Source organism: Pseudorhodobacter wandonensis (genome assembly GCF_001202035.1).
Taxonomy (GTDB): domain Bacteria; phylum Pseudomonadota; class Alphaproteobacteria; order Rhodobacterales; family Rhodobacteraceae; genus Pseudorhodobacter; species Pseudorhodobacter wandonensis.
Map to the genome: position 1 here is coordinate 1 of NZ_LGHT01000042.1, position 56,755 is coordinate 56,755.

Here is a 56,755-nt window from a genome sequence, read left to right on the forward strand (position 1 = left end):
GCGGGGCGCGGCGATACGCTGCGCATTTGCGCGACCACGACCCGCGTTGGAAAACCTCCCAAGGAGGAAGCCGCGGGGGTCTTGGTGCGATCTATGGGGAAAGTGCTGGGACGGTTGAGGCGACGGCTGTGTCAGGGGTGCGGCTGAAGGTGCGCGTAACGGCTGAGCCGGTCGCAGAAGCGGCCGAACATGCTGACACCGCTGTGCAGATTGTGGTGCTTTCCGTCGTTTTTCGCGCCGCGGAGCGATAAGCGCATACGGGCTGGGCCGGGTCTGCGGGCAGCAGCCAGTGGCGGTTCGAGACAAATGACAGGCGGTGCGTCATGCGGCCTGCTCCCTCGGAGGTGCGCGCGACATCGGCTTTTGCCCGCGACGGAAGATCTCGATGATGCGCATGGGTCCGCCGCAGCAGGGGCACGGTTCGCGCAGGGTGAGTGGTATGATCTCGGTGCTGCGTTCTGACGCGGCGGCCTTGTCCGGGCGCTGGACACATAGCAGGGCGCGGATCGTGGTGATGTTGGCCTTGCGGTCGCGCTGGCCAGTAATCCGTAGTGCCGGATGCGGTGGAACCCGTCGGGCAGAACATGGATCAGGAAGCGGCGAATGAACTCGGGCGTGGCCAGGCGCATGACCTTTTGGCGGTCGCCGGATTTGATGCGGTAGTCCTTCCAGCTGAAGGCGACAGTTTGGGCATCGGCGCTGACCAGGCGGGCGTTCGAGATTGCCACCCTGTGGGTGTATCGGCTCAGGTAAGCTAGCACGGCCTCGGGACCGCCGAAGGGTGGCTTGGCATAGACGACCCACTCGGATTTGCGGAATGGAGCGAGCCAGTCAGTGAAGGCATCAACCTGCGCCAACCGTTCGAGTTCGCCAAAGAAGACCAGTTTCCCGGTTCGGTGCAAATCCATCAGCCCTTCCAGAAACAGGCGCCGAAACAGCCGCGACAAAACTCGCACATGCAGGAAGAATCCCGGGCGGCAGGCGACCCACTTGGTGCCCTCAGGCGACAGGCCGCCGCCGGGGACGATCATGTGGATGTGCGGGTGGTGGGTGAGTGCCGAGCCCCAGGTGTGCAGCACGCTGGTCAAACCCACCCGCGCGCCCATGCGCTTGGGATCGGCCGAGATTGTCATCACCGTTTCGGCGGATGCCTTGAACAGCAGCCCATAGACCGCCTTCTTGTTCAGTAGGCGATCTGGGCGATCTCGGCCGGCATAGTGAAGACGACGTGGAAGTATTCCACGGGCAGCAGGTCCTCGGCGCGCGCCTCCATCCAGTCGCGCGCCGCGGGCCCCTGGCACTTGGGGCAGTGCCTGTTTTTACAGGAGTTATAGGCGATGTGATGGTGGCCGCACTTGGCACAGCCAGCCACATGCCCGCCGAGCGCCTCGGTTCGGCAGGCTTCAATCGCTGACATCACCTTCAACTGGGACAGGCTGACATGCCCCGCATTGGCCTGCCGCCACGCAGGACCAAGGGCTCGGAAGATGTCAGCGATCTCCAGTTTACGCCGGGGCATCCCGGCGTCTGGTCACTCCAGGCTTCGCTTCACCGTCTGATCCTGCAACTTGGCCAGCATCTCGTAGGGGCTGACGGTGTCGCGGATCGTCTTGGTGGCCACATGGGTGTATCGCGCGGTGGTCGTCAGCTTGGCGTGGCCGAGCAGCACTTGGATCACCCGCACGTCGGTGTTCGCCTCCAAAAGGTGGGTGGCAAAGCTGTGCCGCAAGGTGTGCAGGGTCGCGGGCCTCTTGACCCCGGCCATATGCTTGGCCGAGGTGAAGGCGCGGTTCAGCTGGCGCGGTGAGATCGGGTTGATCTTGGGCTTGCCCGGAAATAGCCAGCCTTCGGGACGTGCCTCGCGCCACCAGGCCCGCAACAATTCCAGTAATCCGGGCGATAGCATCACCTTGCGGTCCTTCTGACCCTTACCCAGTTCTACATGGATCAGCATCCGGTCGCTGTCGATGTCGCCGATCTTGAGGTTGCAGACCTCGGCGGCCCTCAGCCCGGCGCCATAGGAAATGCTGAGGGCGGCGCGATACTTGAGCCCAGGCCCGGGCGCTGCCATCAGGATGTCTGATACCTCTTCGACACTGAAGACCACGGGCAGTTTGCGCGGCTCCGTGCGGAATTGCATGTAGCGCTTCATCTCCTCCCGCCCGCAGGTCATACCGAAAAAGAAGCGCAGCGCCACGATGCGCGTGTTGAAGGTCGACGGGGTCACCCCGGTATCCGACATGTGGAGCTGATATGCGCGCAGGTCCTCTGGCGTCGCCGTGTCGGGTGATCGTCCGAGGAAAACGGCGAAATCCTTGATCGCACGGATGTGGGACTTCTGCGCCTTGTCCCCCATTCCACGGATGCGCATGTCTTCGATCATCCGCTGGCGCAGCGGGGTTACTTTCTCTTCTGTCATGGGAACCTCCTGTCTGATGATTGAGAAGACCCCAATCGTCAGGCAGGTCGGTCAAAACGCAAAATGCGCACCACTTTGGGGGCGTGTCACGCCATTAGCCAAATGCACCAATGCCGCGAAGCGGCTTCGTCCAAGGGCCGATCTCATCCAAAACTCAGGCGCACCACTATCCTGCAAGGAATTCAAAACGCCCCGAGCAGCAGAGCTGCTCGGGGCGTTCGGCTTATTTCTCATCTGTTCATGATGCCCAGCAGACAGCGCTGCGCCGCAACTTGATCCAACACACTGTCACGGCTGTTGAGGAAGTCCTGGAACAGGCTTCGCAACTCAATGAGCTTATTGCCGCGATCAGAATAGACCGGCGTTTCACGGGTTTCGCCGTGAGGGCCGAATTCGTCATACCCCGTTTCCTCGAAGCGGTCTTCGCTGCCGAGGCATTCGGCAGCAATACTGCGCTCCAGGATGTCCATGACGGAGTCGAAGCCGCCCTCGTCGGCCGCATCGAAGGGTTGGCGTTCTTTCAGGCGCCCGAGGCAGCGCGACACGAAAGCCACGTCTCTGGCATTGCCGCCGAGATGGAGCGACTTGGCCCGGTCGGCTACCTGACGGCCCAGAGCCACGGCCTGCGCAGCCAGATCATCCATGTCTTGTCTTTTGGAAAGTAAGTTCATAGTCGGGAATCCCCATAGTTGTTTGTCAATCGTTGGAGCGACCAGAATGGCAGCCCCTTCAAGACAGCCGGCCCTGACGGGGCCGACTTTGGTTGGGGAGATCACGCAACTTGCGAGATTATGTGCGATGTCTCGCAGCGAATGTCGCTGGTAGGATCATTTTCAGCGATCAGCTTCAGCAATGCGCCGAGCTTGTCCGAGAGCAGACAGCACTCAACGACAAACCCGGAAGCGGGGTTGATCTGGGCGAAAAGGCCGCTCTCGATCCGATCTGGATCACCAACATGCTCCAGGGTCAGCAACCGGTGGAAATCGACCAGCTGACTGCTTTGCGCCCGTGTCAGGCGCCGTGTGTGGCGCACGGCCTCACGCAGCAAAAATACGCGCGCACTGGCGGTCGGGCCGCCGAGCCTGTGGGCGGCCCTGGCCAACGCCGTCCCGTGATCGCGGAAAAATCCGCGCACATGCGCCAAGTTAGGGCAAGGCAGCTTGGTGAGTGTTTGGTAATAGGTCATGGGTTTCATCCCGGGGTTGCGCTGCACCAAAGCGGCAGCTTCAAGATGCCTGTCTCCTCCTTTCCCAAGGCAATCTGGCCAGACCCGTTGTAGCAGCAGCTGGGTCCGTTGGTCTGGCTCATATGAATGTGTGTTTGGGTTCCGCCGCACCGGAGTTTCCCGATCTGCGCGGCCTCACAAGAGGGCCCGCGCAAGATCTGGAAATCGGGTGAGGTGGGGCGTCGTCCTACGACCCACGCTCTTTGTCTTGTCCTCGTTTGGACGAACCTCAGTATTGCATCGCCTTGCGCCATGCATGTGCAAGCCGGGCGCTATCCGGACCCGCCCGATGTGGAGGGGGACGGCGTTCGAGTGTTTCGTAAAGCATGTCGAGCGCCATTCCGGAAAAGATCGCGAATGAAATCCGATGGTAATCCTCGACGGGTAGTATCGTGGCGCGACTGCTCGCTTTCATCAATCGAAACAGCCAACGCGCCTCGAACTCCGGCGCATCCGACACCAGCACGCGATCTCTCAGGTGCTCAAACAGATCATCCACGACGGCGAAGGCAACTGGTGCCTCTTGAAGATCCTCCAGCGCGATGCCGTGAACCGCGGCGCTCTGAGGCGCCCAGTCAGCAAGATCCCAGCCCGGTGCAGGCCGGATCAACGTGCTCCAGGTCTGTACTTCGCCGTTTTTCAACCATGACAGACCAACTTCGATTGGCCAGCTCTCTCGCGACAGGCTCGACGCTTCGAAGTCCAGGGTGGCGAACCTCTCCATGTCTGCATCTGGTTGCATTGCTGATCTTCCTCGAAAATGTGATGTGCCAGTGTCACGTTTGCACGTTACCCAGACGCTATCCGCATCTCACCGCAGATTCCGTATCTGAGCGCTCTCACAAAAGGAGCCGCACAAGAACCGGGCATCTTGTGAATTATGAGACATTGAATATGGCTGATTTAGATGCTGCGGCTTTGAGTGCCCGCAGCCACCGGCCCAATTTTTTACCGACTGGAAGCGATGGACACTGCGATATTTTCAACTGATCATGACCTCAGCGCCGCAGCCCGGGGTCATTCCGCAAATTTTGGCCGAAATATTTCATTCGGCCAAAATCGTTCTAATTCGGGATGTTAGCACCACGTGGCAAAACTGGCCCCGCTTCGTGGCAAACCAAAACAGCGGTTTTGGCATAACTACGCCCGTCCCGATACTTGCCACCCGCATCACAGTCATCCGCATTTTGAGAATCCGCATGATCCGCAGGTCATACAGCCTTCAAGCATGCGCATTTCAAAGCTACCACAAGATGAGCATGTCTTGCCCTTCTTTGGCGTCCCGATTGATACGATATCGGCTTTGGGGTCCGATTTCAGGCCCATGCCTTCGCCTTCGATAAACCCGATCGCTATCAGATGGCGTTCAATAACGCCGCCAATCGCGGCAAGAATGGATGGAATATATTTCCCTCCAACCCAAGCACCACCGCGCGGGTCAAATACGGCTTTCAACTCCTCGACCACAAAGCTGACATCACCACCGCGACGGAACACTGCCGAGATCATCCGCGTCAACGCGACTGTCCAGGCGAAATGCTCCATGTTTTTCGAATTGATGAACACTTCGAACGGGCGGCGGTTGTCGGAAATGATGATGTCATTGATCGTGATATAAAGCGCGTGCTCAGACCCCGGCCATTTTACCTTGTAGGTTGCGCCTTCCAGCGAAGACGGCCTGTCCAGCGGTTCGGTCAGATACACCACTTCGGCGCCTTCATCGACCTTGGTCGACGTCTCGGCGCTAGAGCTGACAGTCAGAACCGATCCGGTCACGTCATTGGGGCGGTAGGTCGTGCAGCCTTTACAGCCCTGATCCCAAGCGGCCATATAGACCTCTTTGAAATCCTCAAAGCTGATGTCTTCGGGGCAGTTGATGGTTTTGGAAATGCTGCTATCGATCCATTTTTGCGCGGCGGCCTGCATGCGCACATGGTCAAGCGGGGCCAAGGTTTGCGCGTTGACAAAATGGTCGGGCAGCGGCGCATCGCCGTGCAATTCGCGCCACATGCGCACGGCGTAATCAACGACTTCCTCTTCGGTGCGCGACCCATCTTTTTGCAGCACTTTTCGGGTATAGGCATAGGCAAATACCGGCTCGATCCCGCTGGACACATTGCCCGCATAAAGACTGATCGTGCCCGTTGGTGCAACTGAGGTCAGCAAAGCGTTGCGGATACCATGGGTGCGAATGGCCTCGCGTACGTCATCATCCATCGCCATCATGTTGCCCGAGGCAAGATATTTCTCGGCGTCAAACAGCGGGAAAGGCCCCTTTTCGCGGGCCAGATCAACACTGGCCAAATAGGCGGCGCGGGCGATTGCTTTCATCCATACTTCGGCCTGCTTGGCCGCCTGTTCGGACCCATAGCGCAAACCCAGCATCAGCAAAGCATCGGCCAGACCGGTAACGCCAAGGCCGATCCGGCGCTTGTTGCGGGCTTCTTCGGCCTGTTGCGGCAAGGGAAAGCGGCTGGCATCAACCACGTTGTCCATCATCCGCACAGCAGTTGCGACCAGTTTGTCCAAGGCATCCGGGTCAAGTTCGGCATCCGCCTCGAACGGTTTGGTCACCAGCCGTGCAAGGTTGACTGAGCCTAGCAAACACGCACCATAGGGCGGCAAGGGTTGCTCACCACAGGGGTTGGTGGCGGCAATGGTTTCGCAATAGTTCAGGTTGTTGGCGTTGTTGATCCGGTCAATGAAAATCACGCCGGGTTCCGCAAACTCAAAGGTGTTGCGCATGATTTTGTTCCACAAATCACGTGCTTGCACCGTGCGGAAGACCTTGCCGCCAAAGACCAGATCCCACGGCGCATCGGCTTTGACCGCATCCATGAACGGGTCAGAAATCAGCACTGAAAGGTTGAACATGCGCAAGCGCGCGGGGTCTTTTTTCGCCTCGATAAACGCCTCGACATCGGGGTGATCGCAGCGCATGGTTGCCATCATAGCACCGCGTCGGCTGCCCGCCGACATGATCGTGCGGCACATCGCATCCCACACATCCATAAACGACAGCGGCCCCGAGGCATCGGCAGCCACGCCCTTTACCTCGGCCCCGCGCGGACGAATTGTGCTAAAATCATAGCCAATTCCGCCACCTTGCTGCATCGTCAGCGCGGCCTCTTTCAGCATCTCGAAAATTCCGCCCATGTCATCAGGCACCGTGCCCATGACAAAGCAGTTGAACAGCGTGACCGAGCGGTCGGTACCCGCGCCCGCAATAATCCGGCCTGCGGGCAGGTATTTGAAGTCCTGCAAAGCATCGTAAAACGCTGGCTCCCACTGTGCCGGTTTGGCCTCGGTTGCCGCAAGTGCGCGGGCAATGCGACGCCAGGTGTCCTCAACCGAGCCATCAATCGGCGTGCCATCTTGGGTTTTCAGACGGTATTTCATATCCCAGATAGACTCGGCAATTGGGGCGGAAAATCGGGACATTGATCGGTCCTTTGGGTAGAATGGTGGATATATTGGGGGTGCTTTCGCGCGAGGCCACAAAATAGAGCAGGAATGAGCAGAGGTCAACGCAGGCTTGGCCTTGTCTGGGCCGCGCAACGGGTTAAATTTAGGGCAACCTAGGGGGAATCGTGAGCAACACCGTAAATCTATTGAAACTCTGCGTTGGTACCGAAACCGTCGAAGATCTGGCATCCTGGCAAATTTCGCGGCGCAACCACTGGCCAGACCAAAAGCCGCGCCACATTACCCGCATGTGGCCCAAGCGCGAGGCCGAACTGCTGAATGGCGGGTCGCTTTATTGGGTGGTCAAAGGCGTGATATTGGCACGTCAGCGGATCACGGCATTAGAGGAACAGCGCGGAGAAGACGGTATCTTGCGCTGCGCCCTCGTGCTTGACCCCGAAATTTTCCGTACAGAACCGGCCCCTCGCCGCGCCTTTCAGGGCTGGCGTTATCTGACTCCCGAGGACGCACCGCGCGACCTGCCCAAAACCCGCCACACCGAAGAAGCCCTGCCCCCCGAACTGGCCCGCGCCTTGGCCGATATTGGCCTTAGGTAGGCTACCGGCACAGACGCAGCGGGGCGCGCCCCGCTGCCCGGCCCAACCTTGAGGAAATGGGCCTGCCCATTGACGAATGGCGGGAGAGGCCCCTTACAGCTTGGCCTGCACCCCAAGTTTCTCCGACAACTCTTCTAAAACCGCTCTTGTCTGCGGGTCCCACTCGGCCGAGCGCGCCGCAAACAGCGTGGCTTGGCTTGCATGGATCAGCCCGTCCGACAGGATTTTTAGGTGGTTCGCCCGCAGCGTTTCCCCCGAGGATGTAATATCGGCAATCGCCTCGGCCGTCAGGTTTTTCACAGTGCCCTCGGTCGCACCCTGACTATCAACCAGCTGATAATCGGCGACATCTTGATCGGTCAAAAACTCTCGCACCAAGCGGTGATATTTCGTCGCAATCCGCAAACGGAACCCATGCGTTTTGCGAAAGGCAGCCGCCGCTGCATCCAGATCATCAACCGTGTCCACGTCGATCCATGCCACAGGCACCGCGATAATCAGATCGGCATGGCCAAAGCCAAGTTGCGCCACCTCGGCCACCTGCACCGACCAATCGGCCAGTTTGTCGCGCACAAGATCCGACCCTGTTACGCCCAAATGGATGCGCCCAGCGGCCAGCTCACGCGGAATTTCTCCGGCAGAAAGCAAAACAAGTTCAACGCCTTGTACACCCTCGACCGCACCCGCATATTCGCGGTCCGACCCAGAGCGCGCCATAGTGACGCCGCGTTCGCCAAACCAGTCAAAGGTCTTTTCCATTAACCGCCCTTTGGACGGCACCCCGATTTTCAGGCTCATTTCGCGCCCTCCCGCAGTTCGGCAACCATCGCCGGCCGGATTACGCCACCCACTGCGGGGATAGAGCGCCCCTGCCCCAGCACCGCCGTCAGCGCGTCATAGCGCCCGCCCGAGGCCACAGGTGGCACATCGCCAGCCCCATGAAAGCTGAACACAAAGCCGTCGTAATACTCCATCGAGGTCCGCCCGTGGCTCGCCTCAAACGCAAGGTTCGACGTGTCGATCCCATGGCTTTCCAGTGCCTCCAACCGCCGCGCAAAACGGTCAACCGCAGGCTCAATCGCGGGCAGCATCGCCGTGATGCCGCACAAATGGGCCAATGCCGCCTTGGCTGGTGCTTGCAGCGTCAACAAATCATAAAGCAGCGCCGCTTCGGGGGCCGCCAGCGCGGGTGTTTGTGCATCTTCGACCAAACTGGCTACACGGGCTGAAACCTCTGCAGCCGAGCGCATGCCAGTCATAGGGCCAGCCGCCGCGATCAGCGCATCAGGCGTATCGGCCCCCAGCCGCGCCAACAAATCGACACGCGCCTGCGGCACCGCAGCCCGTCCCGAAAACCGGTCCAGCAATTTGCGAAACCGTGCTGGCCGCCAGATATGGCGCAACAGCGCGGCCTTGCGCCGGTCAGAGGTCGAAAGCCCGTTCACGGCCGCCATCAGAATACCAATATCACCCGTTGCCGACCGCAGGCCCAACGGTGCCAATAACCCGTGAAACAACGCAAACAGCTCGGCATCGGCCGCCTCGGGGGCTGTCCGGTCAAACAGCTCAAACCCGACTTGCAAGTACTCGCTGGCGCGCGGGCCAAGGTGGTCTTGCTTGCGGTACACTTCGCCGATGTAGCAATAGCGTGCAGGCTCGGCCCCGCCATTCATATGCGCCTGCACAACCGGCACGGTAAAATCAGGCCGCAGCATCATTTCGCCGCGCAACGGGTCGCTGGTCACATAGGCCCGCCCGCGAATATCCTCGCCATACAGGTCCAGCAAGGTTTCGGCAGGTAGCAGCGTGTCGGCCTCAACCGCCTCGGCGCCCGCCGCCTTGAATGCCGCGAACAGCGTTTCCGCCTCGGCCCGAATTTTAGCGCGACAGGTCATTGTGCCAACATCTTTTTCACTTCAGCCACCAGATCGGCCAGCGGAATTTCAACCTGCGCGGGGCGGTCTTTCCATTCCTCTAGCGTGGCGTTTTCAGCGATTTTCGCGCCAAGGATCAGGTCTTTCAGCACCACGACCCCTTTGGCCGCCTCATCCCCGCCTTGGATCACCGCAATCGGGCTGCCGCGTTTATCGGCGTATTTCAACTGGTTGCCAAAGTTTTTGGGGTTGCCCAGATACATTTCCGCGCGAATACCCGCTTGGCGCAGCTGGCCGACCATGGCCATGTAATCGGCCATGCGGTCACGGTCCATCACGGTGACCACAACGGGGCCGAGCGCCTGTTCGCCCGCCCGCCCCTTGGCGCGCAACGCGGCCAGCAGACGGTCAACACCGATAGAAACACCCGTCGCCGGCACGGCCTGACCAGTAAACCGCTTGACCAAATCATCATAGCGCCCGCCGCCCGCAACCGAGCCAAACTGCCGCTTGCGACCCTTTTCATCAAGGATTTCAAAGGTCAGCTCGGCCTCATACACGGGGCCAGTATAGTAACCAAGGCCGCGCACGACCGAGGGGTCGATTAGAATCCGATCTGATTCATAGCCTTGTGCTTCTAGAAGCGTCGCAATTGTTTCCAGCTCGTCAACTCCTTCGCATCCGCTAACAGAAGCTGAAACAAGGTTCCTCAGAACATGCAAGGATGCTGCATTCCGGAGCGCATTTGTTGCTTTGGCATTTGGGTTTATCCCTTTGATAAAGCCCTCAGCGGCGTCATGAGTAATGCCGATCAAGCTCAGCAGGTCTGTATCCCTCGGATCGAGTTCTTTGATAAGCTTTCCCTCAAATGACCGTATTTTACGATCAATCTCTGACGATGCATCAACAAAGCCCATAACGACATCGACCTGCTGGTCACCAAGCCCCGCGCCTTTGGTGAAATCGCCTGACTCATCCTTTCGCCCTGCCCCCAGTAGCGCGCGCACGCCGTCCGCGCCCAAGCGATCCAGCTTATCAATCGCGCGCAGCACAATGCCGCGCTCGGCCTCTTTGTCGTCACCAGACAGGCCCGCAACCTCCAGCACGCCGTTCAGCACCTTGCGGTTGTTGACGCGGATGATGTAATCGCCGCGTTCAATTCCAACCACTTCCAAAGCATCGGACAGCATGGCGCATATTTCGGCATCTGCCGCGACCGATGGTGCGCCCACGGTATCGGCATCGCATTGGTAAAACTGACGGAAACGGCCCGGACCAGGCTTTTCATTGCGCCAGACGGGGCCATAAGCATAGCGACGATAGGGGGTCGGCAAGTCGTTGCGAAATTGCGCGGCAACACGGGCCAAGGGTGCTGTCAGGTCATAGCGCAGGGCCAGCCAGTCTTTATCCTCATCCTGCCAGCCGAACACGCCTTCATTCGGGCGGTCAACATCGGGCAGAAATTTGCCCAGCGCCTCGACCGTTTCAACGGCGCTGGTTTCCAACGGGTCAAACCCATAGCGTTCATACACATCAGAGATTTTCGCCAGCATATCGCGGCGCTCAATCACATCGGCCCCGAAATAATCACGAAAGCCTTTGGGCGTTTCGGCGCGCGGTTTGCGGGGTTGTTTTTCTTTGGCCATCGGGAAACCCTTTGCAGCTAATGCCCGCGCGGTGTAGCGGATGGTGCGGGGCGCGGCAAGCAAGGGATGACCATTATGACCGACAGAATGGATGCAATCGAAGAACGCGTGGCACATCTGACCCGCACCGTCGAGGATTTGTCGGATATTGTCGCCCGTCAGGCCGATGAAATCGACCGCCTGACCCGCCGCATGGCGATGATGGTCGACCGCATGGCCGCGCCCGATGAAGGTGGCGCCGTGTTCACCGATCAACGCCCGCCGCATTGGTAAAGCGCAGCGCGCAGTTTCCCCCTGTAATCGGATCGCGCAGGGACTTGCCTTTTGCTATACGGGGTGATCGCTTGGGGCAAAAGAGCTCAGGCATATGACCCCTATCCAAATCGGCAAGACCCGTATTGAACCACTCGCGCTTGCCGCGACCCTTATGCTTGGCTTGATTGGCGGGGTGGCAGGCAAGCTGCTTGGCCTGCCGTTGGGCTATTTGCTCGGATCTTTGCTGGCTGTGGCAAGTTGGGCCATCGCTGGTAAGCGCGTGTTGGGCCAAGCGATACACATGCCACAACCGCTTAGGATGTCCTTTATTCCAATCGTTGGTGTGGGAATCGGTGGGGCATTCACGCCGACTGTTTTCCACGATGCGGCGGGATGGTGGCCGAGCATCATGGCCTTGCTGATATTTGTACCACTAGCGCATTTTACGGGATACAGGATTTATCGCTCCGGGGGGCTGACGTCGGCGACCGCCTATTTTGGTGCGGTTCCAGGCGGATTGATTGAATCTGTGACAATGGGCGAAGAGGCAGGGGCCGATGTGGCACTTTTGGTGCTTATCCAGTTCTTGCGACTGATTTTGACGATTGTTTTTGTGCCTATCATGTTCTTGGTTTTGACGGGGCATAGTGTGGGATCTTCGGCGGGTGTTGTGATGACGGGGGCTGGCACCCCATTGGAACCATTGGATGTTTTGGCGTTGGTTACCGCAGGGCTTGGCGGGTATTTTGCGGGCAGTGCTTTGCGTTTTCCTGCGGCGATCATGACCGGGCCACTGGCGGCCTCGGCTATCGCGCATTTAACCGGCCTTACCGATGCTGTTCCCCCGACTTGGATGATATCGATGACACAGGTGGTCGTTGGAACCGGGCTTGGGGCGCGGTTTGCAGGTATGGCCTCGACCACGCTCCGCCGCGGGTTCGGTCTAGCGGTATTGTCGACTGCGGCCTCTTTGACGATTGCTTTTGGATTTGCCGAATTGCTGCATTGGGCAATGGAAATGCCGATTTCAGCAATATTTCTGGCCTTTGCCCCGGGTGGCATTACAGAAATGAGCCTGATCGCGCTTAGTCTGCATGTCAGCGTGGTGTTTGTGACCTTGCACCACGTTGTCCGTATTGTCGTTTCTATCAGTGTTGCGCGGTTTTTTTGGAGGCGCATTTCGACAGGCAGTACATGATGCAGCCGAAGGTTGGGGGCTGTCTGCCCCCAAATCACTTTGCGTTGCAAAGTGAACCCCCGAGGATATTTTCAGATAGATGATGGGGACAGGCTGTCGCTTTACATATCCTCGACCATCACGACACCGGTCATCGCCTTGAGCGCGCCTTTTACTTGCGGGGTGACGGGGTATTCGCGTGGCAGCTCTAGATCAATCTCTTGCCCTGTGGCATCATCCGGCACGCAAATTGTGACCGCGCCGCGATTGCGCCCCCCGTCTTTCAGCACGCGTTCCAAAAGCGCGGCGACTGACGCTGCAGCCTCGACCTTATCGATATGAATGCGCAAGGCATTGCCGCCCGCCTCGGCTGCGACCGAGTCAATGGGTTGAGCGGCGCGGGCCAGGAGTTTGAGTGTTTCACCTTCGAGCGTTGCCTCGACCGTGAGTACCACGTTCATACCCGGCTCCAACACATCGCGCGCGGCCTCAAGCGTATCCGAAAACACGGTAACTTCATAAAGACCTGTCGGATCAGACAGTTGCACGAAGGCAAAGCGATTGCCGCGGGCGGATTTGCGTTCTTGTTTCGAACTGACAGAGCCTGCGATTTTGGCCACCATTGCGCCGCCTTCAGCGCGTGCTGTGATCTCGGCCAGTGTTGCGACGCCTTTGCGTTTCAGCGGTGCCATGTAATCATCCAGCGGATGGCCCGAGAGGTAAAAGCCGATAGCCTTGTGTTCTTCGGTCAGGCGTTCCACCGGCAACCAGTCATCGCGCGAGCCGAGGCGCGGTTCGGGCACATCCTCACCCGCCTCGCCAAACAGACTGACCTGATTGGAGTTTTTCGCCTCATGAATCGCGGCGGAATAGGCGGCAAGGCCATCAAGCGCCTCAAACACGCGGGCACGGTTTTTGTCGAGCGTGTCAAACGCACCCGCGCGTGCAAGCATTTCCAGTGGGCGTTTGCCCACCCGTTTCAGATCAACCCGCCGGGCGAAATCGAACAAAGTTGTAAAGGGTTTTTCGCCCTGATCGGTTTGGCGGGCGGCAACGATCAGTTTCATCGCCTCAACGCCCACGTTTTTCAACGCGCCCAGCGCATAGACCAGCGCGCCATCGCGTACTGTAAACATCGCCAGCGACGCATTGACCGACGGCGCGATGGTTTTGATGCCCAGCTTGTCGACTTCGCGCTTATAGACCGCCAGCTTGTCGGTCAGGTGGATATCGCAGTTCATCACGCCGGCCATGAATTCAACAGGGTAATTCGCCTTGAGATAGCCGGTTTGATAGCTAACCACGGCATAGGCCGCCGCGTGGGATTTGTTGAACCCATAGTTGGCGAATTTTTCTAGCAGGTCGAAGACTTCACCAGCCTTTTTTGCATCTACGTTGTGGGTTTTCTTGGCGCCTTCGATGAATTTGGGGCGCTCTTTGGCCATTTCTTCGGCGATCTTTTTACCCATCGCACGGCGCAGCAAATCGGCGCCGCCAAGGCTGTAGCCCGCCATAACCTGCGCGATCTGCATAACCTGTTCTTGGTAAACGATAATCCCTTGGGTTTCGGCCAGCAGATGGTCAATCGTGGGGTGCACGGATTCAATCTCGCGCAGACCGTTTTTCACCTCGCAGTAGACCGGAATGTTTTCCATCGGGCCGGGGCGATACAGCGCCACCAGCGCCACGATATCTTCGATACAGGTGGGTTTCATGCGCCGCAGCGCATCCATCATGCCTGTACTTTCCACCTGAAACACCGCCACCGTCTTGGCCGCGGCGTAGAGTTGATAGGTTTTTTCGTCATCCAGCGGAATCAGCGAAATATCCAGATCTACCCCACGCAACCGCAGCAAGTTCAGCGCAGATTCGATCACGGTAAGGGTTTTCAGGCCCAAGAAGTCGAACTTAACCAACCCCGCCGCCTCGACCCATTTCATGTTGAACTGGGTCGCGGGCATGTCGGATTTCGGATCTTGGTACAAAGGCACCAATTCATCCAGCGGGCGGTCACCGATCACCACCCCTGCCGCGTGGGTAGAGGCGTTGCGCAACAGGCCTTCTACCTGCTGGCCGTAATCCAGCAAACGACCGACGACTTCCTCTTTCGCCGCCTCACGCAAGCGCGGCTCATCCGCCAGCGCCTTGGTGATCGACACTGGCTTCACCCCTTCAACAGGGATCATTTTCGACAGGCGGTCCACCTGCATGTATGACATCTGCAAAACGCGGCCCACATCGCGCACAGCTGCTTTGGACAGCAGCGCACCAAAGGTGATAATCTGCCCCACCTTATCACGGCCATACTTGCCTTGAACGTATTGAATAACCTCCTCACGCCGGTCCATGCAAAAATCGATATCAAAGTCAGGCATGGATACGCGTTCAGGGTTAAGAAAGCGTTCAAACAGCAAGGAATAGCGCAGCGGGTCCAGATCGGTGATCGTCAGCGCATAGGCCACCAACGACCCCGCCCCCGAACCCCGCCCCGGACCAACCGGAATGCCGTGATCTTTGGCCCATTTGATAAAGTCGGCAACGATCAGGAAATAACCGGGAAACTTCATCCCGATGATGATATCCAGCTCGAAATCCAGCCGTTTCTGATACTCTTCCACACTGACGGCATGCGGAATGATTGCCAGCCGCGCTTGCAGGCCTTCGTTGGCCTGACGGCGCAGCTCATTTACCTCATCATCGGCAAATTTCGGCAAGATCGGCGGGTGTTTGGCCACTTTGAACGCGCAACGACGCGCAATTTCAACGGTGTTTTCAATCGCCTCCGGCAAGTCGGCGAACAGGGTCACCATTTCGGCTTCGGTCTTGAAATAATGCTGCGGCGTCAGGCGGCGGCGCGGTTGGCTCTGGTCAACATAGGCCCCCTCGGCGATGCAGATCAGCGCGTCATGCGCCTCATACATCGACGCTTTGGGGAAATAGACGTCATTCGTGGCAACCAAAGGCAGGGCCATTTCATAGGCCAGCTCGACAAAGCCGCGCTCGGTGCAGCGTTCGGCCTCGGTCAACTGGCCTCCTGCGCCGGGGTGGCGTTGCAATTCCACATACAGCCGGTCCGAAAACGCACCTGCAAGCTGTTCCAGCAACGCCCGCGCTTTGGGCATTTGTGCGGTTTGCAAAAGCTTGCCCACGGGCCCTTCTGCTCCGCCAGTCAGGCAGATCAAACCCTCGGAATGCGCCTTCAGTTGCGCCACCGTCACCTGCGGCAGTTGCCCCGCATTGCCAACATAAAGGCAGGTGTTCAGCTTCATCAGGTTCATGTAGCCGGCCTGATTTTGCGCGAGCAATACAACCGGTGCGGGCAAGCGCGGCTTTTCGCCCGGCTGCGGCGGATCATAGGCCAGACTGACCTGGCATCCGACAATCGGTTGTACCCCTGCCCCGGCAGCCAGCGTCGAAAACTCCAACGCCGCGAACATGTTGTTGGTGTCCGTTACCGCAACGGCGGGGCTCTCTCGCTCAACGCAAAGTTTGATAAGCGATTTCAACGGTACCGCGCCTTCCAGCAAGGAATACTCGGTATGGGTGCGCAGGTGGATGAATCGGGGTGCTGACATAGCCAGACATTAACCCAAGGCCGCTCCAAAGGGAAAGGGCGCACCAACATCGTTGCGCCCAAATATCCCGCGCCAACGCCTGATTTTCAATCAAAGCCGAACAGTGCTGCAAACTTAGTTAGAAAAAATAGATTTGCTATTTTGCCGCACCCAAGCTTTGATAGGAGTTAAGACAAGGGCGCGTGGCCTGCTTTACGCCGCATCGGGCGGGCACGCAAAGGCCTTGGACGCAAAGACCGCGGCGGATTATTACATGACGGATATAGCGTTTCACCTGAACGGAACGCCGGTTTGCCTGACGGATGTGCCGCCAACGCAAACCCTGCTGGACTGGCTGCGCGAAGAACGCAGATTGACCGGCACAAAAGAGGGCTGCAACGAAGGCGATTGCGGTGCCTGCACTGTAATGGTCACCGATAGCGACGGGCCAAAGGCGATGAATGCCTGCATCCTGTTCATGCCGCAACTCATCGGCAAATCGGTACGCACTGTCGAAGGCCTTGTCGCCCCCGATGGCACTCCGCATCCGGTTCAAACGGCAATGGTCACACATCACGGCTCGCAATGCGGCTTCTGCACCCCCGGCTTTGTGGTTTCCATGGCCGCAGCACATACCAAGGGCCGCAAGGATCATGACACAGTGCTGGCAGGCAATCTTTGCCGCTGCACCGGCTACGTCCCGATCATCCGCGCAGCCAAAGCAGCTGAATCTGCTCCCGTGCCACTATGGCTGCAAAACGAATCCACACCCGCTTTCTTTTCGGCCCAAATATCCTCGGGGGGTGCGGGGGGCAGACAGCCCCCCGCCGCCAGCCACCCGACCACCGCTGATGATCTCGCGCAAGCCTACGTCGCCACACCCAATGCCACACTGATTGCCGGCGCTACTGACATCGGCCTTTGGGTCACCAAACAACTGCGCGATCTTGGCCCCGTGATCTTTTTGGGCGGCATCGAGGAGTTGAAAACCATTGAACCCAAGGGCGACAGCTTGCGCATCGGCGCTGGGGTGACAATCAACCACCTGATGCAGGCTGTGGCCCAAAGCCTTCCGTCCTTGGCCGAAATGCTGCGCCGCTATGCCAGCGACCAGATCCGCAACGCAGCCACCATCGGCGGCAATATCGCCAATGGCTCGCCTATTGGCGACGGGCCGCCTGCGCTGATCGCTTTGGGGGCCGTACTGCACCTTCGCCAAGGCGACACGCGCCGCGAGATGCCGCTGGAAAACTTCTTTCTTGATTACCGCAAACAAGACCGCCTTCCCGGCGAATTCGTCGAGGCGGTCCAGTTTTCCACAAAGGCCCCCAACCTGCGCTGTTACAAACTGTCCAAGCGCTTTGATCAAGATATCTCGGCCGTGTGCGGCTGCTTTAATGTGACCATCGAAAACGGCAAGGTTCGTGCGGCCCGCCTTGCCTTTGGCGGCATGGCAGGCATCCCGAAACGGGCAGCCAAGGCCGAGGCGGCGCTTGTTGGCCAGGCCTGGACCCTGGAAACGGTAACCGCTGCCCGCGATGCAATGCAGGCCGATTTCGCCCCGATGAGCGATATGCGCGCCTCGGCGCAGTATCGCAGCGCGGCGGCAGGAAATATGCTGCTGCGCTATTTCCATGATCTTGCCGGAACACCTGTAAACCTGCTGGAGGTGGAAGCATGAGCATCGGCAACGCCCTTCCACATGATGCGGCCCCTCTGCACGTCACTGGTGCCGCGCGCTATGTCGATGACATCCCGCTGCCGCAAGGCGCTCTGCATCTGGCCTTTGGTCTGTCAACGATCGCACATGGTGATATCACATCCCTAGACCTTTCCGCCGTCCGTGCGGCCAAAGGTGTAGTTGCGGTTTATGCAGCGTCTGATTTCGCCGAGATGCCCGATTGCTCGCCGTCAACGCATGATGAACCGCTTTTGGCCATGGGCCGCGTGCACTACATCGGCCAGCCAGTGTTTTTGGTGGTGGCGACCAGCCATCTTGCCGCCCGCAAAGCCGCGCGCCTGGCCAAAATCGACTACGCCCCTCTGCCGGCAGTTCTTACCGTTGATGACGCACTGGCTGCCAATTCGCGGTTTGAAAGCGGCCCTGTCATTTGGGCCAAAGGCGATGCCGCCACAGCCCTTGCCCGCGCCCTGCGCGTGGTTGAAGGCGAATTGGAGGTTGGCGGCCAAGAGCATTTTTATCTTGAGGGCCAAATTGCTGCCGCCATCCCGCAAGAGGGCGGGGATATGTTGATCCATTCCTCGACCCAGCATCCGACCGAAATCCAGCACAAGGTGGCCCATGCGCTGCATGTGCCGATGCATGCGGTACGGGTGGAAACGCGGCGCATGGGGGGCGGGTTTGGCGGTAAGGAAAGCCAAGGCAATGCGCTGGCGATTGCCTGTGCGATTGCCGCGCGCGACACGGGCCGCCCGTGCAAAATGCGCTATGACCGCGACGATGACATGATGATCACCGGCAAGCGCCATGATCTGCGCATCCGCTATCGCGCCGGGTTTGATGACACGGGGCGCGTAACGGCGGTTGCGTTTACCCATCTGTTCCGCTGCGGTTGGGCGCTTGACCTGTCGATCCCTGTGGCCGATCGCGCGATGTTGCATTCGGACAATTGCTATCACCTGACCGATGTGCGGATCGAAAGTCACCGTTTGCGCACCAATACCCAAAGTGCCACCGCCTTTCGCGGCTTTGGTGGCCCGCAAGGTATGGTGGGAATTGAACGGGTGATGGATCATATCGCCAGTGATCTGGGATTGGACCCGCTGGCAGTGCGCCGTGTGAATTTTTATGCCGGGATGGTGGCCAAGGCTGGGGGGGCGCTGCCCCCCCAGACCCCCCTGAGGTATTTGGACCAAGATGAAGGGGCACGGGCAGTTCAGACCACCCCCTATCATATGCCTGTTACGGATTTCATCGCGGATACGCTGGTTTCTGCTTTGGAAGAAAGTTCGGGCTATGCCGCGCGGCGGGCAGCCATTGCCAAGTGGAATGCGACCAGCCCAGTTTTGAAACGCGGGATCGCCTTAACACCGGTGAAGTTCGGGATATCTTTTACCCTTACACATTTGAATCAGGCTGGCGCTTTGGTGCATGTCTATCAGGATGGGTCTGTTCATCTGAACCATGGCGGCACGGAAATGGGGCAAGGCCTGTTCCAAAAGGTGGCCCAAGTCGCCGCCGCTGTGTTTGGTGTTGATATAGAGGCTGTCAAAATCACTGCGACCGATACTGCCAAAGTGCCGAATACCAGTGCGACCGCCGCGTCTTCGGGATCGGATTTGAACGGTATGGCGGCACAGGCAGCTTGTGTGACAATCCGCGACAGGATGGCCGCATTCTTGGCCGAGCGGCATCAGGCGCAAGCGCAGGATGTGCGGTTTGTTGCGGGGCGCGTAAACGTGGGCGACGCAGATTACAGCTTTGCCGAAGCGGCGGCGCTGGCCTATGCAGGGCGTATCTCACTGTCCTCGACCGGATTTTATGCCACGCCCAAGATTACCTGGGACCGCGCGGCGGGCAAGGGACGGCCGTTCTTGTACTTTGCCTATGGGGCCGCTGTGACCGAGGTGGTGATCGATACCCTGACCGGCGAAAACCGCATTCTGCGCGCAGATGTGTTGCATGACACAGGCGCAAGCCTGAACCCGGCCTTGGACATCGGGCAGATCGAAGGCGCCTATGTCCAAGGGGCTGGCTGGCTGACGATGGAGGAATTGGTTTGGGATGATAAGGGCGCGTTGCGAACCCATGCGCCCAGCACCTATAAAATTCCGGCCTGTTCCGACCGCCCGCCGGTTTTCAACGTTTCCCTGTGGGGCCATGACAACCCCGAGGCAACCGTAGGCAGGTCCAAGGCCGTGGGAGAGCCGCCTTTTATGTTGGGAATTTCAGCATTTATGGCCTTGTCGGATGCCGTCGCCGCCTGTGGTGATGGAACGCGATATGTGGCACTTGACGCGCCTGCGACGCCGGAACGCATTTTGGCCGCCGTACAAAGGCAGCGCGATGTTTGATCTGGCCGCAGTCAAGGCCGCGATCAAGGCACAAAGGCGCATAGCGCGGGTCGCCATCGCGGCGGTTGCAGGGTCTTCACCACGCGAAGTCGGGGCTGCCATGCTGGTTTGGCCGCAAGGGCAATCGGGCACAATTGGCGGTGGAGCGCTGGAATTTCAGGCGATGCAAACCGCGCGTGAAATGTTGGCAAACGGGCCGTCGCAACGGCTGACCCGAGAGGCCTTGGGGCCAAAGTTGGGCCAATGCTGCGGTGGCACTGTCACCCTGCTGACCGAAGTGTTCGATGCGGGCACCCTGCCCACGGCGGATGTGTTTGCGCGGTCCTTGGATGGCCGCCCGATGCCTTTGGCCGTGAAGCGGCTGCTGGCGCAGGCAAGGGGGCAAGGTAAGCGCCCTGCCCCAGCGCTCATTCAAGGATGGATGGTGGAACCGATTGCACACCCCACGCGGCAGGTTTGGGTTTGGGGGGCAGGGCATGTCGGGCGTGCGATAGTAGGCATGTTGGCCCCCCTGCCCGATTTTGCAATCGCTTGGGTTGATGTGGCTGCGGACCGATTTCCGCAGGACATCCCGGAAGGTGTGACAGCCTTGCCCACAGCAGCGCCCGAAGTTTTGATGCCCCACGCGCCCCTAGACGCCGAGCACCTGATCCTAACCTATTCGCACGCGCTTGACCTTGCACTATGCCATGCGGCATTGACCCGCGGCTTTTCCCGCTGCGGGCTTATCGGATCAAAAACCAAATGGGCGCGGTTTCGCAAACGTCTCGCAGCGCTTGGCCACGCGCCGAGCGAAATATCCCGCATCGACTGCCCGATTGGCGATACGGGTTTAGGAAAACACCCGCAAGCGATTGCCATCGGGGTCGCGTCACAGCTACTAAAACTAACAACAGGCGCGTCACGACAGGAGAAGGCGATATGACAAACGAGCTTTTGCGCATCAGCGGCGTGACCAAGGCCTATCCGGGGGTGATTGCCAATTCGGATGTGTCCTTTTCCATTGCCAAAGGCGAGATTCATGCGCTCTTGGGCGAAAACGGCGCAGGCAAATCGACGCTTGTCAAAATGATCTATGGGTTGGTGAAACCCGACAGCGGCACGTTGCATCTGCACGGCCAGCCTTATGCGCCCACCCGCCCCAGTGCCGCACGCAATGCAGGCGTGGCAATGGTGTTCCAGCATTTCAGCCTGTTTGAGGCACTGAATGTGGCCGAGAACGTAGCGCTTGGTATGGAAAATCCGCCGCCGATGCGCGCATTGGCGCAGAAAATCCGCGCGGTGTCTGAAGATTATGGCCTGCCGCTGGACCCTTCGCGCATGGTGGGTGATTTGTCGGCGGGTGAACGGCAACGTGTTGAGATTATCCGCTGTTTGCTGCAAGACCCCAAGCTGCTGATTATGGATGAACCGACCAGCGTTCTGACCCCGCAAGAGGTCGAGATTCTGTTCCAGACCCTGCGCCAGCTCTCGGCCGAGGGCACCGCGATTTTGTACATCAGCCATAAGCTGGAAGAAATTCGGGCGCTATGTGACGAGGCGACGATTTTGCGCCGGGGCAAAGTGGTTGGGACTTGTACCCCGCGCGATGTATCGGCGCGGGATATGGCGGAAATGATGGTCGGGGCAGTGCTAACGCCACCAGCGCGTGCCGCGCGCAAAGATTGGGGCGACCCACAAGCCGCATTGGAAGTGTCTGGCCTAAGCTTGGCATCGCCGATACCGTTCGGCACCTCTTTGAAAGATATCAGCTTTTCGGTGCAGCGCGGTGAAATTCTGGGCATTGCAGGCGTGGCAGGAAATGGGCAAGACGAATTGTTGCTGGCATTGTCAGGCGAGTTGCGATCCGCGCCAGACATGGTGAAATGTCACGGCAAACCGATTGGTGAAGCCCCACCGAATGCGCGCCGCGCGATGGGCTTTGTCGCCGCCCCCGAGGACAGGCTGGGCCATGCCGCAGCCCCGGATATGAGCCTTGTGGAAAACGCCTTGCTATCAGGGGCAGTGCGCAAAGATCTAACCCGCAACGGCTTTATCGACTGGGCAAAAACCAAGGTCTGGGCCGAGGAGGTGGTGGCGCAATATGACGTCCGCACCCCCGGCACCTGGGTCGCGGCGCGGGCACTTTCGGGGGGCAACTTGCAAAAATTCCTGATGGGACGAGAGTTGAGCCAAGCCCCGGAAGTGGTGATCATCAACCAGCCCACATGGGGCGTGGATGCAGCCGCCGCAGCCTTTATCCGGCAAGAAATATTAAACCGCGCACAAGATGGTGCTGCCGTAGTGGTGATTTCGCAAGATCTGGATGACTTGCTTGAGGTTTCGGACCGATTTGCCGCGCTGAACGAAGGGCGTCTGACGCCCACACGACCGACCGAAGGGCTGACGGTAGATGAAATTGGCCTGATGATGGGCGGCGCGCATGGCATGGAGGTAGCGCATCATGGGTAGCTTTTGCTTTCAAGAACAGGATTGCTGTGCGGGCGGATTAGGTATTTGGACCAAGATGAAATCAGGTGATTGTTTGGGGGCGGCATATGTTGGTACTTGAAAAGCGCCCGTCGCCATCGCGGTTCTGGCAATATGCAACGCCTGTTTTGGCTGTCGTCTTGACGATGCTCGCGGGGGGGCTGTTGTTTGCCGCGTTGGGGAAAGACCCCTTTGTCGCCATTAGAACAATTTTCTGGGACCCGCTGTTTGGCGAGTTTGCCTTTTACCTGCGTGGCCAGCTATTGGTCAAAGCCGGGCCGTTGATTTTGATCGCGGTCGGGTTGTCGCTGGGGTTTCGCGCAGGCATTTGGAATATTGGCGCCGAAGGCCAGTATATCATGGGCGCTATCTTTGGTGCGGGTGTAGGCCTAGCAGTATTTCCCACCGAAAGCCGCTGGATTTTTCCAGTGATGATTGTTGCGGGCGCTTTTGGCGGCTGGCTCTGGTCAATGATTCCCGCGATTTTGAAAACGCGGTTCAATACCAATGAAATTTTGGTGTCATTGATGCTGGTCTATGTGGCACAAACTATCTTGTCCAAAGCCGCCACAGGCTTTTTGCGCAATCCGCAGGGCATGGGCTTTCCCGGCAGTCGTAATTTTTCGACCTATCCGGCGGCGCGCAATGTCGAATTAATCGCTGGCTCGGGTATGCATTGGGGGGTGGTAGCAGCGTTTATCGCCGTGATCGCGGCCTATGTTTTGCTGCAACGACATATGCTTGGGTTTCAGATCAAGCTGGCAGGCCAAGCGCCACGGGCCGCGCGGTTTGCGGGTGTGCAGCCCACGCGTTTGGTGGTGATGTGCATGGGAATTTCCGGCGCGTTGGCGGGGCTGGCAGGGATTTTCGAGGTCTCGGGGCCTGCGGGGCAAATAAGTATTGATTTTGCATCCGGCTATGGCTTTACCGCAATCATCGTCGCGTTCTTGGGCCGGTTGAACCCTTTGGGCATTTTGCTGGCCGGGCTGGTCATGGCACTAACTTATGTAGGGGGCGAGATGGCCTCGACCAACCTCGGCCTGCCTTCGGCGGCTATTCAGGCGTTTCAGGGGATGCTCTTGTTTTTCCTGCTGGCAGTTGACCTGCTGTCAAATTACCGCATCCGGTTGATGACAGGGAGGGCCGCGTGATGGATCTTGGAGGTATCAACCCAGCGGTTCTGGTGGCGTCACTAATGGTCGCCTCTGTTCCGATCATGTTGGCAGCGATTGGTGAATTGGTTGTGGAAAAGGCCGGTGTTCTGAACCTTGGGGTTGAGGGCATGATGATTATGGGCGCAGTTTGCGGCTTTGCCACGGCGGTAGAAACCGGCAGCCCGTTTCTGGGATTCATTGGCGGGGCGCTGGGGGCAATGGCGCTAAGCTTTGTCTTTGCGGTTTTGACCCAGTTTTTGCAGGCCAATCAGGTGGCGACTGGCCTTGCGCTAACGCTGTTTGGGCTGGGATTATCCAGCCTTATGGGCCAAGGCTATGTTGGCATCAAACCGCCTCTTACCGACGTAGTGCCGTTTGGCCCCTTGGCCGACTTGCCAGTTGTAGGGCGGATTTTGTTTGACCATGACCCAATGGTTTACCTGTCGATTGCAGTCATCGCTGTAGTTTGGGCGGTGCTGAAATTCAGCCGTATGGGCCTGATCTTGCGCGCGGTGGGCGAAAACCATGATGCGGCCCATGCGCTGGGGTATAAGGTTACGCGCATACGCGTTCTGGCGATTATGTTTGGCGGCGCGATGGCGGGGCTTGGCGGCGCGTATCTGAGTCTGGTGCGCGTGCCGCAATGGACCGATGGAATCACCGCAGGCGCAGGCTGGATCGCGCTGGCGATTGTGGTTTTTGCCAGCTGGAAACCGTGGCGCGTGTTGATCGGGGCCTATCTTTTTGGCGGAATCTCGGTGTTACAGCTGAATCTTCAGGCAGCGGGCGCGCGTATTCCGGTCGAGTACTTGTCGATGTCGCCTTATCTGATAACCATCTTGGTGTTGGTCATCATGTCGTCGGGCAAAGGGCGGTCTGCAATGAACGCCCCCGCGGCCTTGGGCCAGAATTTTCACGCTTCCCGTTAAGGGGGGCCAAAACCTAACCGGGCCGCAGAACGGCCCATCCAACCGGGAGACGAATATGAACCGAAGAATTTTGATGGCATCGGCTGCAATGGCGCTTGGGCTTGCCTTTGGTGGCGGCGCGCAGGCGGCTGGCATGGATAAGGTAAAGGCGTGCTTTGTTTATGTGGGCCCCGTAGGTGACGGCGGCTGGACCTATCAGCACGACCAAGGCCGCCAGGCCCTTATCGCCGAGTTTGGCGATAAGGTTGACGCCAGCACGTTCCAAGAAAACGTGCCAGAGGGTGCCGATGCCGAGCGCGTGTTGACGCAGATGGCACTTGGTGGCTGCAATATCATTTTCACAACATCCTTTGGCTATATGGATGCAACAAACGCAGTTGCTGCCAAGTTCCCGAATGTAAAATTCGAACATGCAACCGGCTACCGCCGCGACAGCGAGAACGTATCAACCTATGGCGCGCGGTTCTATGAAGGCCGTGCCGTGATTGGCACGATCGCAGGCCGGATGACAAAGAGCAACAAGATCGGTTACATCGGATCTTTCCCGATTCCGGAAGTTATTCGTGGCATCAACTCGACCTATTTGCACGCCAAGAAAGTGAACCCTGACGTGACGATGTCGGTGGTCTGGGCCTATACATGGTTCGACCCGGCGAAAGAGGCGGATGCGGCCAAGGCGCTGATCGAACAAGGCGTGGATGTGATCGTGCAGCACACGGATTCGACCGCACCTTTGGCAGAAGCCGCAAAAACCGAAGGCGTGATCGGCTTTGGCCAAGCCTCGGATATGAAAGAGTATAAACCAAGCCCGCGGGTTTCGTCGATCATCGACAACTGGGCGCCATACTACGTCAAGCGCGTTGGCGCCCTGCTGGATGGCACCTATGCGCAAGTTGACAGCTGGGAAGGTATCGGGGCCGGCGAAGTGGAAATCGGCGAAATTACCGACGCTGTTCCGGCAGAGGTGAAAGCCGAGGCCGAAGCGCTGCGTGATGCGATCGGCGCGGGCACCTACCACCCGTTCACCGGCCCGATCAACAAGCAGGATGGCTCGGCTTGGCTGGCCGATGGCGTGACCGCGCCGGATGGCGATTTGCTGGGCATGGACTTTTATGTTGAGGGTATCACTGGCGATATCCCCAAGTAATCGTAAGCAAACCGGCATCGTTCTGGTTTGATAGCAAAGCTGGGGGGCTGTCTGCCCCCCAGACCCCCGAGGATATTTTTGCCGAAAAGAAAGCGGGGGAAGGCCAAGTTTGGTCCTGCCGGTTTCGAAGGTATAGAGGCTGGGTTGGACTAGGCCATGGACTACGACTTTATCATAATCGGTGGCGGGATTGCCGGAATTTCCTGCGCGGCAAGGCTGGCGAAAGCTGGCAAAGTTCTGCTGTTGGAAGCCGAGGATGCTTTGGCCTATCATGCCTCGGGCCGTTCAGCCGCGCTCTATGAGCCGCGCTATGGGCTAGCGCCTGTTGTCGCATTGTCGATGGCCTCGGCCGCGTATTTCCACTCGGTCCCTGATCTTTTATCCCCGCGCGGGATGATGATTGTTGCCAAAGCCGACGAAAAATCGGCGTTTGAGGCCGATGCCGCGAGTATGGAGCTTGTGCCGATGTCGGTTGAAGAGGCACGTCTGGTCGTTCCAATATTGAACCCCGAAACCGTTGCACATGTCGCGATGGCCGATCATGCATGGGATATTGATACCGATCTGTTGTTGCAAGGCTTTGCCCGACAGGCGCGCAGAGACCATGCCGAGATTGTGACAAAGGCCCCTGTCACGGCAATTGCCCGCGATGCGAGTGGTTGGCGCGTGACCACGCCACAGGGTGCGTTTTCGGCACGGATATTGATTAACGCATCCGGCGCTTGGGCGGATGAGATAGCCAAAATGGCAGGGGTCGCACCTTTGGGCATGACGCCATTGCGGCGCTCGATGGCCCGCATCCCCGCCCCCGGTGGCCATGACATCAGCCGCTGGCCCATGATCTTTGGCGGTGGCGAGACGTGGTATTGCAAACCTGATGCTGGTGCACTGATTGTTTCACCCGCAGAAGAGCACCTGACCACACCGCATGATGCCTTTGCTGATGACATGGTACTGGCCGAAGGGCTTGCCCGCTATGAGGAAATGGTCACTGAACCGGTTACCCGTATGTTGGCAAATTGGGCGGGCCTGCGCACCTTTGCGCCTGACCGCGTGCCGGTTATCGGTTTTGACTGCCATGTGCCTGACTTCTTTTGGCTGGCGGGCCAGGGGGGCTATGGTTTTCAATCCGCGCCCGCAGCATCGCAGCTTGCGGCCGATCTTTTGACGGGGCAGCCCAGCAGCATTGCAGCCGAGGTAGTTGCTGCGCTGTCGCCTGCCCGTTTTGGCTAATATACGAGAGATGAGCCTTTAACTCTGGTTCGTCCACTGCCTTGATGTGCATCAAGGCAAAGGGCCCCACGGTATGCGACTCAATCAGCGAACCGCGCTGACCTTGCTTGGCCTTTCAAGCAATGTCGTGTGCTTTAGGATGTAGGAGCGCAGATTGAACTGGAAAGACAAGAATGCCGCAATGCGCGACCAATTGCGCGTGATGAACCGCGCCATTCCCGATGTTGCCAAAGGCTTTGGTGCCTTGTCCAAGGCGGCCAAAGAGGCCAAGGTTCTGGACATCAAAACGCTTGAGTTTGTCGCCCTTGGGATTGCGATCGCAGATCGCTGCGAGGCTTGCATCGGGTTCCACGTTGAGGCACTGGCCAAAGCGGGCGGCACGCGAGAAGAGTTGGGCGATGTTCTGGGCATGGCGGTGCAAATGGGCGGCGGCCCGTCGCTCATGTATGCGGCAAAAGCGATGGCCGCTTGGGATGATCTTGCCACGGAAAGCTAAGCCGCGGCTGGTTTTCGCCAGATCAAAGCGGGCCTGAACTGAGTGGGTGACATTCGAGGAACCGGCTGGCACATTGGCAGAGGGTTCCTATATTCGGGGTGGGCAAAACACTGCGGTTATCAGTTAGCTTGATCGTGCTGGCCCTGTTTTTGACAGGCTGCAGCAGAGGGCAAGACAAGCAGCGTGAACGCGGTGCGGAAATGCCTGCGCCCGTGATGAGTGCGCCGAATTTTGGCGATGCTGACCCGCATGAATGGGACGGGCGCGGCCCGCGGAATTATCCGGTTCATGGGATCGATGCCTCGCGCTGGCAGGCCGAGATTGACTGGCAAACCGCGCGTGCGAATGGCGTCTCGTTTGCGTTTTTTAAGGCCACCGAGGGCGGGGATGTGGTTGATCCGGCATTCGCGGCGTATTGGAAATCGGCGGGCCAGGCTGGTGTGCCACGCGGGGCCTATCATTATTACTATTTCTGCCGCCCCGCGCTTGAGCAGGCCCGCTGGTTTATTCGAAACGTGCCGCGCAGTTCGGGTGCCCTGCCCCCGGTTCTGGATATGGAATGGAACGCCCATTCCCCGACCTGTACAAAAAGACCCGATGCAGGGCATGTGCGGGCCGAGGCCAGGATATTCCTAGATGCGCTGGAAAGGCATTACGGGCAGCGGCCGATTATCTATACCACGGTTGATTTTTTCGCTGACAATCAGATGGGCCGGATGGCCGGGTATGAGTTTTGGCTGAGGTCGGTGGCGGGGCATCCTTCGACGGTTTATCCGGGGCATGGCTGGGTTTTCTGGCAATATTCTGGCACGGGGCTGGTGCCGGGGATTTCCGGAAAAGTGGACGTGAATGCCTTTACGGGGTCGCGGGCAGAGTGGCAAAAATGGGTGGCACGGCGGGTGCATTAGGCTGCGTGACCGCGCGCGGACATGTTTATATCTTTTTGATATTGCTGTGAATTTGTGTTTCTGTTTACCTGAAATTAACCTTTGGGACGCAGGGGTGGCGGGGTAAAACCCCGCCCTACGGTTGCTGATGGCAAGCTGAGGCATCTGCGGGGTTGGATTAAAACTGAATGAGGTTCGGCTGGTCGAATTGCCAATGAACAAAGCGGCCTTTGGCCATCGGCTGACCGATGGTATCTTTGGATTGGTCACTAAATGAAACGACCGGTCGCGCAAAGGGCCTTGACGCAAAACGCGCCATTTATTACCGTCTGCTTATCAAAGATGATTTAGGTTATCTTGATCAAGCCAGAGGCTGATCAGACTTGAAGGTTCATCCATCAGGTTTTGGTGTCCGGTTTGCGGAACCACGAAAATCGGGTCTCGCGCGAGCAAAAGCTTCTTACCGGGGAGCGTCCTGCAGGACGCCGCGCATTCGCTTCTTATGAAGTTGAATGAAGGAGATGTTCCGTGGGAACACTTAGATCTATACGTATGAAGAAGATGCGCGCACAGCGAGGGCGCTGCTATTATTGCGATTTGCCGATGTGGGATGAAGCCGCCGCCAAAATTTCAAGTAAGCACAATAAGTTTCAAGCGAAATTGAAAGCCCTGCGCTGCACTGCTGAGCATCTTCACCCTCGTTCTGAAGGGGGAGGAAATACGGCAGGAAATATTGTTGCAGCCTGTTTCTATTGCAATACGCGCCGTCACAGGCGGAAATGTCCACTCTCGCCCGAAGCCCACAGGGAACATGTGCGTCAACGAATGGCGTCAGGTAGATGGCTGGCGGCGCAATTTGCAACATAGTCTGCATGAGCAGAATGCTGCCGTCGATCAGCTCGTCGAAACTTGCTGCGTGACACTCACGCCATAGGAAATTCGTCACTTTGAGTTCAAACCTACGTGCAACCACCCGCACACCCGAACAAAGCAAAAGGCCCCGTCACATACGTGCGGGGCCTTGGTTTTTGTGTGGTGGTTATCCGTTGATGCGGATGCGTTCGTTGCTTGGGTCGAAGGGGCTGTCTTCGACCACCACGGCATCCCATTCTTTTAGCAACATTTTCACCTTTAGTTTGGTGCCGACTGCGGCCAGTTCGGGGGTGACGTAGCCCATGCCGATTTGCTTGTTGAACGCGACCGACCAGCCGCCCGAGGTGAGGCGGCCTACTTTTTTGCCGTTCACAAAGATCGCCTCTTTGCCCCATGGGTCGGTGTCATCCGGCCCGTCGATCAGCACGGTGACACATTTGGCGCGGATACCGGTGTCGATCATGGCTTGCTTGCCCTGAAAATCTTTGGACAGGTCGATAAAGCGGTCCAGCCCTGCCTCCATCGGGGTCGCGTCGCGGCCCAGTTCGGTGCCGAAAGCGCGGTAGGATTTTTCCTGACGCAGCCAGTTTTGCGCGCGGGCGCCGACTAGTTTCATGCCGTGCTTTGCGCCGGCTTTCAGCAGCAAATCCCAAAGATAGCGGTTCATTTCAATCGGGTGGTGGAGTTCCCAGCCGAGCTCGCCCGTATAGGCCACGCGAATGGCATTAACGGGGCACATGCCCAGTTCCAGCTTGCGGGCGGTCAGCCATGGAAAGCGCTTGTTGGACAGCACGGTATCGGCGTCGGCATCCTTGACGATTTCGCGCAGGATTTTGCGGGCATTGGGGCCTGCAAGGGCAAAGACGCCCCATTGGGTCGTGACATCGTTGATTTCAACATGCGCGCCACCGGCGGCGATGAAATCCTCGGCCGATTTGCGCATATAATCGGCGTCATAGGCCGTCCATGCACCGGCCGAGACGAGGTAGTAGTCGTTTTCGCCGTTGCGCACGATGGTGTATTCGGTGCGCGTGGTGCCAGTGGGCGTCAGCGCATAGGTCAGGTTGATGCGGCCGATGCTGGGCAGTTTGTTGCAGGTGAACCAGTCGAGGAAGGCCGTGGCCCCTGCCCCGCGCACGGTGTGCTTGGTAAAGGCGGAGGCGTCGATAAGACCCGCGGTTTCGCGCAGGGCCTCGGCCTCGGCGCGGGCATATTGCCACCATTCACCACGGCGGAAGCTGCGGGAATTATGGTCAAAATCGGCAGCGGCGTTGAGCGGGCCGTAGTAGTTCGGGCGTTCCCAGCCGTTGACCTGGCCCATTTGCGCGCCCAACGCGATTTGCTTGTCATAGACCGGAGTGGTGCGCAGGGGGCGGCAGGCTTCGCGTTCCTCATCAGGGTGGTGGAGGATAAAGACGTGGTCGTAGCACTCTTCATTCTTGCGGGCGGCATATTCGGTGGTCATCCACGAGCCGTAGCGGCGCGGGTCAAGGCTGGCCATGTCGATTTCAGCCTCGCCCTGCGTCATCATCTGGGCAAGGTAATAGCCGGTGCCGCCAGCGGCGGTGATGCCAAAGCTGAAACCTTCGGCGATCCACATATTGCGCAGGCCGGGAACAGGGCCGACCAGCGGGTTGCCATCGGGGGTATAGCAGATCGGGCCGTTAAAATCGTCTTTCAAACCAACGGTTTCCGAGGATGGCAGGCGGTGCAGCATCGACATGTACTCGGCCTCAATCCGGTCCAGATCAAGCGGGAACAGATCGGCGCGGAAGCTGTCTGGCACGGCATATTCAAACCGCGCAGGCGCGCCTTTTTCATAGGGGCCGAGGATCCAGCCGCCGCGTTCTTCGCGCACATACCATTTGGCATCGGCATCGCGCAGAACAGGGTGCTCGGGGTTGTTTTTGCGGTATTCGACCAGCATCGGGTCGGGCTCGGTCACGATGAACTGGTGTTCAACCGGAATGGCGGGAATTTTGACGCCCAAAAGGCGCGCGGTGCGTTGGGCGTGGTTGCCTGTAGCGGTGACAACATGCTCGGCATGGATTTCAAAGGTTCCCTCCGAGGCCACAAGGTTGCCGCCCTTATCAACCATGCGGGTGCAAGACACGATCCATTCCGACCCTGTCCAGCGGTAGCCATCGACCTGAATTTTACGCTCAATCGTAGCACCGTGCTGGCGGGCGCCTTTGGCCATCGCTTGGGTAACATCGGCGGGGTTGATATAGCCGTCTTGCGGGTGGAACAGCGCGCCGACCAGATCATCGGTGCGCAGCAAGGGCCAGCGGTCTTTCATTTGCTGGGGCGTCATGAACTCGTGGTAAACATCTGCCGATTCCGCCACGGCGGAATAGAGCATGTATTCATCCATCCGCGCCTGCGTTTGGGCCATGCGCAGGTTGCCGACGACCGCGAAACCCGCGTTCAGACCGGTCTCGGCCTCAAGCGATTTATAGAAATCGACCGAGTATTTGTGGATATGCGTGGTGGCATAGCCCATATTGAACAGGGGCAAAAGGCCCGCTGCGTGCCAGGTAGAGCCCGAGGTCAGCTCATCACGTTCGACCAGCATCGTATCCCAGCCGGCCTTGGCCAGATGATAGGCGATACCGTTGCCCACGGCACCACCGCCGACGACCAAAGCTTTGACATGGGTTTTCATATGGCGACTCCCTAGCGCGATTTTGCCCATACATGCCCGATTGTGCGGCGCGCGGGCAATATGGCCCGACGTTTGACAGATAAAAACGACATTGGGCATGGGGGCATGGCGATTGTTTGGCTGCCGTTTACGCTTTGCCAACTGTTTCGCTGTAACGATGGGGTATGTTTGGGCGGATTTGCCAAAACGGGAAAGGGGATTTGGATGGAAATTGCTGCATGTCTGGCCCTTGTTGCCGGCATTACGATGCTGCTGTTTTTTGCCGAAAGAGGCTATCATCACCGGCAACGCGCGGGGCCTGCAACCGTGGCGTTTATCGCACCTTGGTCTTGGTTGGCGGGGTTTCGGCGCGTTCTAGGGTCGGGGTGACTTTGTTGACAGGATTTCAGGTATTTGGACCAAGATGAAATGGGAAGTCAGCGCGTTTTCAACGGCGATATGACGGTTGACAGGATGAAGGCAAGGGCTGCAACCGCGATGATCGAGGGGCCTGCCGGCGTATCAAATTGCAAGGAAAGTTGCAGACCTGCAAGGACGGATGCGCCCCCGATAAGCACCGCGAGAATGGCCATGGTTTCGGGGCTGCGCGACAGGCTTCGCGCGGTGGCAGCGGGAATGATCAGCATCGCCGAAATCAGCAAAGCGCCGACAATTTTAAGGGCGACCGCGACGACGATCGCAAGGGCGATGGTCAGCGCAAGCCGCTCTCGGTCGGGGTTGAGGCCCGAAGCATGGGCGAGGCTTTCGCTGAGGGTGGCAGTGAGGAGCGCCTGCCAGCGCCACAAAAGCAAAGCGAGTATGGCACCTGCCCCACCCCAAACGAAAGCAAGGTCTTGTTTTGACACGGCAAGAATGTCGCCAAACAGCAGCCCCGACATATCGGCCCGCACCCCCGGCACAAAGCTGATGGCGACAAGGCCAAAGGCGAGAGCGGAATGCGCAAGCACGCCCAAGGTGGTATCGACCGCCCATCCTTTGGCGGCCAGAGCGGACACGGTCAGTGCCATGGCAAGTGCAACCAGCATCGTGCCAAGCGCGATCGGTAGCGACAGCGCAAGCGCCAAAGCCACGCCCAATATGGCCGCATGGCTGGTCGCATCGCCAAAATACGCCATGCGCCGCCAGACAACAAAGGCGCCAAGTGGGCCGGTGGCAACGGCCAAACCTATGCCTGCGACGGCGGCGCGCAGCAAGAAATCGTCAAACATGGTCTTGGGCTTCTTTCGCGGTAGAATGGCTGTGGCTGTGGTTGCAATCAGGGCCGTGCTGATGCGGGGTGCCTTGGCCCGGGCCGTGATTATGGTCGTGGTCATGGCGGTAAAGGGCAAGTGCGCCTTGGGTGCCAAAACCGAACAGCGCGCGGTATTCAGGCGCGTCACGCACCACATCTGGCGCGCCTTGGCAGCAGACATGGCCGTTAAGACAGATCACGCGGTCAGACGCTGCCATCACCACATGCAGATCATGGCTGACCAGCAGCACGGCGGCACCGGTTTCACGGCGGACCTCTTCGATCAGCTGGTAAAAGGCGGCCTCGCCCGGTTGGTCAAGCCCTTGGGTCGGCTCATCCAGAATCAGGATTTCGGGTTGGTTCAGCAAAGCGCGGGCAAGCAGCACGCGTTGCAACTGGCCACCGGACAGATCGGCAAGTTGCCGGTTTTCGACACCCGCCACGCCGCAACGGGCCAGAACCCGAGTTGCCTGAGCGTCGGTGCAGCGTTGCGGCAGCGACAGAAACCGCCGCGCCGTCATCGGCATCGGGCGGTCGATATGCAGCCGTTGCGGGACATAACCGATGCGCAGGCCTGTTTTGCGCGTGACAGAGCCCGAAGCCAGAGCTTGAATGCCCAGAATACTGCGCAGCAGGGTGGATTTGCCCGAACCATTCGGCCCGACAATGGTGACGATTTCGCCCGGCAGAATGGTCATGGTAACGCCGGACAGTATGTCCGCCCCGCCCAACCGGACGGTCAGGTCTTTGGTTTCAATCAGATTCATGCGGCGGCCTTGCAGTTCGGGCAGAGGCCCAGCGCCTCAATATTTGTACGCTCGACGGTAAAGCCGACAGTCTGGGCAGCAGCCTCAAGCGCGGCGCGGACCGGTTGGGCAGGCGTTTCGGCAAGTGCGTTGCAGCCGCGGCAGATCAGGAACACCGGGGCGTGGTCGGTTTCAGGGTGCATACAGGCGGCAAAGGCGTTGAGGCGGCGAACCCTATGCGCAAGCCCTTGTTCTACAAGAAACTCCAAAGCGCGATAGGCAACGGGCGGCTGCTTGCCAAAGCCCGCTGCGGCAAGCCGTTCCAGCACGTCATAGGCCCCCAGCGCGCGGTGTTCTTGCAGCAGGATTTGCAGGGTTTGGCGGCGGACCGGCGTAAGGCGCAGTTTGCGCGTGGCCAAGATTTCCTCGGCGCGGGCAAGCCCTGTATCGGCGCAATGGCTGTGGTCATGCGTATCAAATGCGTTGGTATGCGGCGTCATTTCGGGCCTTGACATGTTATATCATAACGTATTTTAGGTTATAAGATAACATATGCTACCCAGACCGGTAGCGCAATACAGGAGTTTTCGGATGCGCGGTTTATATGTGGCGGCGGCGGCCTTGGTCTTTGGCCCGGCAGCATGGGCCGAGACCCCCAAGGTGGTGACGGATTTCGGGCCAGTACACTCTTTGGTCTCAATGGTGATGGGCGATTTGGGGACGCCTGAAATCTTGCTGCCAATGGGTGGGGATGCGCATGATTTTCAGCTGCGCCCAAGTCAGGCGCGGGATCTGGATTCGGCCGATCTGGTGATCTGGGTCGGGCCAGAAATGACGCCTTGGCTTGGGCGCGCCTTGGAAAGTCTGGGCAATGGGACCAGCTTGCCGCTGCTGGACGCATCGGAAACCCTGGCGCGGGGGTTTAGCGAAGATGCGGCAGAGCATGATCATGAAAGCCACGATCACGGCCATGAAGGCGTTGACCCACATGCGTGGTTAGAGCCGGAAAACGCGCGGATATGGTTGGGGTTGATTGCCGAAGCCTTGGCGCAGGCCGACCCGGCGCAGGCCGCTGTTTACCGCGCCAATGCCGATGCGGCGCAGGAGCAGGTGACAACGATAGAGGCCGACGTAGCCGCGGTTTTGGCGCCCATTCAGGACAAGCCTTTTGCCGCCGCGCATGATGCCTATGGCTATTTCGCCGCGCATTTCGGGCTGAACAATCTGGGCAGTTTGCGGATCGGGGATGCAGCACCTTCGGGGGCGCAGCACTTGGCCGAGTTACAGGCGATGCTGACAGACAAAGGGGCGACCTGCGTTTTCCCCGAGGTTAATCATCAGGATGACGGTGTGCGACAGATGGCCGAGGCAACGGGTGCAAAGCTGGGCGCAGCCTTGGACCCCGAAGGCAGCGCATTGACGCCCGGCCCTGCGCTCTATGGGGATTTGATGCGCGGGCTGGCCAAAGATTTGGCCGAATGTTTGGCAGATCAATAGGTTAGACGACGCGCAAAAACACCGGGCCAGCGCCGATATGGCCAATGATTGCCGCAGGTTCGCCTGCGGCAATCAGCGCATCAAGGGTGATTTGGGCCTGTGATTGCGGCACGGTGGCCAGCAGCCCGCCTGCAGTTTGCGGGTCGTATAGCAGAGCCGTACGCGGGGAATTCGGTGCCGTGATCCGGCCAAGGCACAGCGCACGGTTGGCAGGTGCGATGGTCGAAGCGATACCCATCGCCGCCAGATCCTCGGCCCCGTGCAGCAGGGGAACGGCATCAAGGTTCAGGGTGGCGCCCAGCCCTGCGCCTTCGAGCATTTCCAGCAGATGGCCTGCGAGGCCAAAGCCGGTGACATCGGTCATCGCCGTAGCATAGGGGGCCAAAATGGCCGAGGCGCGGCCCAAAGGATGCAACATCGACGCAAAACACGCCGCGACCACCTCGCCCAGCATCAGGTTTTCCACATGGGCCGCGGCCATTTCGGCGGCCAGAATGGTGCCGGTGCCAAGCGGTTTGGTCAGGATGATCGCATCACCTAGCCGCGCCCCCGATTTGGAAATAGGCTTTTGCGCTAGGCCGGTCAGGGAAAAGCCTATTGTCAGTTCGGCCCCGATAGAGCTGTGGCCGCCCAGAATATCGGCCCCTGCGGCGGTGAAAACCGAGGCGGCGGCGGCAAGGATTTCAGCCATGGTTTCGGCCTGTTGATTTGGACCCAAACGCGGCAAGGTGATTTGCGACAGCGCCGATTGCGGTTGCGCGCCCATCGCCCAGATATCGCCCAGCGCGTGAATCGCGGTGATCCGCGCCATCAAACCGGCATCATTGGTAAAGGAGCGCAGGTGGTCGGTGGTCAGCACCTGCACCCCCTGCCCCAGCGCCAGAACCCCCGCATCATCACCGGGCCCGTACAGCACATCGGCGCGGGCGGGTTTGGGCAAGGCCTGAAGCGCCGCTGTCAGGCTAGCGCCGCCCAGCTTGGCCCCGCAGCCGCCGCAGAGGGGTTTATCACCCAGCGCGTCGGCCAGCCCAAGGGCGGCACCGCGCGGCAGTTTGGGCGCGGGCATTGCGGGGTAATCGGCGAATTTCGCCATGAACTTACGGTCGATATGGTCTTTCCACTGCCACAGCCACGCCCCCTCAAGCCGCAGGCCCAGCTTATCGGCGACGGCGCGTTTGCGACCGGTCGAGATGAGCTTGAGGTAGTCGCGCTGCGGTGCGTAGGTGCGCATGGCCGCGCCTGAAAGTGCAGCACGCAGGTTGTGGTACAGAATCGGCGCCTGACGTACTGCGAAAACACCGGCTTTGGGGCGCGGGGCAAAGCCCATATGCGCGCAATCGCCCGCGGCAAAGACCCGTGGGTCGCTGCTTTGCAGGCTGGGGGAAATGGTGATGAACCCTTGGTGCAGGTTTAGCCCTGTGGTTTGCAGCCACGCCTGCGGCTGCGCGCCGGCGACCGACAGGGTGAAATTGGACGGCAGGGTTTGGCCGTTCGTCAGGGTGACGCTGTTGGCGGTGACGGCGGCGGGTTCCGAGTCTGTCAGCAGGGTCACGTTGTAATGGGCAAGCTGCGCCATCAGTGCCGCGCGGGCGCCCGTGCCGATATGCGGCAAAGCGAGGGATTCGCGTTCCAGCAAGGTGATATTGGGTTTGCGCCCGCTGGCCTGCAAGCGGTGGGCCGAGGCCATGGCAAGCTCGGCCCCGCCGACACCTGCGCCGATGATGACCAGATTGGGTGCTTGGGGCGCGGTTTTGACAAAAGCGTCCCATGCCTCGGCATAGCCGCCAAGCGGTTTGGCAGAGGTGGCGTGATCGTCAAATCCCGTCAGGTTTGGCAAGTTTGACGCGATGCCGATGTCGATCGAGGCTACATCATAGCGCAGGCGGCGGCCGTCTTGCAAAATGACCTGCTGGTTGTCGCGGTCAAGGCCGGTCGCGCGGCCAAGCACCACTTTGGCATCGGCAAAGCGGCCAAGGCGCACCAGGTCGATCATCATTTCAGCCCGCGTGTAATGGCCGGCGATATGGCCCGGAAGCATACCGGTATAGGGGGCGACCGGCCCCGGATTTATCACTGTGATGCGGGTGCCTGGCTGGGGGGCCATCCCCCATTTGCGCAGCACCAAAGCATGGGCATGACCGCCGCCGATCAGCACGAGGTCTTGGGTTTGGGGCCATTCGGGGCTGTGCATAGGGTCGGCTTTCTGGGTATTGGTTCTCGGATTGCGTTTGGCCAAACTAGCCGTGGTGGGTGGCAATGGCGATAGGGCAAGCGGCCACAGATGCGTGACTGTTGCGCGGCACAGGTGCGCGGGCTAGGCTGCGCCCGATATATCCTGTTGAAAGGCCCGTTATGACGCGCCCGTCTGCCCGGCTAGAGCTGAACCAAAAGCTATCGCTGAATGCCGCGTTGACCACCTCAATCCGGGTATTGCGGATGGATGCGTCAGGCCTGACGCGCTATCTGGAAGAGCAAGCAGCCGAGAACCCGCATCTGGCGCTGAGGCCTGCAAAGCTGGAGCCAGAGGTGTGGTTGCCGCGCTGGACCGCCGCATTTGCCGCGCAAGGCATGGGCCACGCCGGCAGCCCCGATATTGGCGCACTGCTGCAGGCGCCGGCAATCAGCCTGATCGCACATGTAAGCAACGAAATCGAACGGGTGGTGCAGCCGGCGGATTGGGGTCTGGCCACGGCGTTGATGCAGGCGCTGGAACCGACGGGTTGGCTTGGCCGCCCTTTGGCAGCGATTGCCGCCGAGGCCGGCGTGCCCGAGGCTGAGGCCGAGCGGGTATTGCTGTTACTGCAAGGCATTGAACCCACAGGTATTTTCGCACGATCCCTGGCCGAATGCCTGCAATTACAGGCAATTGAGGCCGGATGCCATGACAGCACTTTGGCCTGTATGCTAGAGCATCTGGATTTGCTGGCCGAAGGTGAAATTGCCCGTTTGGCCAAGATGTGCAGCGTGGATGAGGCTGCCATTATGACGCGCTTGCGGCTGATCCGCAGTTTTGACCCCAAACCCGGCACGCGCTTTGGCCAGGACGCGGCGCCTGTGCGCGAACCGGATTTGGCGGTATCGCGCGGGGTTGAGGGTTGGGTGGTGCGGCTGAACCGTTCATCCTTGCCGGATGTGCAGATTGTTCCGCCTGCGGGCGACGGGCATGATGCCGTGGCTTTGGCCCATGCGCGCGAGGTGCAGCGTATGGTGCACAGTCGCAACCAGACCTTGCTGCGCGTTGCCCAAGACATTTTGAAACGTCAGGAAAAGGTTTTGAGCCAAGGGCTTGAACAGTTGCAACCGATGTCGATGCAAGAGGTGGCGGCCAGTGTGGGCCTGAATATCAGCACTGTCAGCCGTGCGATTGCCGGCGTGTCGGTGGATGCCCCGCGCGGCACGATCTGGCTGCGCGCGCTGTTTACCGAGGCGGTAGGCGGCGCAGAAAGCGGTGTTGCAGCAGGTGCCTTGCGTGCCAAGCTGTTGCGACTGGTGCGCGAAGAAGACCGCGATCATCCGCTGGGCGATTTGGCCTTGGCCGAGGCACTGTCGATGGGCGGGGTGACTGTGGCGCGGCGCACGGTCGCCAAATACCGCAGTTTGCTGGATATTCCGCCCGCACATCGCCGCAAACGCAAGCTTGGCCTGCGCCAAAATTGACCAATCTGGCGTAAGCGGGCAAATTTGGTCGCGGAAAGACTGGGCAAGGCGCAAAAATCCGTCATAACTCGGCTGAACAGCCCGTAGGGGCGGCAATTGGAACAGATGCATGAGCCTTTTTCTGGGTGTGGATACGGGCGGAACCTATACGGATGCCGTGATTTTGGACAGCGAGACGGATCGCGTTTTGGGCAAGGCCAAGTCGCTGACCACGCGCCTCGATTTGGCGCTGGGTATTGGCCGCGCGGTTGATGCAGCCCTAGAGGCGGCGGGCGTGGCACCGCGTGACGTGGCGATGGTGTCGCTGTCAACCACGCTGGCGACCAATGCGTTGGTCGAGGGGCAAGGCGGGCGGGTGGCGCTGGTGTTCATCGGCTTTGACGATGACGATATGGAGCGCGGCGGGTTAAACGAGGCGCTTGGCGGCGACCCTGTGATCCGGCTGGCGGGCGGGCATGGCCATGCGGGGCAGGAAACGGCACCGCTGGACGAGGCCGGCCTGCGGGCTGCACTGGCGCAGCACAGCGTCATGGGCTTTGCCGTGGCCTCGCGTTTTGCCACCCGCAATCCGGCGCATGAACTGGCCGCGCGTGAGATTATCCGAGAAGTGACGGGGCGGCCTGTGACCTGTTCGCACGAGTTGTCGGCCAATCTGAACGGGCCGAAACGGGCGTTGACGGCAGTGCTGAATGCGCGGCTGATCGGGATGATTGACCGGTTGGTGACCGCCTGCGAGCGCCACAACACCAAGCGCGGCATTGACGCGCCTTTGATGGTTGTGCGCGGCGACGGGGCGCTGATTTCGGCGGCAATGGTGCGCGAGCGCCCGATTGAGACGATTTTGTCGGGCCCTGCCGCGTCAATTGTGGGCGCGCGGTGGCTGACCGGAGCCGATGATGCGCTGGTGTCAGATATTGGCGGCACAACGACCGATGTTGCCTTGTTAAAGGATGGATTGCCCGAAATCGACCCTTTGGGCGCGCGTGTTGGCGGCTATCGCACGATGGTTGAGGCAGTCGCGATGCGCACCACCGGCCTTGGCGGCGACAGTGAGGCGCATCTGATTACAGCCGGGCTTGAGGGCGGGTTTCGCCTTGGGCCGCGACGGTTGATCCCTGTATCCTTGCTGGCGGTTGAGCATGGCGACATGGTGCATGAGGCGCTGGACCGTGCGCTATCGGTCGATATGGTGGGCGAGCATGACGGGCGCTTTGTTATCCCGATGGGGTTTGAACCGGCCGGCCTGACACCACGCGAGGCAGGCTTGCTGGCGCGGATCACGCAGCCGATGCCACTGGCGCAGGCGCTGACCTCGCGGTTGGAAGTGGCCGCGATGGACCGTCTGGTGGCCCGCGGTTTGGTGATGCTGTCGGGGGTGACGCCTTCGGATGCCAGCCATGTTTTGGGCGGCTTGACCGATTGGGACGGATTGGCCGCCGAAAAGGCCATTCGCTTGATGGCGCGGCGCCGTGATGGGCGGGGGGACAGGGTGGCCGCAGGGGCGGCACCACTGGCCCAGGCAATCATCGACCAGTTGACCGAGCAAACCGCGACCTGCCTGCTTGAGGCGGCCTTTGGCGAGGACCCGGCCTTTGCGGCCCAAGATGGCGTGGCGCTGGCGGCCCACCCGTTGCTGCGGGCGGGGCTGAACCAGCATCGCGGCGTGGTTGAACTGTCGGCGCGGATTGGGGTGCCGGTGATCGGGCTTGGCGCCTCGGCCCCCTATTATTACGGCGCGGTGGGCACACGGCTGGGGGCGCAAATGATTTTGCCCGAACATGCCGGTGTGGCCAATGCGATCGGCGCGGTGGTGGGGCAAGTCAGCCAACGGGCGGTGGGCGTGGTATCTTCGGCGGGTGAAGGGCAGTTTACAGCGCATATGCCTTATGGCCCCGAGCGGTTTACCAGCAAAGAGACCGCAATCGCGGCGATGCATGGCGCGCTGCTGGCCGATGCCACAGCGCGGGCCCGGTTGGCAGGCGCGGATGAGTTGCTGATTACCAGCGCCCAAGACCTGCGCGAAGCCGAAGTAGAAGGCCAGCCGATGTTCATCGAAGCAACGCTGACGGTGACCGCTTCGGGGCGGCCACGGGTAGCGCATGCCGTGCCGGCCGAGGCGGTGGGTGAGATAGACGTGAGAGGCGTGGTTTACCGGTCTGTTTAAGGCGGCAGGATTAATCTGGTCGGGTTTGGCGGCGAATGCGACAAAAGCCGCCATTTCCCTCTTGACGTCAGGCGACGCCCCCCGTAATCAGCCGCAACAAGTGGCGAGGTAGCTCAGTTGGTCAGAGCACACGACTCATAATCGTGGGGTCGAGAGTTCAAGTCTCTCTCTCGCCACCACTTCCCCCCCGAAATAACGGTTCAGCCCCTGCTAGCGGGCCCGTTTTGCGGGGCGAGGTTGCGGGCCAGCGCAGTCAAACACAGAAAATTCCGTAGGCAGAAAAATCCGCCACGGCGCCAAGCAAATGGCAAAGCACTGCATTGCAAACCGTCGGGCAAAATCTTTGGAATATTCGCACTGAACCGGCTTCATCGTGATGTGCGAAACATCGGTCTGAAAATCGGGCTGCGAGAAAATGTGGCGAGCCGTGGAGGACTCGAACCCCCGACCTGCCCATTAGAAGTGGGCTGCTCTAATCCAGCTGAGCTAACGGCCCGTTGCTGCCACTTTTGTCTCTAACGCTTTGGAATGTCAACTTGGTAACGCCATGCAATGGCAAGCATTTGTTGGCAGGCTTATCAGCGGATTAGACGGATTGGCGCGTTTCGGGCGGCCAATTCCATGCGCCCCCCGCCCGATGCGGACTGTAGGTTAAGGTGCAAGAGGCTAAAAGTGCCGCGTCATGAAAATGCTGTTCGGGTCGGGTTTATAGCCGATGAACGGTTCGCATTCCTCAAAACCCGCCTTGGCATAAAGCGCGCGGGCGGCTTTGAACGTGGGCTGGATGCCAGTTTCAAGGCTGAGGCGCTGCAACCCTGCTGCCCGCGCCTCATCCAGCAGATGGGTTAGCATCTGTTTTGACAGGCCACGACCGCGAACCTCGGCCAGCACATGCATCGACTTGATTTCGGCATGGCCCGCCTCAATCAGTTTGAATGCGCCCATGCCGACAGGAACGCCGGTATCACGCATCACGAAAAACGAAACCTCGGGCACGGCCAGTTGCGCTGCATCCATCATATGGATGCTTTCAGGGGGCGTGTCGGCATGCATATCGGCGGTGTGACGCTCCATCAGCAAGCGCAAGTCTGCGCCCAATGGGCTTTCTTGGGCGATGGCGATTGAAGAATTGGTCAAACTAACCTCGGGAAAGTAAAAATACATTCTGTAACAGTCGGTTACAGCTGGGCCGTTGCCACCGACAGCACGAATAAGGGCAAGATGCCGCGAATGCGTGACGATTGCAACAGTGATGCACCGATGCCTTGGCCTATGGTGGCTAAACTATTCGGCCAACGCCTCGGCCACGGCCAGATCGGCCATTTGCAAAACGGCCTCACGCGAGGCCGCCACCGCGATGAACCGGCCGTTATGGCAGAACTTGGCGCCGACAACACCGCTGGCGGTTTCCAAGGCGGCATCGGTCAGGCCGGCCCATGCTGCGGGCAGATCGGCGCGGTTGTCGAATGTGTCATCGCCGACGCGGATGGTGGACAGCGTCCAATCATCACCGCGCGGGTGGACAGCAAAGAGCAGATGGTCGGCACCGGCCTTTTCAACGCCTGCGCGAAACGGCATGCCCATCGGCAAATCGAGCACACGGCCATCGCCGGCAGCGGTGATCGCGGCCATAACCATGGTTTCGGCGCGGAGTTTCGCAGCCTTGCGCCTGATCTGCGCCTCAACAAAGGCGCGGGCAACGGGCAAGGCGGCCATAAAGGCGCGGTCATCTGCGCCTTCGGCAGTGTCGTCAAACACGGTTTTCAGGCTTTCCAGCAGCGCGGGCAGCGTGAGGCCCGCAAACAGCGGCCCTGCCTCGGATGTGTTGACAGCGCCGTTATCGACAAGATCAACCGGCAGCACGAAACCGCGATCGAATGAGCCCCAGATCGCGTCGATATCGTGATCTGGCACATCCATTGCACGCAGGTAATCGCGGCCATATTGCGCCCAGACCAGCCCGAAAGAGCTGTAAGGATGGCCATCACTCCGCAGCGGGTTCGGGCGCTGGTGGTGGTCGAAAATCTGCGCTTCGGCGTTAAAATCACCGCCCACGTCATAGATGATGCGGTCGGCGGCAGGGGTGATCCATGCCTTGTCGCGGGTGCGGGTTAGCGCGGCATCGGGGAAAAGCCGTGTCAGGATGACCGAGGACAACAGCTCATCCGCGTGAAAGCCGCCGGAATGGGTAACGAGGTGGGTGATGGTCATCATAGGCTCCGGCAGGGCTGAATTAATTTGGGCAGCCGATGAGGCCGCCCCTTAGGTGGTTGTGAATGAAGATCGGGACCATGCCCAAATCAGGGGGCGCAGAAGGGCAAAGCCAGAATTGATCCGGCATCATCCGCGCTGCAGCGCAACCCGAATTTTCAGGCTTAGTGCGTCCAGACCCCGCGCCGGTTGGTGGCGAAGTTGTCGCCATAGCCGCCAGGGCGAATATTGGCTTTGCGGGTCTTGGCCTCGGATACCGCAAATTCAATGCCATGCGCATTTGCATAGGTTTCGGCCGCCTCACGGCTGTCAAACCGCAGCTTTACTTGCGAATTCATATCATCGCTTGACGTCCACCCCATCAACGGATCAACCGAACGGGCCGAGGCCGGCACGAATTCTAGCACCCAGGTTTTGGTCTTGGCAGTGCCGGATTGCATGGCGTTGCGGGCTGGCTGATAGATACGTGCGCGCATAGACTCTGGCTCCTTGGAATTTGCGTGCTGCCATATGGCGGAAAAACAGGGGGTGTTGCAAGCGCTTTGCCAGTTTTCAAAGGTGCTGCCGACCAATCGCTGGGAGTGTGGGTGGGGTGTGTGGTGCGATCGGTCGACAGACTTTGCTGCTTGCTATTGCAACTTGCACCAGGATTTTCCAAATTTCAATCAAAAGATGCAAAGTCGTTTCAAATATCCCTTAAAATTGAACTCTATTCTCTAACCCGATTGCAACCTTGATTAACAACTGCTGAATCCCCCCTTGAACAAGAACAAAAACAGACCATCCTTAGGGGACCCTAAGGAATCAGCATGCCGCACAATAATACCAACGCCCCTGCCCCCCGCCCCGAGGTTCTGACCCGCCCCAAACTGGAAGGCGGCAAGCGGTTTATACTGTCAACGCCGTTCCAACCGGCGGGCGATCAACCCAATGCGATCAAAGAGTTAGCAGGCGGCATTCTGGCGGGTGAGCATGACCAAGTGCTGCTGGGGGCGACGGGTACAGGCAAAACCTTCACCATGGCCAAGGTGATTGAGGAAACCCAGCGCCCTGCGATCATCCTTGCGCCAAACAAGACGCTTGCCGCGCAATTATACGGCGAATTCAAAGGCTTCTTTCCCGAAAACGCGGTGGAATATTTCGTTTCCTACTATGATTATTACCAGCCCGAGGCCTATGTCGCGCGGTCTGATACCTTTATCGAAAAGGAAAGCCAGATCAACGAACAGATCGACCGGATGCGCCACTCGGCCACGCGGGCGCTGCTGGAACGCGATGATGTGATTATCATTGCTTCGGTGTCATGCATTTACGGTATCGGCTCGGTTGAAACCTATTCGGCGATGACCCAAGATCTGATTACTGGCCAGAGTTATGATCAACGGCAGGTGATTGCCGAGTTGGTGGCGCAACAATACCGCCGCAACGACCAAGCGTTTCAGCGCGGGTGTTTCCGCGTGCGCGGCGATTCGCTTGAAATCTGGCCTGCCCACCTTGAAGACCGCGCCTGGCGGTTTTCGTTTTTCGGCGAGGAGCTTGAGGCGATTATCGAATTTGACCCGCTGACGGGTGCGAAAACCGATAGTTTTGACCAGATCAGGGTCTATGCCAACAGCCACTATGTAACGCCGCGCCCGACGATGAACCAAGCCATCATCGGCATCAAAAAAGAGCTGCGGATGCGGTTGGACCAGCTGACCGCCGAGGGCAAGCTGCTTGAGGCGCAGCGGTTGGAACAACGCTGCTCGTTTGACCTTGAGATGCTGGAGGCGACAGGCGTTTGCAACGGGGTAGAGAACTATTCGCGCTATCTGACTGGCCGCGCGCCGGGCGAGCCGCCACCGACGCTGTTTGAATTTATCCCCGACAATGCCATTGTTTTTGCGGATGAATCCCATGTTTCGGTGCCGCAAATCGGCGGCATGTACAAAGGCGACTATCGGCGCAAATTCACGCTGGCCGAGCATGGCTTTCGCTTGCCGTCCTGCATGGATAACCGGCCGCTAAAATTTGAGGAATGGGACGCGATGCGGCCGCAGAGCATCTTTGTGTCGGCCACACCATCGAAATGGGAGCTGGAGCAAGCCGGCGGTGTGTTCACCGAGCAGGTCATTCGCCCTACCGGGCTGATCGACCCCAAGGTCGAAATCCGGCCGGTTGAGGCGCAGGTGGATGACCTGCTGGACGAAATTCGCCGCGTGGCGCAGGCCGGTTTGCGGGTGCTGGTGACGGTGCTGACCAAGCGCATGGCCGAGGATCTGACCGAGTATTTCCACGAACAGGGCATCCGCATCCGCTATATGCACTCGGACATCGACACCATCGAACGCATTGAAATCTTGCGCGATTTGCGGTTGGGGGCGTTTGATGTGCTGGTTGGCATCAACCTGCTGCGCGAAGGATTGGATATTCCCGAATGCGGTCTTGTGGCGATTTTGGATGCTGACAAGGAAGGCTTTTTGCGGTCGGAAACCTCGCTGATCCAGACCATCGGGCGGGCGGCGCGAAATTCCGAAGGCCGCGTGATTATGTATGCCGACAAGATCACCGGCAGCATGGAACGCGCGATGGGCGAAACCGATCGCCGCCGCGCCAAGCAGGTGGCCTATAACGAGCTGCACGGAATCACGCCGACGACCGTGAAAAAGAACGTCGAAGATGTGCTGGCAGGGCTGTGGCAAGGCGATACCGATCAATCCCGGATCACTGCAAAAGTCGACAAACCGATGGTTGGCAGCAACCTTGCGGCGCATCTGGACGGGCTGCGGGTGCAAATGCGCAAAGCCGCCGAAAACCTGGAGTTTGAGGAAGCCGCCCGCCTGCGCGATGAGGTGAAACGGCTGGAGGCCGTAGAACTCGCCATCGCCGACGACCCGCTTGCGCGACAATCGGTGGTCGAAGAGGCTGTCGAGGACGCGCAAAAAATGGCTGGCCGCTCAACAGCCGGACGCGCGGGAATGCGTGGCGGCAAGTCGCGGCCGGGGCGCCGCTAGGCCCCCCGCTCCGCGCTCAGGCCCGCTTGATCAGACGGATCAAGAACAGCACAACCACCGCCCCAATCGTAGCATGGGCGATAGAGGCCAAAATGCCGTGACCAAGGCCAAGCTCTAGCCCAAGCATCGGGAACATCCAGCCGGCGACCAGCGCGCCAAGGATGCCGACAACAATATTGCCCAGCAGGCCAAGGCCATACCCTTTGACCAAAAGACCGGCCAACCAACCGGCAATGCCGCCAACGATCAGCAATACTATCAAACTATTCGCCGCCATTTCATCTCTCCAAAAGCATGGGTTTCAACGTCATAAATCAGGTCAGACCATTTTGACAGGCGAAAACCTGCTTGGGTGTAAGGGTTTAGAACGCTTCGACCACCTCATACATCACCGGCTCAAAGCGGCTGCACAGGCCGGAAATCACGCGGTTGCGCTCTCGCATTTCGGGTGTGCGCAGCATCGCCTGAAAATCCTCGCGCTTTTGCCACTTGGAATAATTGGCAATGCGGGTTTGCGCGTCATTCATGTGCAGACCCGCCCCCAAGAAACCCGGCTGGTGGCGGATAAACTCGGCATAGGCCGATTGCAACGCCTCCATCAGATCGGCGGCGGTCCCCGGCGTCATCTCGAACGTGGTGAGTACGGTTTGCCCTGTAAAGTCTTTGCTAATCTCTGGCATCGAACGGCCCTCCCTTTGCGCCTTCATGGTACAAACGCCACGGGACCGCGCAAGCGAATTATGGCCCTGCCTTGCCCAAGCCGCCACAATCCCTTGCTTTTTGACATAACTGCCCTTATGTAGTGAAAGCGACGTTATCTCTATCGACCACTGTCTACCGCCTTACGGCCACAGCAACTCGATTACTGGCTGACGTGCCGAGCCGCCGCATGGTGTGGGCGGAACTAAGACAGGAGATCTCACGATGGCCAAGGGCACCGTGAAATGGTTTAACGAAACAAAAGGCTTCGGCTTTATCGCGCCCGAAGGCAGCAGCAAAGACGTGTTCGTGCACATCACTGCACTGGAACGCGCTGGCCTGCGCACTTTGGCTGACGGCCAAGCAGTCACCTTCGACATCGAAGCTGGCCGTGACGGTCGCGAATCTGCGACAAACCTTGCGCTTGCATAAGCCAGCTGCCTGATTTGTCAGGTTCTTGAAATACAAAAGGGCGGGCCTGATGTGCCCGCCCTTTTTGCATTTTGGCTTGGTGGCGCTGCATCGCTCAGGCAACGTGGAACACCAAACGGCCGCGGGTTGCATGTTCGAACCCGACACGCAATGCCATCGCCGATAAAGGCGCACGAAGCACAATGGGCGCGTTGATGTCGGCCGGAAACTCTGGCGCGGGGCATGCGGTTGAAACGAGGATGACCGGCATTGAAACGCCGCCCATATGCATCAGCGAAACCAGTTTGTGCCCAGCCTCTAGCCCACCAAACGGGTCGCAATCGATGACAAACAAGCCAAAACCGGTGCGATCCGTGCTTAATGTTTCAAGGGCTGCAAAACCATCTGTTTCCATATCAATCACACCGCCGAGCGCTGTGATGGCCATAACAATCCGGTCATGGGCATCGGCCCCTTCGGCGGCCAAAAGCAATACACGTACGCCCCAGCCGATATGGCCCGAAACCTCTGTTTGGTGCTGGTATGAAAACTGCATGGCGATCCCCTGAGATGTGGCGCAAATTTGGACATGGTTTCGAACCCCGACAAACGTCAGGTTGACCCTTTCAGTGCTTTTGTCGGAGTGGCAGCCGGAGTGAATTTTCAGCTGCACGTCACACGGTCGGCCATTGTGCCGGTCTGATTCGAGTTTGCATGAAAAGCTTGTGCGAAAGGTTACGTGCCATCGGGAATGGCGATTGTTTGACGGCTATTTCCGGACAATTCTAGCGATCGCTGTCAGAACCTTGGCAGCGCAAAAGCGGCATTTACGGCGCAAGGCCTAAACGCGTTTTTCGGGCAGATCGGGAGGGGCGACATTGCCGAAAAGCTTTGCTTGCCCGCGCCCGGCATTTTTGGACGCATAGAGCGCCTCATCCGCATCGCTCAGCATCTTGTCGGCACTGGGCTGGGCGTAATCGGTTGAGATTGTAATGCCGATACTTGCCGAAATCCGGCAAACCTGCCCCTGAAAATCACTGGGCTCGGTCAGTTTTTCAACGACCCGCTTGGCGATATTAAACAGCTTGTCCGGATCTGTTAAATCTTTGAAAACGACGACGAATTCATCCCCGCCAACGCGCGCGACGGTGTCACCCGCCCGCGTTTGCGATAGCAACACTTTTGCAACCACCTGCAACACAAAGTCACCCGCCGCATGGCCCAAAGTATCATTTACGGCTTTGAAATAATCCAAGTCGATATGCATCAGGCCAAAGGGCACCTTGCGATCAATCATCATCGACATCGCAACATCCAACGCCCGGCGGTTGCGCAGGCCCGTCAGTGTGTCGGTCAAGGCTTGCTCTTCTGCGGCATCCCGCGCGCCTTGAAGCCGCAGGTTCATTTGCCGCAGCTCATCGGTTACGGCGGTTTTTGCCTCAACCAGATAGAGCAGTTCCATCGCAAGATCAGTGGCCGCAAAATCGGCATCCGTCAGATGATGGGTGGCCACAGCCTTGATGACATCGATTCCAAAAGACAGGTTGACCAGCACACCCTCATTCGCCGGAAGGCAGACCGCAATGCCCCGCAACCCTTGAACATCACCCACCTCTTTCGGGATGATCTGCAAACGCTCGCCATCATGCCGACGCATATCAGCCAAGGTCAGGACGCCCCCCGGACGACGCACTTCGAACAGATCAAAAAAACTGGCGCCTTCAAGCTGCACCGCGCCAAAAACCTTGCGCAAGGTACTGCCGGCCGATTCAATGACACCCCGGCCAGAAACCCAAAGATGCATAGGCATCACGCAGTTCAGCGCCTGCCTGTCTATCTGCATTGGACCTTTGGTCATCAATTATTCACCTTTTCAATCGGCCCGGGCCGCCAAATCAAAGCTGCGCCCCTGTGCATACGAAACTTCAAGCAGTTGAATAAGAACCATTTCGCCGTCGAGGCTGTAACCATCGTGGTCGAGAAGGGCCAAAGCCCCATAATCATCTGCCATCGCACGCAGCAGACCGACAATCACATGGCCCGCCCCTTCAAGCGGAAAGCGGCATTGTAGCATATAAATACTTGGGTTTATTTCATACAGATCCATCACCGGCAAATCAAGATCGGGCAAGGCCAACTTTCCGCGCCCCGGCGTATCCTCTAACGTATGCAGAAAATCTTTGAAGGTGACACCGCCAAAGCGCAGCAAGCGGCGCAAGGCATCCGAACTGTGGTTCGAAACCAGAAACGTTCCCAAATCTTCCAAAATGGTTTCCCGTGGGCGCATCAAAACACGCACGCTGGCCGCAAGCAGGCTTTCTGTCATGGCACGGTCATAGGTTTGCATGGCCTCAAACCCGTCAAGGCCGATGCCCGACTGGCGCGAAATTTGCGCCCATGCAGTTTCGCCATGCATATCCCGCACGTAACATTGGATTGCTCGGTTAATCAGACCATGCATTCTTTGGATTCCCTCATTCAGCGCCAAAGCTAAAGGAGAACCCTTAATTTTCAGCCCACGCCGATAGTGGCATTTATCTAAAAACGGCTGCAAATTGGCGGGCAGCAATCTGCTGCGTTTTGTGCAAGCTCTTGTTTTCACAACGCTTCACCTGCAGCGCCGTGAACCTATATTGCGGCTCGCGCTACGGGTTTTGCTTTTGCGTCAATTTTTCCTGATTTGGTCTGTTTTGCCCCAGGCCCGCATTTTCGCGCAGCAGATTCTGCATGGTTTCGTGTAAACTGTATAAATATCAGTGAATTAGCTTGGCGCGCGCCCCTCTTCCCTCGGATCAAATTCCCAGATATACCCTGCGCATGACGCAAAATCCGCCAAACCTTCGCCCTGATCTCGCCCCCAAAGTTCGGATTTCCGAACCCCGCCGTGATGGTCAGCCTATGATCGGTATGGTCAGCCTTGGCTGCCCCAAAGCGCTGGTTGACAGCGAGCGCATCCTGACGCGCCTGCGGGCCGAAGGCTATGCCATTTCACCCGACTATTCCGGCGCAGATGCGGTTATTGTGAACACCTGCGGGTTTCTTGACAGTGCCAAAGCCGAAAGCCTTGATGCGATTGGCGAGGCGCTAAAGGAAAACGGCAAGGTGATCGTGACCGGCTGTCTGGGCGCCGAGCCGGATTATATTCGCGAGCATCACCCCAAGATTTTGGCCGTCACCGGCCCGCATCAATACGAGCAGGTTTTGGACGCCGTGCATCTGGCCGTGCCGCCCTCGCCTGATCCGTTTATCGACCTTTTGCCAGCCAGTGGCGTGACCCTGACGCCGCGCCACTACAGCTATCTAAAGATTTCCGAGGGCTGCAATCACAAGTGCAAGTTCTGCATTATCCCCGATATGCGCGGACGCCTGCAATCACGCCCGGCCCATGCCGTGCTGCGCGAGGCGGAAAAGCTGGTGGATGCAGGTGTGCGCGAACTTTTGGTGATTTCGCAAGATACCAGCGCTTACGGCGTTGATATTAAACATGCAATCGACAAAAATCATCGCGCGCATATCACCGATCTGGCGCGTGATCTGGGCTCGCTTGGCGCTTGGGTGCGGCTGCATTACGTCTATCCCTACCCGCATGTGCGCGACCTGATTCCGCTGATGGCCGAGGGGCTGATTTTGCCCTATCTGGACATTCCGTTCCAGCACGCCCACCCCGATGTGCTGCGCCGCATGGCCCGCCCTGCCGCCGCCGCCAAAACGCTGGATGAAATTGCCGCGTGGCGTGCCACCTGCCCCGATATTACCCTGCGCAGCACCTTTATCGTCGGCTATCCCGGCGAGACCGAGGCCGAGTTCCAAACCCTGCTGGATTGGATGGATGAGGCGCAGCTGGACCGCGTGGGTTGCTTCCAATACGAAAACGTCGCGGGGGCGCGCAGCAACGCCCTGCCCGACCATGTGCCGGATGAGGTAAAGCAAGACCGCTGGGACCGTTTTATGGAAAAAGCGCAAGCAATTTCCGAGGCCAAGCTGGCGGCCAAAGTCGGCCAAACCATTCAGGTGATCGTGGACGAGGTTGATGCCGAAGGCGCCACCTGCCGCACCAAGGCCGACGCCCCCGAAATTGACGGCAACCTGTTTATCGACGAGGGTTTTGAAGGGCTTGCGCCGGGGGATATCGTCGCGGTGACGGTTGAAGAAGCGGGAGAGTATGATTTGTGGGGGCGGTTGGTTTGAGGGCGGATATGAGGTCAGATAAATGAAACTCACCCTTATCTACGAAGGCCCGCTCAAGGGAAACAGCGCAGGTACAGACGAAAAAGGCGCGATCAGGCATGCACTTTCCCCTCAGCTTTCCAACTTCTGGCAGGGCACGGAATTTCTGCGTGATTGGAAGAACCCAGAATACTGGCTGCCAACCGACTATGAAGGTCTCTCGCTTTCCCAAGCCCTAGCCAACGAGCATTTGAAGTATGGTGTGCGTTTTGTCCCGCTTGCCTTCAAAAAACTTAACCTGAAATGCAGGCTAAAGATTACGCTTCTCGCTGCCCAAAACCAGTTTACCCTCATGACATCCGGCGACCTAGACAATCGCGTTAAAACTCTTGTCGATGGGCTGCATATCCCTGCAAGCGAACAGGAGATGAGCGATTTTCTAAAGAGCCAGTACAAAGAAGCCCCACTCTATTGCCTCATGGCAGATGACGACCAGATAACCGAATTTTCAGTTCGTCAGGAGGTACTATGGTCGGCAACTCAAGAGGATTTCCACAAGGGTATCGTCAAGGCAATCATCGAGGCGGAGGTATACCCAGCACTCGTGACAATTGACGGTACTGTATTTTTGTAACTCTTTTTTTGTTTCTAGTCCCCTCAATTGAAGACTTGCTAAGTTATTTTGCAACGACCACTAAAGCGATTTACGCAATTTCTCGCTAATCGGAAAGATGGGCGACTACGCCCGCGAACAGATCTTTCACATCCGCGATTACTCACTTTATGCGCCGCGTAATTTTGACCTTTCGCCATATTTTGAGGTGGTTAAGCCGACGATACGCGGCGGATTTGATCACCGCAAACTGGTCTGGGACAGTTCTGCATCGCCGCAGTTGGATGCCCCACAAACAAACCTTTGACCATACAACGCTTGGGCTATACCGTTGGCGAAAGTCCAAAAAACAGGATGCCCCAATAATGGCCGACACCCCGAAAATCGCACAAAAAGCCCCCTTTCCGGTTGAGGTAGAGGAAGGCAAATCCTACTTTTGGTGCGCTTGCGGAAAGTCGGCCAAGCAGCCGTTTTGTGACGGGTCGCACAAGGGGTCTGAATTCTCGCCAGTGAAATACACGGCCCCAGCCAGCAAAAAGGTGTTTTTCTGTGGTTGCAAGCATACGGGCAAAGCGCCGCTCTGTGATGGCTCACACAAGGCGCTTTGACCTGAATTACCGCTAGCCGATTACAGTCGGCCGACCGTGTAAATCGGTGCCAGTTCGCCGCCCCATTCGCCGTGATACAGCGACAAATAGCGGTCAGCCTGCGTGATGCCGGTTTTCAAACTGTCCACGATGGGCGCAAGATAGGCCTCTTCACCATGCCCGCGCGCGGCAAGCCCTGCTTGCGACAGCGCAACAGCAGCGCGCGCCAGATCGGCCAGTTTCACGCCTTCGGCTTCGGCCTCTAGCCCTTTGACCGAGGCCGCAACGCGCAAGCCTTCGCGGGTATCGGCGTCAAAGCCTTTGACCAAATCCCAAGCGGCATCGAGTGCCGCAGAATCGTACATCAGGCCCACCCAGAACGCGGGCAAGGCGACCGTGTAGTCACGGCTGCCCATATCGGCGCCGCGCATTTCGATATATTTCTTCACCCGCGCTTCGGGGAACACGGTTGTCATGTGGTCGGCCCAGTCGGAAAGCGTCGGCTTTTCGCCGGGCAAAGCAGGCAGTTCGCCCTTTAGGAAATCGCGGAAGGATTGGCCCAAGGCATTGATATATTTGCCATCGCGGTAGACAAAATACATCGGCACATCCAGCACCCAATCGACATAGCGCTGAAAGCCGGCCCCTTCTTCGAACATAAACGGCAACATGCCCGTGCGCGACCCGTCAAGCCCGCGCCAGATGCGCGACCGCCAGGATTTATGGCCGTTCGGCTTGCCTTCAAAGAACGGCGAGGACGCAAACAGCGCCGTTGCCACCGGCTGCAAGGCCAGCGCCACGCGCATCTTTTTCACCATGTCGCCCTCGGACGCGAAGTCGAGGTTCACTTGCACCGTGCTGGTGCGGTACATCATCTGCGTGCCATGCGTGCCCACATGGCCCATGTAATCGGTCATCAGGCGGTAGCGGCCCTTGGGCATCCGGTCCATCTGGTCATGCGTCCATTCGGGGGCAGCGCCTACGCCCAGAAAGCCCACGCCCATCGGATCGGCGATTTGGCGCACTTCGTCCAGATGCTGGTCAAGCTCGTCCGCGACATCGCCAATCGTCGCCAGCGGCGCGCCAGAAAGCTCGAACTGGCCGCCGGGTTCAAGGCTGATATTGGCACCGTTGCGCTGAAGGCCGATCAGATGGCCCTGCTCTTCAACTGGTTCCCAGCCAAAGCGGTCGCGGATGCCTTCGAGCATCTTGCGCACCGAGGCGGGCCCGTCATAGGGCAAAGGCGCATGCGTATCGGTTAGAAAGCCGAATTTTTCATGCTCGGTGCCAATGCGCCATTCAGATTTTGGTTTGCAGCCGCTTTCCATATAGGCGGCAAGCTGGTCAAAACTTTCAATCGGGCCACCACCGGATTGGGGAATAGACATGGGCAGGGCTCCGATCTCGCTTTGTAAAACTCAGTGGACAGACCTGTCGTTTTGCGGCGGTCAAGTCAAGACCGCACGCGCAGGATGCCGCCAGATCACGCGACTGTCATGCCCGATCGCCACGACCCGCGCGGTTGAAACCGTGGTCGGTCTATCCACCGCTGCGACAAGCGCTGCGGTATCCATGCCCGGCAATGAGGCAAAGGCATCGAACAGGCGCTCGGCGCCAAGTGCCGCCACAGGGATCAGCAAGGCCTGCCCGTCTTGCTGCTTTAGCCGCCACACCCGCTGCCCGCCAACCATCAGCAGGCGCAGCTCGACCAGTTCGCGCAGGGCCACAGCGCCGCCACTGTTGGGGCCGAAATAGCTGACCTGACCTTCGTCAAATTCAACCACTCCGGGGGCCTCGCCGGTTTGGGCAAAGCGCTTGCGCCGCCATGCAAGCACACCAAGACCCGCCGCCAAAGCGACAATCGCCCCGCCAACCGGCACCAGAACATAGCCGCCAAGCGCCATGACCCAAAGGCCCGCAGCCGCCAAACCGCCTGCTGCAAACACTTCGCGCAGCCGCCACAGCTGGTCACGCGCCTCGGGGCGGATCAGGCTCATGCCCAATCGCCTAATTGCGCCTGCCATAGCGTCAGCGCGGCCACAGCGGCCGTATCGGCCCGCAAGATGCGGGGGCCAAGGCTGGCCTGAACGACCTGCGGCATCGCGGCCAACTGTGCCTGTTCTTCTTCGGAAAACCCGCCTTCGGGGCCGATCAGCACCGCCCAAGGTCCCGCCGCGCCGCCTTTGGGCAAGGCCTGCGCCACACCGGCCAGATGCTCATTGCACCACAAGATCTGCCGGTCTGCCGGCCACGCGGCCAGAACCTTGGCCAGAGGTTGCACATCATCGACCACCGGCACAAAGGTGCCACCGCATTGCTCGGCGGCCTCAATGGCATGGGCGCGCAGCTTGTCCACCCGAATGCGGTCGGCATTGGTGAACCGCGTTTGCACCGGCATGACGCGCGCGGCCCCCAGCTCGGTCGCCTTTTCGACGATGAAATCGGTGCGGGCCTTTTTGATCGGGGCAAACAGCAGCCACAGATCGGGGGGCATACGCAGCGGCGCGGTTTGGTCCATGCAAACCAAAAGGCCCTTGCGCTTGCCTGCCTCGGCCACTTCGGCCCGCCATTCGCCATTCTCGCCGTCAAAGACCAGAACCGACGCCCCAACGCCCAGCCGCATCACGTTGAACAAATAGTTCGCCTGCCCCTCGTTCAAGGCAATCACTTGCCCCTGCCCGACTGGCTGATCTACAAAGAGTCTGATTTTTGCATTTCCCATAGGGGCAATTTATGACCGCATCCGGCCAAATACCAGAGCCAAAGCCGGAACCTTTTGGCCAGGCGGTTGCCGATGCCCCGGCGGGCAATTGGGTAGACCGGTTTGCCCCCGCGCCGACCCGCCCCTACCTGCGACTAAGCCGCGCCGACAGGCCCATCGGCACCTGGCTGTTGCTGATTCCCTGCTTTTGGGGCGTAGCCCTTGCCGCCGCAGCCGATATTGCTGGCTTTCGCGTTTGGGATCTGTGGATCGCCTTGGGCTGTACCATCGGCGCCTTTCTGATGCGGGGTGCGGGCTGCACTTGGAACGACATCACCGACCGCGAGTTTGACGCCGCCGTTGCCCGCACCAAAAGCCGGCCGATTCCCTCGGGGCAAGTGACGGTAAGGCAAGCGGCAGTCTGGATGGGGCTGCAAGCCGCCATCGCAGGGCTGATTCTGTTTTCCTATAACGCGGCGACGATTGGTCTTGGCATCGCGTCGTTGGCGTTGGTTGTGATTTATCCCTTTGCCAAGCGCTTTACGTGGTGGCCGCAAGTGTTTTTGGGTCTTGCGTTCAACTGGGGCGCCTTGGTCGCGTGGACGGCGCATAGCGGCGCGCTTGCGGTGCCTGCCGTGCTGCTATGGCTGTCGGGCATTGCCTGGACGCTGTTCTATGACACGATCTATGCCCATCAAGACAAAGAAGATGACGCGCTGATTGGCGTAAAATCAACGGCGCGGCTGTTTGGTGACACGCATAGCAAAGCATGGCTGCGCGGGTTTTTGGTGGTTGCGGTGCTGTTGATGACCGCCGCCGTGCTGTTGGCCTTGCTGCCGCAAGACCCCGGATTGCCGAAACTTATTGCCGCTTTGGCCGGGGTTTGGGGTTTTGGCTGGCATATGGCATGGCAATTGGCGAGGTTGGATACGACCGACCCGGCCAAATGCCTGCTGCTGTTTCGCGCAAACCGCGATGCGGGGCTTATCCCTGCGCTATTTCTTGCCGGTGCCGCATT

51 protein-coding genes, 2 tRNA genes and 1 pseudogene (1 of these 54 cut by a window edge) are annotated in these 56,755 nt (G+C 59.0%); 27 read left to right on the top strand and 27 right to left on the bottom strand.

Annotated elements, in window-relative coordinates:
* A partial coding sequence (locus AKU79_RS19805; protein ID WP_231580200.1) for a hypothetical protein occupies window positions 1-251 on the top strand: 251 nt, incomplete at its 5' end.
* Between the two features lie 70 nt (window positions 252-321).
* Here AKU79_RS19805 and AKU79_RS14230 read toward each other — a convergent pair.
* The 6 genes and pseudogenes from AKU79_RS14230 to AKU79_RS14255 all read right to left on the bottom strand — a co-directional run bounded on the left by AKU79_RS14230 (window position 322) and on the right by AKU79_RS14255 (window position 7,085).
* Window positions 322-1,519: pseudogene (locus AKU79_RS14230) on the bottom strand (IS91 family transposase).
* Window positions 1,520-1,531: 12 nt separating this feature from the next.
* A complete protein-coding gene (locus tag AKU79_RS14235) occupies window positions 1,532-2,419 on the bottom strand; it encodes a tyrosine-type recombinase/integrase (protein WP_050521776.1) in 888 nt (295 codons plus the stop codon).
* Between the two features lie 230 nt (window positions 2,420-2,649).
* Window positions 2,650-3,063, bottom strand: a complete 414-nt coding sequence (locus AKU79_RS14240) for a hypothetical protein (RefSeq protein ID WP_050524259.1) — start codon at window positions 3,061-3,063, stop codon at window positions 2,650-2,652.
* 128 nt (window positions 3,064-3,191) lie between these two features.
* Complete coding sequence (locus AKU79_RS14245; protein ID WP_197087345.1) at window positions 3,192-3,614, bottom strand: hypothetical protein; 423 nt, start codon at window positions 3,612-3,614, stop codon at window positions 3,192-3,194.
* Between the two features lie 259 nt (window positions 3,615-3,873).
* Window positions 3,874-4,386, bottom strand: coding sequence for a 3'-5' exonuclease (locus AKU79_RS14250; protein WP_050524261.1), 513 nt, complete (start codon window positions 4,384-4,386; stop codon window positions 3,874-3,876).
* A gap of 434 nt (window positions 4,387-4,820) precedes the next feature.
* Window positions 4,821-7,085 carry an adenosylcobalamin-dependent ribonucleoside-diphosphate reductase gene (locus AKU79_RS14255; RefSeq protein ID WP_050524262.1) on the bottom strand — a complete coding sequence of 755 codons (2,265 nt, stop codon included), beginning with the start codon at window positions 7,083-7,085 and terminating at the stop codon, window positions 4,821-4,823.
* A gap of 149 nt (window positions 7,086-7,234) precedes the next feature.
* On the opposite strand from AKU79_RS14255, the gene AKU79_RS14260 reads away from it, so the two are divergent.
* The gene (locus tag AKU79_RS14260; RefSeq protein WP_050524263.1) at window positions 7,235-7,666 is read left to right on the top strand and encodes a DUF1489 family protein; all 432 of its coding nucleotides are present in this window, start codon (window positions 7,235-7,237) and stop codon (window positions 7,664-7,666) included.
* A 93-nt stretch (window positions 7,667-7,759) separates the two neighbouring features.
* Here the strand turns inward: AKU79_RS14260 and hisG are convergent, their stop codons facing one another.
* Genes hisG through hisS form a run of 3 tightly spaced genes read right to left on the bottom strand, consistent with a single transcriptional unit; the run spans window position 7,760 to window position 11,186 of the window.
* Window positions 7,760-8,464 (bottom strand): ATP phosphoribosyltransferase, encoded by a 705-nt coding sequence (gene hisG / locus AKU79_RS14265; protein WP_050524264.1) that lies wholly within the window; start codon window positions 8,462-8,464, stop codon window positions 7,760-7,762.
* Complete coding sequence (locus AKU79_RS14270; protein WP_050524265.1) at window positions 8,461-9,561, bottom strand: ATP phosphoribosyltransferase regulatory subunit; 1,101 nt, start codon at window positions 9,559-9,561, stop codon at window positions 8,461-8,463. The genes hisG and AKU79_RS14270 overlap by 4 nt, the downstream gene beginning before the upstream one ends.
* The gene (hisS, locus tag AKU79_RS14275; RefSeq protein ID WP_050524266.1) at window positions 9,558-11,186 is read right to left on the bottom strand and encodes a histidine--tRNA ligase; all 1,629 of its coding nucleotides are present in this window, start codon (window positions 11,184-11,186) and stop codon (window positions 9,558-9,560) included. The genes AKU79_RS14270 and hisS overlap by 4 nt, the downstream gene beginning before the upstream one ends.
* A gap of 75 nt (window positions 11,187-11,261) precedes the next feature.
* On the opposite strand from hisS, the gene AKU79_RS14280 reads away from it, so the two are divergent.
* Window positions 11,262-11,459, top strand: a complete 198-nt coding sequence (locus AKU79_RS14280) for a SlyX family protein (protein WP_197087347.1) — start codon at window positions 11,262-11,264, stop codon at window positions 11,457-11,459.
* Between the two features lie 94 nt (window positions 11,460-11,553).
* Entirely contained in the window at window positions 11,554-12,639 is a 1,086-nt protein-coding gene (locus AKU79_RS14285; RefSeq protein ID WP_050524267.1) for an AbrB family transcriptional regulator, read from the top strand.
* 101 nt (window positions 12,640-12,740) lie between these two features.
* Here AKU79_RS14285 and dnaE read toward each other — a convergent pair whose 3' ends face one another.
* Window positions 12,741-16,193 (bottom strand): DNA polymerase III subunit alpha, encoded by a 3,453-nt coding sequence (dnaE, locus tag AKU79_RS14290; protein ID WP_050524268.1) that lies wholly within the window; start codon window positions 16,191-16,193, stop codon window positions 12,741-12,743.
* Between the two features lie 253 nt (window positions 16,194-16,446).
* Here dnaE and xdhA point away from each other — a divergent pair, with 253 nt between their 5' ends.
* The 11 genes from xdhA (at window position 16,447) to AKU79_RS20035 (ending at window position 29,389) form a co-directional block, all read left to right on the top strand.
* Complete coding sequence (gene xdhA / locus AKU79_RS14295; RefSeq protein WP_050524399.1) at window positions 16,447-17,853, top strand: xanthine dehydrogenase small subunit; 1,407 nt, start codon at window positions 16,447-16,449, stop codon at window positions 17,851-17,853.
* Window positions 17,850-20,207 (top strand): xanthine dehydrogenase molybdopterin binding subunit, encoded by a 2,358-nt coding sequence (gene xdhB, locus AKU79_RS14300; RefSeq protein ID WP_050524269.1) that lies wholly within the window; start codon window positions 17,850-17,852, stop codon window positions 20,205-20,207. Before xdhA ends, xdhB begins: the two co-directional genes overlap by 4 nt.
* A complete protein-coding gene (gene xdhC / locus AKU79_RS14305) occupies window positions 20,200-21,132 on the top strand; it encodes a xanthine dehydrogenase accessory protein XdhC (protein WP_050524270.1) in 933 nt (310 codons plus the stop codon). The genes xdhB and xdhC overlap by 8 nt, the downstream gene beginning before the upstream one ends.
* Window positions 21,129-22,658 carry an ABC transporter ATP-binding protein gene (locus AKU79_RS14310; protein ID WP_050524271.1) on the top strand — a complete coding sequence of 510 codons (1,530 nt, stop codon included), beginning with the start codon at window positions 21,129-21,131 and terminating at the stop codon, window positions 22,656-22,658. The genes xdhC and AKU79_RS14310 overlap by 4 nt, the downstream gene beginning before the upstream one ends.
* An 86-nt stretch (window positions 22,659-22,744) precedes the next feature.
* Window positions 22,745-23,827: an ABC transporter permease gene (locus AKU79_RS14315; RefSeq protein WP_050524272.1), complete on the top strand. Its 1,083-nt coding sequence runs from the start codon at window positions 22,745-22,747 to the stop codon at window positions 23,825-23,827.
* Complete coding sequence (locus AKU79_RS14320; protein WP_050524273.1) at window positions 23,827-24,759, top strand: ABC transporter permease; 933 nt, start codon at window positions 23,827-23,829, stop codon at window positions 24,757-24,759. The genes AKU79_RS14315 and AKU79_RS14320 overlap by 1 nt, the downstream gene beginning before the upstream one ends.
* Window positions 24,760-24,814: 55 nt before the next feature.
* Window positions 24,815-25,906, top strand: coding sequence for a BMP family ABC transporter substrate-binding protein (locus AKU79_RS14325; protein ID WP_050524274.1), 1,092 nt, complete (start codon window positions 24,815-24,817; stop codon window positions 25,904-25,906).
* Window positions 25,907-26,062: 156 nt separating this feature from the next.
* The gene (locus AKU79_RS14330; RefSeq protein ID WP_050524275.1) at window positions 26,063-27,139 is read left to right on the top strand and encodes an NAD(P)/FAD-dependent oxidoreductase; all 1,077 of its coding nucleotides are present in this window, start codon (window positions 26,063-26,065) and stop codon (window positions 27,137-27,139) included.
* Between the two features lie 154 nt (window positions 27,140-27,293).
* A complete protein-coding gene (locus AKU79_RS14335; RefSeq protein WP_050524276.1) occupies window positions 27,294-27,635 on the top strand; it encodes a carboxymuconolactone decarboxylase family protein in 342 nt (113 codons plus the stop codon).
* A 110-nt stretch (window positions 27,636-27,745) separates the two neighbouring features.
* Window positions 27,746-28,543 (top strand): glycoside hydrolase family 25 protein, encoded by a 798-nt coding sequence (locus AKU79_RS14340; protein ID WP_050524400.1) that lies wholly within the window; start codon window positions 27,746-27,748, stop codon window positions 28,541-28,543.
* A 582-nt stretch (window positions 28,544-29,125) separates the two neighbouring features.
* Entirely contained in the window at window positions 29,126-29,389 is a 264-nt protein-coding gene (locus tag AKU79_RS20035; RefSeq protein ID WP_408002845.1) for an HNH endonuclease, read from the top strand.
* Between the two features lie 172 nt (window positions 29,390-29,561).
* On the opposite strand, the gene AKU79_RS14345 is transcribed toward AKU79_RS20035, so the two are convergent.
* The gene (locus tag AKU79_RS14345) at window positions 29,562-32,060 is read right to left on the bottom strand and encodes a GcvT family protein (protein ID WP_050524277.1); all 2,499 of its coding nucleotides are present in this window, start codon (window positions 32,058-32,060) and stop codon (window positions 29,562-29,564) included.
* A 204-nt stretch (window positions 32,061-32,264) separates the two neighbouring features.
* Here AKU79_RS14345 and AKU79_RS19355 point away from each other — a divergent pair, with 204 nt between their 5' ends.
* Window positions 32,265-32,429: a hypothetical protein gene (locus tag AKU79_RS19355; protein ID WP_156209778.1), complete on the top strand. Its 165-nt coding sequence runs from the start codon at window positions 32,265-32,267 to the stop codon at window positions 32,427-32,429.
* 47 nt (window positions 32,430-32,476) lie between these two features.
* Here the strand turns inward: AKU79_RS19355 and AKU79_RS14355 are convergent, their stop codons facing one another.
* The 3 genes from AKU79_RS14355 to AKU79_RS14365 are packed head-to-tail and all read right to left on the bottom strand — an operon-like array spanning window position 32,477 to window position 34,537.
* A complete protein-coding gene (locus tag AKU79_RS14355; RefSeq protein ID WP_050524279.1) occupies window positions 32,477-33,268 on the bottom strand; it encodes a metal ABC transporter permease in 792 nt (263 codons plus the stop codon).
* Window positions 33,261-34,058, bottom strand: a complete 798-nt coding sequence (locus AKU79_RS14360; RefSeq protein WP_050524280.1) for a metal ABC transporter ATP-binding protein — start codon at window positions 34,056-34,058, stop codon at window positions 33,261-33,263. The genes AKU79_RS14355 and AKU79_RS14360 overlap by 8 nt, the downstream gene beginning before the upstream one ends.
* A complete protein-coding gene (locus AKU79_RS14365) occupies window positions 34,055-34,537 on the bottom strand; it encodes a Fur family transcriptional regulator (protein ID WP_050524281.1) in 483 nt (160 codons plus the stop codon). The genes AKU79_RS14360 and AKU79_RS14365 overlap by 4 nt, the downstream gene beginning before the upstream one ends.
* Window positions 34,538-34,628: 91 nt before the next feature.
* On the opposite strand from AKU79_RS14365, the gene AKU79_RS14370 reads away from it, so the two are divergent.
* Window positions 34,629-35,534: a zinc ABC transporter substrate-binding protein gene (locus AKU79_RS14370; RefSeq protein ID WP_050524282.1), complete on the top strand. Its 906-nt coding sequence runs from the start codon at window positions 34,629-34,631 to the stop codon at window positions 35,532-35,534.
* 1 nt (window position 35,535) lies between these two features.
* Here AKU79_RS14370 and selD read toward each other — a convergent pair whose 3' ends face one another.
* On the bottom strand, window positions 35,536-37,770 hold the full coding sequence (selD, locus tag AKU79_RS14375) for a selenide, water dikinase SelD (protein WP_331458391.1): 2,235 nt from the start codon (window positions 37,768-37,770) through the stop codon (window positions 35,536-35,538).
* A 116-nt stretch (window positions 37,771-37,886) separates the two neighbouring features.
* On the opposite strand from selD, the gene rpoN reads away from it, so the two are divergent.
* The 3 genes from rpoN to AKU79_RS14390 all read left to right on the top strand — a co-directional run bounded on the left by rpoN (window position 37,887) and on the right by AKU79_RS14390 (window position 41,534).
* Entirely contained in the window at window positions 37,887-39,191 is a 1,305-nt protein-coding gene (gene rpoN / locus AKU79_RS14380; RefSeq protein WP_050524284.1) for an RNA polymerase factor sigma-54, read from the top strand.
* A gap of 109 nt (window positions 39,192-39,300) precedes the next feature.
* Entirely contained in the window at window positions 39,301-41,355 is a 2,055-nt protein-coding gene (locus AKU79_RS14385; protein WP_050524285.1) for a hydantoinase/oxoprolinase family protein, read from the top strand.
* Between the two features lie 102 nt (window positions 41,356-41,457).
* Window positions 41,458-41,534 (top strand) — tRNA-Met (locus AKU79_RS14390).
* 239 nt (window positions 41,535-41,773) lie between these two features.
* Here AKU79_RS14390 and AKU79_RS14395 read toward each other — a convergent pair.
* From AKU79_RS14395 to AKU79_RS14410, 4 genes are all read right to left on the bottom strand, one after another.
* Window positions 41,774-41,851 (bottom strand) — tRNA-Arg (locus tag AKU79_RS14395).
* Window positions 41,852-42,021: 170 nt separating this feature from the next.
* Entirely contained in the window at window positions 42,022-42,519 is a 498-nt protein-coding gene (locus AKU79_RS14400) for a GNAT family N-acetyltransferase (RefSeq protein WP_050524286.1), read from the bottom strand.
* A 120-nt stretch (window positions 42,520-42,639) separates the two neighbouring features.
* Window positions 42,640-43,566 carry an MYG1 family protein gene (locus AKU79_RS14405; protein ID WP_050524401.1) on the bottom strand — a complete coding sequence of 309 codons (927 nt, stop codon included), beginning with the start codon at window positions 43,564-43,566 and terminating at the stop codon, window positions 42,640-42,642.
* A 164-nt stretch (window positions 43,567-43,730) separates the two neighbouring features.
* Window positions 43,731-44,042 (bottom strand): ETC complex I subunit, encoded by a 312-nt coding sequence (locus tag AKU79_RS14410; RefSeq protein ID WP_050524287.1) that lies wholly within the window; start codon window positions 44,040-44,042, stop codon window positions 43,731-43,733.
* Between the two features lie 333 nt (window positions 44,043-44,375).
* On the opposite strand from AKU79_RS14410, the gene uvrB reads away from it, so the two are divergent.
* Window positions 44,376-46,559 (top strand): excinuclease ABC subunit UvrB, encoded by a 2,184-nt coding sequence (gene uvrB, locus AKU79_RS14415; protein ID WP_050524288.1) that lies wholly within the window; start codon window positions 44,376-44,378, stop codon window positions 46,557-46,559.
* 16 nt (window positions 46,560-46,575) lie between these two features.
* Here the strand turns inward: uvrB and AKU79_RS14420 are convergent, their stop codons facing one another.
* The gene (locus tag AKU79_RS14420; protein WP_050524289.1) at window positions 46,576-46,836 is read right to left on the bottom strand and encodes a GlsB/YeaQ/YmgE family stress response membrane protein; all 261 of its coding nucleotides are present in this window, start codon (window positions 46,834-46,836) and stop codon (window positions 46,576-46,578) included.
* Between the two features lie 85 nt (window positions 46,837-46,921).
* A complete protein-coding gene (locus tag AKU79_RS14425) occupies window positions 46,922-47,239 on the bottom strand; it encodes an antibiotic biosynthesis monooxygenase family protein (protein WP_050524290.1) in 318 nt (105 codons plus the stop codon).
* A gap of 244 nt (window positions 47,240-47,483) precedes the next feature.
* On the opposite strand from AKU79_RS14425, the gene AKU79_RS14430 reads away from it, so the two are divergent.
* Window positions 47,484-47,690: a cold-shock protein gene (locus AKU79_RS14430; RefSeq protein ID WP_050524291.1), complete on the top strand. Its 207-nt coding sequence runs from the start codon at window positions 47,484-47,486 to the stop codon at window positions 47,688-47,690.
* A gap of 94 nt (window positions 47,691-47,784) precedes the next feature.
* On the opposite strand, the gene AKU79_RS14435 is transcribed toward AKU79_RS14430, so the two are convergent.
* The 3 genes from AKU79_RS14435 to AKU79_RS14445 all read right to left on the bottom strand — a co-directional run bounded on the left by AKU79_RS14435 (window position 47,785) and on the right by AKU79_RS14445 (window position 50,130).
* Entirely contained in the window at window positions 47,785-48,225 is a 441-nt protein-coding gene (locus tag AKU79_RS14435) for a hypothetical protein (RefSeq protein WP_050524292.1), read from the bottom strand.
* A 285-nt stretch (window positions 48,226-48,510) separates the two neighbouring features.
* A complete protein-coding gene (locus AKU79_RS14440) occupies window positions 48,511-49,527 on the bottom strand; it encodes a GGDEF domain-containing protein (RefSeq protein WP_050524293.1) in 1,017 nt (338 codons plus the stop codon).
* Window positions 49,528-49,542: 15 nt separating this feature from the next.
* Complete coding sequence (locus AKU79_RS14445; RefSeq protein ID WP_050524294.1) at window positions 49,543-50,130, bottom strand: heme NO-binding domain-containing protein; 588 nt, start codon at window positions 50,128-50,130, stop codon at window positions 49,543-49,545.
* 356 nt (window positions 50,131-50,486) lie between these two features.
* On the opposite strand from AKU79_RS14445, the gene rimO reads away from it, so the two are divergent.
* The 4 genes from rimO to AKU79_RS14470 all read left to right on the top strand — a co-directional run bounded on the left by rimO (window position 50,487) and on the right by AKU79_RS14470 (window position 53,057).
* On the top strand, window positions 50,487-51,857 hold the full coding sequence (gene rimO, locus AKU79_RS14455; RefSeq protein ID WP_050524296.1) for a 30S ribosomal protein S12 methylthiotransferase RimO: 1,371 nt from the start codon (window positions 50,487-50,489) through the stop codon (window positions 51,855-51,857).
* A 22-nt stretch (window positions 51,858-51,879) separates the two neighbouring features.
* Window positions 51,880-52,470, top strand: a complete 591-nt coding sequence (locus AKU79_RS14460; protein WP_050524297.1) for a hypothetical protein — start codon at window positions 51,880-51,882, stop codon at window positions 52,468-52,470.
* Between the two features lie 97 nt (window positions 52,471-52,567).
* Entirely contained in the window at window positions 52,568-52,756 is a 189-nt protein-coding gene (locus tag AKU79_RS14465) for a hypothetical protein (protein WP_050524298.1), read from the top strand.
* Window positions 52,757-52,814: 58 nt separating this feature from the next.
* Window positions 52,815-53,057: a CDGSH iron-sulfur domain-containing protein gene (locus AKU79_RS14470; RefSeq protein ID WP_050524299.1), complete on the top strand. Its 243-nt coding sequence runs from the start codon at window positions 52,815-52,817 to the stop codon at window positions 53,055-53,057.
* 20 nt (window positions 53,058-53,077) lie between these two features.
* On the opposite strand, the gene AKU79_RS14475 is transcribed toward AKU79_RS14470, so the two are convergent.
* The 3 genes from AKU79_RS14475 to AKU79_RS14485 are packed head-to-tail and all read right to left on the bottom strand — an operon-like array spanning window position 53,078 to window position 55,758.
* A complete protein-coding gene (locus AKU79_RS14475) occupies window positions 53,078-54,424 on the bottom strand; it encodes a glutamate--cysteine ligase (protein ID WP_050524300.1) in 1,347 nt (448 codons plus the stop codon).
* A gap of 60 nt (window positions 54,425-54,484) precedes the next feature.
* Window positions 54,485-55,033: a hypothetical protein gene (locus AKU79_RS14480; RefSeq protein ID WP_050524301.1), complete on the bottom strand. Its 549-nt coding sequence runs from the start codon at window positions 55,031-55,033 to the stop codon at window positions 54,485-54,487.
* The gene (locus AKU79_RS14485; protein ID WP_050524302.1) at window positions 55,030-55,758 is read right to left on the bottom strand and encodes a 16S rRNA (uracil(1498)-N(3))-methyltransferase; all 729 of its coding nucleotides are present in this window, start codon (window positions 55,756-55,758) and stop codon (window positions 55,030-55,032) included. Before AKU79_RS14485 ends, AKU79_RS14480 begins: the two co-directional genes overlap by 4 nt.
* Window positions 55,759-55,769: 11 nt before the next feature.
* On the opposite strand from AKU79_RS14485, the gene ubiA reads away from it, so the two are divergent.
* Window positions 55,770-56,755, top strand: the 5' portion of a protein-coding gene (ubiA, locus tag AKU79_RS14490) for a 4-hydroxybenzoate octaprenyltransferase (RefSeq protein ID WP_050524303.1). The gene runs 7 nt beyond the window's last position; the window shows 986 of its 993 coding nt (coding positions 1-986); the start codon lies at window positions 55,770-55,772; the stop codon falls past the right edge of the window.

Bases quoted from the DNA above. Each gene is read 5' to 3' on its own strand.
- AKU79_RS14235 (WP_050521776.1), bottom strand. From the start codon at position 2,419: ATGACAGAAGAGAAAGTAACCCCGCTGCGCCAGCGGATGATCGAAGAC.
- AKU79_RS14240 (WP_050524259.1), bottom strand. From the start codon at position 3,063: ATGGATGATCTGGCTGCGCAGGCCGTGGCTCTGGGCCGTCAGGTAGCC.
- AKU79_RS14245 (WP_197087345.1), bottom strand. From the start codon at position 3,614: ATGAAACCCATGACCTATTACCAAACACTCACCAAGCTGCCTTGCCCT.
- AKU79_RS14250 (WP_050524261.1), bottom strand. From the start codon at position 4,386: ATGCAACCAGATGCAGACATGGAGAGGTTCGCCACCCTGGACTTCGAA.
- AKU79_RS14255 (WP_050524262.1), bottom strand. From the start codon at position 7,085: ATGTCCCGATTTTCCGCCCCAATTGCCGAGTCTATCTGGGATATGAAA.
- hisG (WP_050524264.1), bottom strand. From the start codon at position 8,464: ATGAGCCTGAAAATCGGGGTGCCGTCCAAAGGGCGGTTAATGGAAAAG.
- AKU79_RS14270 (WP_050524265.1), bottom strand. From the start codon at position 9,561: ATGACCTGTCGCGCTAAAATTCGGGCCGAGGCGGAAACGCTGTTCGCG.
- hisS (WP_050524266.1), bottom strand. From the start codon at position 11,186: ATGGCCAAAGAAAAACAACCCCGCAAACCGCGCGCCGAAACGCCCAAA.
- AKU79_RS14280 (WP_197087347.1), top strand. From the start codon at position 11,262: ATGACCGACAGAATGGATGCAATCGAAGAACGCGTGGCACATCTGACC.
- AKU79_RS14285 (WP_050524267.1), top strand. From the start codon at position 11,554: ATGACCCCTATCCAAATCGGCAAGACCCGTATTGAACCACTCGCGCTT.
- dnaE (WP_050524268.1), bottom strand. From the start codon at position 16,193: ATGTCAGCACCCCGATTCATCCACCTGCGCACCCATACCGAGTATTCC.
- xdhA (WP_050524399.1), top strand. From the start codon at position 16,447: ATGACGGATATAGCGTTTCACCTGAACGGAACGCCGGTTTGCCTGACG.
- xdhB (WP_050524269.1), top strand. From the start codon at position 17,850: ATGAGCATCGGCAACGCCCTTCCACATGATGCGGCCCCTCTGCACGTC.
- xdhC (WP_050524270.1), top strand. From the start codon at position 20,200: ATGTTTGATCTGGCCGCAGTCAAGGCCGCGATCAAGGCACAAAGGCGC.
- AKU79_RS14310 (WP_050524271.1), top strand. From the start codon at position 21,129: ATGACAAACGAGCTTTTGCGCATCAGCGGCGTGACCAAGGCCTATCCG.
- AKU79_RS14315 (WP_050524272.1), top strand. From the start codon at position 22,745: ATGTTGGTACTTGAAAAGCGCCCGTCGCCATCGCGGTTCTGGCAATAT.
- AKU79_RS14320 (WP_050524273.1), top strand. From the start codon at position 23,827: ATGGATCTTGGAGGTATCAACCCAGCGGTTCTGGTGGCGTCACTAATG.
- AKU79_RS14325 (WP_050524274.1), top strand. From the start codon at position 24,815: ATGAACCGAAGAATTTTGATGGCATCGGCTGCAATGGCGCTTGGGCTT.
- AKU79_RS14330 (WP_050524275.1), top strand. From the start codon at position 26,063: ATGGACTACGACTTTATCATAATCGGTGGCGGGATTGCCGGAATTTCC.
- AKU79_RS20035 (WP_408002845.1), top strand. From the start codon at position 29,126: ATGTGGGATGAAGCCGCCGCCAAAATTTCAAGTAAGCACAATAAGTTT.
- AKU79_RS14345 (WP_050524277.1), bottom strand. From the start codon at position 32,060: ATGAAAACCCATGTCAAAGCTTTGGTCGTCGGCGGTGGTGCCGTGGGC.
- AKU79_RS19355 (WP_156209778.1), top strand. From the start codon at position 32,265: ATGGAAATTGCTGCATGTCTGGCCCTTGTTGCCGGCATTACGATGCTG.
- AKU79_RS14355 (WP_050524279.1), bottom strand. From the start codon at position 33,268: ATGTTTGACGATTTCTTGCTGCGCGCCGCCGTCGCAGGCATAGGTTTG.
- AKU79_RS14360 (WP_050524280.1), bottom strand. From the start codon at position 34,058: ATGAATCTGATTGAAACCAAAGACCTGACCGTCCGGTTGGGCGGGGCG.
- AKU79_RS14365 (WP_050524281.1), bottom strand. From the start codon at position 34,537: ATGACGCCGCATACCAACGCATTTGATACGCATGACCACAGCCATTGC.
- AKU79_RS14370 (WP_050524282.1), top strand. From the start codon at position 34,629: ATGCGCGGTTTATATGTGGCGGCGGCGGCCTTGGTCTTTGGCCCGGCA.
- rpoN (WP_050524284.1), top strand. From the start codon at position 37,887: ATGACGCGCCCGTCTGCCCGGCTAGAGCTGAACCAAAAGCTATCGCTG.
- AKU79_RS14385 (WP_050524285.1), top strand. From the start codon at position 39,301: ATGAGCCTTTTTCTGGGTGTGGATACGGGCGGAACCTATACGGATGCC.
- AKU79_RS14400 (WP_050524286.1), bottom strand. From the start codon at position 42,519: ATGTATTTTTACTTTCCCGAGGTTAGTTTGACCAATTCTTCAATCGCC.
- AKU79_RS14405 (WP_050524401.1), bottom strand. From the start codon at position 43,566: ATGACCATCACCCACCTCGTTACCCATTCCGGCGGCTTTCACGCGGAT.
- AKU79_RS14410 (WP_050524287.1), bottom strand. From the start codon at position 44,042: ATGCGCGCACGTATCTATCAGCCAGCCCGCAACGCCATGCAATCCGGC.
- uvrB (WP_050524288.1), top strand. From the start codon at position 44,376: ATGCCGCACAATAATACCAACGCCCCTGCCCCCCGCCCCGAGGTTCTG.
- AKU79_RS14420 (WP_050524289.1), bottom strand. From the start codon at position 46,836: ATGGCGGCGAATAGTTTGATAGTATTGCTGATCGTTGGCGGCATTGCC.
- AKU79_RS14425 (WP_050524290.1), bottom strand. From the start codon at position 47,239: ATGCCAGAGATTAGCAAAGACTTTACAGGGCAAACCGTACTCACCACG.
- AKU79_RS14430 (WP_050524291.1), top strand. From the start codon at position 47,484: ATGGCCAAGGGCACCGTGAAATGGTTTAACGAAACAAAAGGCTTCGGC.
- AKU79_RS14435 (WP_050524292.1), bottom strand. From the start codon at position 48,225: ATGCAGTTTTCATACCAGCACCAAACAGAGGTTTCGGGCCATATCGGC.
- AKU79_RS14440 (WP_050524293.1), bottom strand. From the start codon at position 49,527: ATGACCAAAGGTCCAATGCAGATAGACAGGCAGGCGCTGAACTGCGTG.
- AKU79_RS14445 (WP_050524294.1), bottom strand. From the start codon at position 50,130: ATGCATGGTCTGATTAACCGAGCAATCCAATGTTACGTGCGGGATATG.
- rimO (WP_050524296.1), top strand. From the start codon at position 50,487: ATGACGCAAAATCCGCCAAACCTTCGCCCTGATCTCGCCCCCAAAGTT.
- AKU79_RS14460 (WP_050524297.1), top strand. From the start codon at position 51,880: ATGAAACTCACCCTTATCTACGAAGGCCCGCTCAAGGGAAACAGCGCA.
- AKU79_RS14465 (WP_050524298.1), top strand. From the start codon at position 52,568: ATGGGCGACTACGCCCGCGAACAGATCTTTCACATCCGCGATTACTCA.
- AKU79_RS14470 (WP_050524299.1), top strand. From the start codon at position 52,815: ATGGCCGACACCCCGAAAATCGCACAAAAAGCCCCCTTTCCGGTTGAG.
- AKU79_RS14475 (WP_050524300.1), bottom strand. From the start codon at position 54,424: ATGTCTATTCCCCAATCCGGTGGTGGCCCGATTGAAAGTTTTGACCAG.
- AKU79_RS14480 (WP_050524301.1), bottom strand. From the start codon at position 55,033: ATGAGCCTGATCCGCCCCGAGGCGCGTGACCAGCTGTGGCGGCTGCGC.
- AKU79_RS14485 (WP_050524302.1), bottom strand. From the start codon at position 55,758: ATGGGAAATGCAAAAATCAGACTCTTTGTAGATCAGCCAGTCGGGCAG.